Origin of the sequence: Brucella sp. IR068 (assembly GCF_049065885.1) — a bacterium.
In the GTDB taxonomy this organism is placed as follows: Bacteria; Pseudomonadota; Alphaproteobacteria; order Rhizobiales; family Rhizobiaceae; genus Brucella; species Brucella intermedia.
Window position 1 is genome coordinate 1 of the sequence record NZ_JBAKHE010000002.1, and the last position, 57,671, is coordinate 57,671.

Below are 57,671 nucleotides of genomic sequence, written 5' to 3' on the forward strand. Positions count from 1 at the left end.
GCAATCCGAAAGATTCCCCATGCAGAATCCGACAGCCCGGATGTCCGTGGATCGAAATTCTCCGGGTTCGCCCCGGATCCGGCCGACTGACAATATCGGGCAGGGCCGGGAAGCCCGCTCCATACCGCCGCTGCTTGCTGCTGTGACAGAGTTTACGACCCCGGTTGACGTTGAGGCGCGCGCGAGGGAATCCGCGGCAGCCCACTACCGCCATAACCGAACAGCACTTGCCAAAACGGCCTCTCATCTCTGGCGTGAACCCGCCAGTGCCGTCGATACGATCGAGGCACTGATCCGGAAAGGCATTGCCGGTGATCGGATTGCGGCAGCCATTGCCAATGATCCTGCGGCCTATGGTGCCCTGCGCGGCTCTGGTCGGCTGAGGGACAGGCTTCTGGCCGTTGGCCGCGAGCGAAAGACAGCATTGGAAGCCGTGCCGGATGTGCAGGCGAGTGTCCGCTCGCTGGGATCGGGCTGGGCCTCAGCCCTGAAGGCTGCAACAACAGCAATCGCCGCAGAGCGTCAGCAGATGGCAACCGCAATTCCCGGGTTGTCAGAAGAAGCCGGCGAAGAACTCCGTCGCATCACAACTGCGATGCAAAAGAAGACCGCGCGGCTTGACGTCCTCGTCGGTTCGCTCGAGCCGCATATTCGTCAGGAGTTTACAAGCGTCAGCCGCGCCCTTGATCTTAGATTCGGGCGCAACGCAATCCTGCGCGGCGACAGTGAAACCATCAGTCGCGTGCCTCCGGCACAACATTCCGTCTTTGAGGGGCTTCAGGACAAGTTGAAGATTTTGCAGCAACTAGTTCGCTTCCAAGAAAGCCAATGCGTCATGACAGAACGCAGGCAACGCAACATCAACCCGGAGCAGATTTTCTCGCGTTAAGTCGAAAGCGAGCCCCGACATTCGAGATTTTCTGTTAAAACGGTTGGGAAGTCTTCTAAGTTTGTCGACAGTTGCAAGATCTCTGGACAAGGCATTATAAATTCCAGAAAGCGAGAGACCAGCTTTGTCAGTCGTTCTCCATTTGATATAAAACCTAAGTTGCTCTCATTTTATCCAGATGTTGAGAACACAGTTGCTCTATTTGGGCGATGAGCAGGTTTGTCTGCTTCAGGAGCCAGAGCAGCGCTTCCTCAGTGATGTCAAAATGCGGCGAATAGCGCGCCTTCACATAAGCTTCGTTGACGATATTGAACCAGGCTTTGTAACGCTGTTGGTCCTGGGGCCAGGCTTTGGCAAGTTCGTTCTGCTGCCCTTCGGACAGTCGACGTAGAAATTTCAGATTGTGCGAGGCAGGTGAGTAATTCGTGGTGACCAGCAGAAAAGTTGAATAGGCTTGCTCGATCGCTTGGTGTAGCAAAAACGCCCCTTCTTTGAACCTGCCTTTCCCAAGATAGAACTCTGCACCTTCCGTAAAACTCTGTGCATGCGGTAGTCGATCATCGAAGTACTCCTTTGCAACCCGATAGGCATCATCGGGATTGGGAGTTCCCGGTTGCGCGAGCGGCTCGGGCTCGAGTTCGTAAAGCACGATGCCTTCCCGTCGGATGTCCGTAAAGAAATATCGCCCTTCCTTAATTCGTGTGTTTACCTCCCGGAGCGAGTGCACGATAAAGTTCACAGGTGTTTGTACATCGCGAAGCCGCATCAACCGGTCCTCCGCTTTATGCCAATATGTTTCGAATTCGGCCAATTTTCGGTTGTTGACGATAATCAACAGATCGAAATCTGAACGGTAGCCTTTGCCAGTGTGCGGTTCGTCAACCTGTGTGCCGCGTGCATATGATCCGAACAGAATAATTTTCAGAATCCGACCGCGTTTTTTAAACTCAGCTGAACCTTCTTTGAGTGCGTCGTCGAACTCCTCAAAAAGAATCTCTAAAACACGCTGCAACTCGTGCTGCTTGACGTGGGGCAGGTGATCGATACGGTCTTTCATTAGCACGGGGTGCACCTGTCAGTTTGAAATTCGGACGAACGATTTGCGTGTCGGTACAAGATGCAAAATTCAATGAGGGGGATCAACTAAACGATTGCAAAGTTTTGACAAAGATCCCTTCATAAACTATCTGGTCAACGCTCGTCTGTTTCCAGCTACTGATATGAATAGGCGCTAATTTTGAACTCCGTTAACAATTACTTTTTTCCAGCACTAGTGAGATGAGAATCTTTGCCGGTGGGAAAAGAGTTGGCTTCTTGATGGATGGCTCTCGTAGGTGCCGTTTTTTGCTGCCTGCAAGCATTTTCGGATCACTCGGTGAACGGGATTGCTCCTTTCAATCTTCGTTACATTGAGCGTTTTAGCTTTGATTTGCATTGCCTTGGTCCCAGTGCACGTGATCAGTAATGCCAATCCGTTGTGTTCTTCTACTGGCTAAGTCCGCCTCAAATCGATTCTATTGTCGCGGCTCATCTTTTTTGGTTGGCAGTAGCCTTACGGATCGCATAAGCAACGGGAAGCAGGTTCTGGGAGTGCTTGCAATTGTTGCAAGCCGTTTATGAGCCGATCCTGCATCAAGGAGGCCATGATGGCGAAGTGGGTGTACACGTTCGGCGACGGCAAGGCAGAAGGCGCGGCAAGCGACCGTAATCTTCTCGGCGGCAAGGGAGCGAACCTGGCAGAAATGAGCAGCCTTGGTCTGCCAGTGCCTCCTGGCTTTACCATTACGACCGAAGTCTGCACCTATTATTACGATCACGACCGGTCCTATCCATCCGAATTGAACGACCAGGTTCAGGCGGCGCTTGCCCATATCGCGAAGGTGACGGGGCGCAATTTCGGCGATGCCGAAAAGCCGCTTCTGGTTTCAGTGCGCTCCGGCGCCCGGGCTTCCATGCCGGGCATGATGGATACAGTGCTCAACCTTGGTCTTAACGACGAGACCGTGCAGGCCATTGCCCGCGAGGCGCGCGATGAGCGCTTTGCCTATGACAGCTACCGCCGTTTCATCCAGATGTATTCCGATGTCGTGCTGGGTGTCGACCACGGCTTTTTTGAAGAAATTCTCGAAGACAAGAAGGCCGATCTCGGTGTCGATGTCGATACGGCCCTGACGGCAGAAGACTGGAAGGATGTCATCGGTTCCTACAAGGCGAAGGTCGAGGAGGAACTCGGACAGCCTTTCCCGCAGGACCCGCGAGAACAACTTTGGGGCGCCATCGGCGCCGTCTTCTCGAGCTGGATGAATGCGCGCGCCATCACCTACCGGCGCCTGCATAACATTCCGGCGGCTTGGGGCACGGCGGTCAATGTGCAGGCCATGGTGTTCGGCAATATGGGCGAAACCTCTGCCACCGGCGTTGCGTTCACACGCAATCCTTCGACGGGCGAAAAGAAGCTTTACGGCGAGTTCCTCGTCAATGCGCAGGGTGAAGATGTGGTGGCCGGTATCCGCACGCCACAGAATATCACCGAAGAAGCGCGAATTGCTGCCGGTTCCGACAAGCCATCGCTTGAAAAGGTGATGCCAGAAGCCTTTGCCGAATTCCTCAAGGTCGCCGATCGGCTGGAACAGCATTATCGCGACATGCAGGATCTCGAATTCACCATCGAGCGCGGCAAATTGTGGATGCTCCAGACCCGCTCGGGCAAGCGCACCGCAAAGGCTGCGTTGAAAATGGCCGTGGAAATGGCAGGCGAAGGCCTTATCACGCAGGAAGAAGCGGTTCTGCGTGTCGATCCGGCAGCGCTCGACCAGCTTCTGCACCCGACCATCGACCCGCGCGCCGAGCGTCAGGTGATCGGTCAGGGACTGCCGGCATCGCCGGGGGCCGCGACGGGTGAAATCGTCTTCTCGTCGGAAGACGCCGAACAGGCAAAATCGGAAGGCCGCAAGGTCATTCTCGTTCGCATCGAAACCAGCCCGGAAGACATTCACGGCATGCATGCGGCGGAAGGCATTCTGACGACGCGCGGCGGCATGACCAGCCACGCGGCGGTTGTTGCTCGCGGCATGGGCAAGCCATGTGTTTCGGGTGCCGGGTCGCTTCGCGTGGATTATCGCAACGGCGTCATGCTTGCGGCGGGCCAGAGCTTCAAGAAGGGCGATGTGGTTACCGTCGATGGCGGCACCGGGCAGGTTCTCAAAGGTGCGGTCGCCATGTTGCAGCCGGAGCTTTCCGGAGATTTCGGCAAGCTGATGGAATGGGCTGACCGCACCCGCCGGATGAAAATTCGCGCCAATGCCGAGACACCGGCAGATGCCCGCACGGCGCGTTCCTTCGGCGCGGAGGGTATCGGGCTGTGCCGCACCGAGCACATGTTCTTCGAGGGAAGCCGCATCGTCGCCATGCGTGAGATGATTTTGGCTGACAATGAAGAAGGGCGGCGCGTAGCGCTGGCCAAGCTTCTGCCGATGCAGCGTTCGGACTTTGTCGAGCTTTTCGAGATCATGAAGGGCCTGCCTGTCACGATCCGCCTGCTCGACCCGCCATTGCACGAGTTCCTGCCGCATACGGATGAGGAAGTGGCAGAAGTTGCGCGGTCGATGGGCGTGGATAGCGCAAAGCTTCGCGAACGCGCCGACAGTCTGCATGAGTTTAACCCGATGCTGGGTCATCGCGGCTGCCGTCTGGCTGTATCCTACCCTGAAATCGCGGAAATGCAGGCGCGGGCGATTTTTGAAGCAGCCGTTGAGGCTGGCAAGAAAACGGGCGAGCCTGTCGTGCCGGAAGTGATGGTGCCGCTGGTCGGATTGAAAGCCGAGCTTGATTTCGTCAAGGCGCGCATCGATGCTGTTGCCCAGGATGTCATGAGCGAGGCGGGCATCAAGATCGACTATATGGTCGGCACGATGATCGAACTGCCGCGTGCCGCCCTGCGCGCAGCCGAAATCGCCGAAACCGCCGAGTTCTTTTCGTTCGGCACCAACGATTTGACGCAGACCACATTCGGCATTTCGCGCGACGATGCTTCATCCTTCCTGACGTCCTATCAGCAACGTGGCGTGATCGAACAGGATCCGTTCGTGTCGCTCGATCTGGAAGGCGTCGGTGAACTGGTCGAAATTGCTGCCGAGCGCGGACGAAAAACCCGCAACAATATCAAGCTCGGTATCTGCGGCGAGCATGGCGGCGATCCGGCGTCGATTGCCTTCTGCGAAAAGACAGGTCTCGACTATGTGTCCTGTTCGCCGTTCCGGGTGCCGATTGCCCGTCTTGCGGCTGCGCAGTCGGCTGTGCGCAAGGTTTGACAATACGCCACAATTTGGCTTAGCTGCCGGAGTAATGCCCCGGTGGCCAAGCAATTTTCAGAAAACGTAATCATGTTTCGTTGTATCGCCGCGGCTGGAGCCGCCATCCTCATCGCGACCAGCATGGCCAGCGCCTATGATATCTCGCCGCAGGAGCGCGCGCAGAACAAGGCCCGCCACGACACGATCAGGGTTGTCGAACCGCAATTGCATATTGCGCGCGGCGGTGCCGCGTCACCACAGGTGGCGTTGACGCTTGATGCCTGCATGGGCAAGACCGACCACCGTATACTCGACATGCTGGTTCAGAACCGGATTCCGGCAACGATCTTCGTGACGGGCCGATGGATAAAACAGAACCCAGCCGCCGTGGCGGTTCTCAAAGCCAATGCCGATCTTTTCGATATCGAAAATCATGGTGCGATGCATATTCCGGCCATCACCAATGAGCCCAGGATGTACGGGATCAAGACGGCGGGCTCGCTTGAGGCGGTCCAACTGGAGATCGACGCCGGTGCGACGGCAATCACGGATGCAGGAATGTCGAAGCCCGTCTGGTATCGCGATGCGACGGCCCGTTATTCGACCGATGCCGTCAAGCTGGCGGCAAGCATGGGCTACAAGATCGGCGGTTATTCATTGAATGGCGATCAGGGTGCCTCCCTGATGGCGCCTGCGGTCGAGCGCCGCATCGCCGCCGCCCTGGACGGTGACGTCATCATTTCGCATATCAACCAGCCGTCGCGTTCGGCGGGCGAGGGCGTGGTCAAAGGCGTGCTGGCCCTGAAAGCGAAGGGGATGAAATTCGTGCGTCTCAAGGAGGTCGAGACGACCATGACGCTCAACCCGGTCGCACCGCACAACCTTCACGCGGACGTTCCAAAGCAGGCGGCACCGAAATAGGCTGCATGACTGGCTCAGGCGCCGTTGACTTTTTCCTTCGGGGAAAGACTTTTCATGACGGCTGCATAGTTGCGGCCGAGGCTTTCGAAAACGGCATTCTCGCCGGTCGGCGGCTCGACTGACAATGTTGTGCCGTCATTGCGCAACGTGACGAATATGACCTGGTCCTCCGGTCGCCCGGCGATGGCAATTGCCCCGATACGTTGCGCTTCGCTGGTGTCCAGCGCCGGCATGTTGAACAGAACTTCACCGCCCACACGTTCGGCGGCTTTGGCAAGCGCGGAGTCGAAACCTTCGATCAGGACGTCGATGGCCCCAAGCGCGAACTCCAGTTCGACGGCTTCAAGCGTCATCATATCGTCTGGGGTTGTCCCGTCCGATAACGGGCTGCCATTTTGAAGGGCGCGATCCATTCCGTCCTCTCCGACGATTGCAATATCTGCCCCCATGTGCGCAATCATGCCTTCTGTTAGCGGTTGCTGCAATGCCTTTTTATTTGATTTACCTAGCTTTTTTTCACTTATTCTTAAAGCTGGTGATCTTTGCAGGCTAAGAACGCATCCCGAAAAGTGCAAAACTGTTTTCGGATATGATGCGCGTTGAACAAACAATTGCAGTCCTGATGAGCCGTAATCTGATTGAACTGCGCCCGGGGAGGGTGCTGCCCCTAATGCGATTTGCCTTGTCTATCAAGCACGCTAAACGTGTATTAGCTGTTGATTTCATAGATCGCTAAACATTGGGCCCGGTAGGTTTTGATCGCGGTCAATGCTCTTTCATCCCGAATCTTCGACGTTCTCCTCATCACAAGGGAATTGGTGTCGGAGGGCACATGAAACTGATCTGGAAAGCGGCGGTCGGCGGCGCGGGTGCGCTAGCCGCAGCCTGGCTCTTTGCGCTTTCAACGCCCCATTGGCTGACGGCCCGACAGGAAAGCGCCGTCGATGTCACCGACAAGGCTTTGATCCAAAAGGGCGAGTATGTTGCTCATGCGGGCGATTGCGCTGCCTGCCATACGGCACCGGGGGGCAAGGCTTTTGCGGGCGGGCTCGGCATGCAGACGCCGCTTGGCACGATTTACTCCACCAACATCACGCCGGACAGCAAAACCGGTATCGGCAGCTATAGCTATTTCGATTTCGAGCGTGCGGTGCGGCAAGGGGTGCGGCGGGATAATGTCCATCTTTATCCCGCAATGCCGTTCGTCTCCTATACGGTGGTGAATGATGAGGACATGAAAGCGCTTTATGCTTTCTTCATGTCGAAGGTGCAGTCGGTCCAGCAGGATAACCAGCCCAGCACCTTGCCATGGCCGACCAACATGCGCTGGCCGCTCGCCTACTGGCAGCTTATCTTTGGAAACTCGCGTCCGTTCGAAATTGCGGCCGATACCGATCCCGTGATCGCCCGCGGCGCCTATCTGGTCGAAGGGCTTGGCCATTGCGGAGCGTGTCATACGCCACGGGGTCTCGCCTATGAAGAAAAAGCGGTGAAAAACGATCCGAAAGGCAAGTTCCTCTCCGGTTCGGTTCTGGAAGGCTGGTATGCGAAAAACCTGCGCGATCAGGATACCGGTCTCTCGACATGGGCCGAAGACGAGATTGTCACCTTCCTCAAGACCGGACGTACCGATCGCACCGCGGCATTCGGCTCGATGGCCGATGTCGTGCAGCACTCGACCCAGCATCTTGCGGAAGACGATTTGCGGGCGATTGCCCGCTACCTGAAATCGCTGGCGCCAAGCGAAGGTCGTGCACGCGAATGGCAGCCGAAGGAAGACGTGACGACGGCTGCTCTCAAGGCGGGAGACTTCACTGCGCCGGGTGCCCTGTCCTATGTCGAGCAATGTTCGGTCTGTCATCGCATGGACGGTAAGGGCGCGCCGCGCATCTATCCCGCACTTGCCGGCAACTCGATCGTCTTTGCCGACGATCCAAGCTCGCTCATTCAGGTCACGCTGACCGGAGGCAGGACGCCGGACACGCCAGCGGACAGGATGGCCTTCACCATGCCGGGCTTTGCCGATCTTCCCAACTGGCAGGTCGCCGAAATCCTGAACTTCATTCGCAATGGCTGGGGCAACCACGGGGCCGCCATAACAGAACAGGACATCGCGCGCATGCGGCGTGAAATCGCTCACAAGCCCGTCCACTATGTTCCGGAGAACAAGCAATGAAAACCAGTACGATTATCGTTCTTGGTGTGGGGTTTGCCGCGGCAGTAACGGGCAGTGCTTTCCTTTTCAATCATCTGCGGCCTTCGCTGGACGCTCCGGCTCCCAAGGCCTATGCGGTACTCGACAAGGACAAGAACCAGGTCGGAACCTATGTCATTCCCCCGGACCGGGACATTCTAAAGCAGCCGAACGCGCCCGAAATCATGCATGGCAAGCGGTTGCTCAACGAAACGGCGCGGCTTCTGCCCGACAATGTCGGCAATGGCCTGAACTGCAACTCCTGCCACATGGGGCAGGGCAAGATGGACAATGTTGCATCCTATATCAACACCAGCAATTTCTATCCCGCCGTCATGCCCCGCGCGGGCAAGGAAGTCGATCTGGTGATGCGCATCAACGGCTGCTTCCAGCGTTCGATGAACGGCAAGCCGCTGCCGCCGGATGGTGCCGATATGAGGGCGATGGTCGCCTATATGGACTGGCTGCGGCAAGACGTGAAGAAGGGCACGAAGGTGGCGATACGCAATGCCGGGCCCATCGATGAAAGCCTTGTTCCCGATCCGGTCAATGGTGCGAGAATCTACGCTGCACAATGCTCCACCTGCCATGGTGCTGACGGAGAAGGCATGAAGGACCAGTCTGGCGATTATATCTTTCCGCCGCTATGGGGCGACGAAAGCTTCAATATCGGGGCCGGACTGGCCCGCACTTACAAGGCGGCGCAATTCGTCAAATATGCGATGCCGCCTGCCCAGAATTACAATCTGCCCATCGGGCAGGGCGGTGTGCTGACCGATCAGGAAGCTATCAACGTGTCGGAATATTTCACCCACATGCCGCGTCCTGATTTCGCCGGAAAGGTGAAGGACTGGCCGAATACGAAAAAGCCGAAAGACGCGCGCTATTAGAGCATTTCCAGCAAAAGTGCGAAGCGTCTACGCGGGGAAATCAGTTCACTGGACTGATTTCTTAACCCGCTTCGATGCGCAGGATAATGCGGCGAAACAAATAGTTAGGGCGGTTCCGGCAACTCTAGTTTTGACCGGACTCGCTCTAAACGGCGTCACCGAGGAAAAATCCCCCGCCATGCAATGCAGCAGGCGGGGCATCTGAATTTCCGCGTTGAGGTTTTGCCGAGCGAAAATCTCTCTGCTATTCATATTGCCTGAAAACACAGAGACAGGGCGCTCCCATGATTCCATTCAACGGGAAGCGGTCTGGGCCTTTTCCGGTTGAGACAGTTTTCCTGGGACTGCTGTCTGGGAGACCATATGAGAAAACTTCGCTACCAGCGGCGTCAGTCGCGCTCTGCGGTATGGTCGCTTCGGCTTGGCATTTTTGCAGTTGTTTTGCTTGCGATGGCATTTCTTCTGCACCGCTTCTGGAAGCTCGAGACGCCCGATCTGGTGCTGCTTGCCGGATTGAGTACCGCGCTCGCGGCACTGGCTCTGCTCTGCGCCGCAAAAGGCTTTCGCAATCTCTGGGTCAATGGCGACAAGGGCGGTGCGCGATCTTTCGGGGGCGGCCTGTTCGCTTTTGCCGTGTTGCTGCCGGTCGGGCTGGTGGCAGCACTGTGGTACACGTCCCCACCGCTCTACGACCTCTCGACCGACTTTGAGACGCCACCGCAATTTCCGCCCGACATGCCGTCACGCCTGCAATGGATGAACCCGCTGACGGTGGCGGTGAGCGGCGATGCGCTGACCCAGTTGACGGCCTATCCCGATGTGGTCGGACGCCGCTATGAAGCCGCCCCGGATCGTATCGCGCAAGGTGTCAGAACGGTTTTCAAGACATTCGGATGGCAGGTGATCGCGCATGATGCTCCCTCGCCGGAGCAGAGTGCAACGCGGTTTGTCGCAACGGCGCACAGTTTCATTCTGGGCCTCAAGAGCGATATCGTGATCCGGCTGCTCGATGAAGGCGAAACCACCTATGTGGATGTGCGTTCGCTGTCGCGTTATGGCAAACGCGACATGGGGCAGAATGCGGCCTTCATCACCGATTTTCTGGGCGCGCTGGAAGGTGAAGTCAACAAGGCTCCAGCCGACGTGGAATGATCAGCCGCGAATATAGATACTGTCGAGCGATGGGTGGTCGTCGGTCTTCACCTCTCCGCGTCCGACCAGATCTTCCAGATGCGCCAGCACGGACAGTGCTGCGGCACCATGCAGTCGCGGATCGGTATCGCGATAGATGGCCTTCACCATGTCGCCGATCGTCCTGTCGCCTTGCAGGACGCGCTCGAAGATGGCCCGTTCGCGCATCTTGCGATGCGCACGCAGGCCGCGAACGAAAGCAGCAGGCTTGGTGACGGCCCCGCCATGGCCCGGCAGATAGACCTTGTCATCGCGTGCCAGCAGTTTTTCCAGCGAGACCATGTAATCGCTCATGGAGCCGTCCGGTGGTGCAACAATGGACGTCGCCCAGGCCATGACATGATCGGCGGAAAAGAGAACGCCGGTATTCTTCAGGCCGAACGCCATGTGATTTGCGGCATGTCCGGGGGTATGAATGCCTTCGAGAGCCCAGCCGTCGCCTTCGATCGTGCCTCCGTCTGCCAGTGCGATATCTGGAATGAAGTCCGTATCGGCGCTTGCTTCGAGCATGTTCACTTCGCCCGCATAATAGGGGCGGGCGGGGCGATGCGCTCCCTCGGCCACGGTGCGCGCGCCAAGGCTTTCCTTCAGCCGCTGCGCGAGAGGCGAGTGGTCGCGGTGGGTATGGCTGACGAAGATGTGGCTGACCGGGCGACCGGCAATGGCGGCGATCAGGGCGTTATAATGCGCGTCATTATCCGGGCCGGGGTCGATGACAGCCAGCGTATCGGTGCCAATGATATAGCTGTTGGTGCCGTGAAAGGTGAAAGCGCTCGGATTATTGACGGTGAGGCGCAAAATGCCTTTACCCAGTTCAACCGGTTCCCCATATTGGGGCGTGAAACTGCTGTCGAAAACAAGCGCCATGGAAGCGGCTTTCCATTCTTCTTTGGTTTGATTGATGAAACGGCATAGGCCTTATATAGTCGGGTTGCAAACGTGAACAGTCACGTGCGCCGAAATCGCGTCAGGGGTCGGTTCCGGGGAGTTTTCATTCCGGTATCTGCCGCCGCGTCAAAAGTGGAGTTGGATATGCCTCATAGAGTAAAGCCTCGCGTCGCCACCGCCTCTCTCGCTGCAGAATACCTGCCCACCAGTCAACTGGCCCGCGCTTTCTGGTTTGTCGGCCTTGCACTGATCGGAACGGCCGTTCTCACGATCTCCGCCAAGATCAAGGTCGATCTGGTCTACGTCAATGTGACGATGCAGACCTTCGCTCTTTTTGCGATTTCGGCTCTTTACGGATCGCGGCTCGCCATGGCGACGGTTGCGCTTTATCTGCTTGAAGGCGTCCTTGGCATGCCTGTCTTCACCGGCACGCCGGAAAAGGGCATCGGCCTTGCCTATATGGTCGGCCCGACGGGCGGCTACCTCCTGTCTTATCTTGCTGCGGCCTGGATCGTCGGACGCGCCGCCGACAAGGGGCTGGCGCGCAATCCCTTCGCCCTCGGCGGTGCTATGCTGCTCGCGGAAGCCGTCATCCTGCTGATGGGCGCTGGCTGGATGGCCTATCTCTTCGGTCTGGAAAAGGCCATTGCCTTCGGCTTCGGCGCATTTATCGTTGGCGACCTTGTGAAGCTGGCGCTCGCTGCGTGCGGCGTGCCTGCGATGATGTCGCTTCTGAAGCGCTGAAATTTACAGTTCTTCGCATGATGAAAGCCGGGCGATTCGCCCGGCTTTTTCTTGTTTCGGTTGAAACTGCTTCGCGATTGACAGAGACCTCTTCAACAAGCTTTGTCGTTATAGGAATCTGTTTTATGTGGAGGATGACTTGCGCGTCGAAACTCTGGTGGTCGAACCGCTGACGAAAGAGGCTTTTGCGCCATTTGGCGATGTGATCGAGACGGAGGGAGCGGAGCTTCGCCTGATCAACAATGGCACAACGGAGCGCTACCATGATCTCGCCCGTGTCGAAGCCGCTGGCAGCGAGGCCCGGGTGCTCGTCAATATTTTCAGGGGACAATCGTTCGAAGCGCCCATCGATATCGTCATGATGGAACGCCATCCGTTCGGTTCGCAGGCATTCATTCCGTTGAACGGCAGACCGTTCCTCGTAGTAGTCGCCGAAGATGCTAGCGGCAAGCCCGCCCGTCCGCGTGTGTTTCTGGCGCGTGGTGACCAGGGCGTCAATTATCTGCGCAATGCGTGGCACCACCCGCTGCTGGCGCTGGAGCAGAAATCCGATTTTCTGGTTGTCGACAGGGCAGGCAAGGAGGACAATCTGCAAGAGTTTTTCTTCTCCGATGCCATCTATTGCATCGAAACGATCAAACCTGCCTGAGCATATTGAGGTAGACTTATGGGTAAACTTTCCACGCATGTTCTCGACACCGCCCATGGCAGCCCCGCAGCCGCCATGCGCATCGAGCTTTATCGGATAGCCGCCAACGGCGCGTCCGAACTCATCAAGCGCACGGTGACCAATCTCGACGGCCGCACGGATGCGCCGCTGCTCTCGGGCGACGAAATGCGGACCGGCACTTATGAATTGCAGTTCCATGTGGCCGAATATTTCGAGGGGCGCGGTGCGGAGCTGGCCAATCCGCCGTTTCTCGATCTTATTCCGATCCGCTTCGCAATTGCGGATGTCGACGGCCATTACCATGTGCCGTTGCTTGTCAGCCCCTGGTCCTACTCCACCTATCGGGGAAGCTGATCGGACTTATCCCCTCCGCCCATGACAGAAATAGACTCCTCGCATCATTCATCGCGAGGAGTTTTTCATGGACCAAACCCCCAATCTGAAATTGCCCTATATCCTGCCCAGCCAGGCGCAGAAGCATGTCACCCACAACGAGGCATTGCGGTTGCTCGATGCCGTGGTGCATCTGAGCGTCAGGTCGCGTAGCCGGACCGACGCGCCGGAAACCCCTGCCGGCGGAGACCGTTATCTGGTCGCCGCGCCCGCTTTGGGAAACTGGGCCGGCAAAGAGGGGATGATTGCCTCCTTCATCGATGGCGGATGGCTGTTTGTTGCGCCCGCTGTCGGCTGGCAGGTCTATGTCGAGGACGAAGCGCAACTGCTCGTCTTCGACGGTGCGCTCTGGAAGGGCGTTTCATCGGTCCCTGACAACCTGTCGCTCTCCATGCTCGGTGTTCAAGCGACGGCCGATGCGGTCAACCGGCTCGCGGTTTCGTCCGATGCCAGCCTGTTCAACAATGCAGGTGCGGGGCATGAGGTAAAGGTGAACAAGCAGGCGATGACGGATACGGCGAGCCTTCTCTACCAGACGAACTGGACCGGTTTTGCAGAAATGGGGCTGAACGGCAGCAACGATTTCAGCGTAAAGGTCAGCAGCGACGGCGGGCAATGGCAGGAGGCAATCAAGATCGATCATGCCACAGGCAATGTCGCCATAGGCTCGGTCTGGCCGCAGACAAAACTTCATGTTGATGGTCCCATCCGTCCCGCTCCTATACTGCCGCGGCGCTGCCTCCTGCCGGAAACAATGGCGCCGGTGCGCTGGTCTTTGTAACGCCCCCCCCCGTCCGGCGCGGAAATGGCCTATTCGGATGGCACGAACTGGAGAAGCATTCGTAGCGGTACGATAATTGCCTAGGGCATTTTGCAGTCTGCCGGAATTATCTGGCGTCGTACAAATGCGGTAAATCAAAGCGATGGAGCGGAAGGGCGAACCTGTGCGAGCGCGTCCGCTCTGGCGGTCTCCCGAAAGCGGCAACCGGTTTGGCGCAGGGACATGCGGGAACCACGAGGCGGAACGCGGCCCCAATTTGGCCAAAAGATGTTTGTTAAGCGCCTGAAACGGCAATTGATATAGTCCTGCCCGAGGACTCATGATAACGGTGGCGAGAAATTTGAATGCTTCGCAGCTACGACGTGCGGCAAGCCGCGAAGGGATTGACTAAATTTTAGTCCCCAATCGTAGTATGAATAGCCTTATGGCGCTGGAATCGTTCCGGTATTTCTCTCCGTGGGAGAGCGGGATTACACGCGTATGAGTTTGAAATATCCATGGCAGAGACTGGCGCTTTTGCCCCGCGCCAGCAAACAGATTATCCTGATGCTGAGCGACTGCGCTCTGCTGTTGCTGAGTGCCTATATCGCGTTCGTCATCCGGCTCGGCTTCGTTTTCGTGCCGAACGAGGGACAAACGTTCCTGATTTTCATCGCGCCCGTTCTGGCAATTCCGGTCTTTATTCGCTTCGGCCTCTACCGCGCCATTATCCGCTATCTGGCGGAACGTGCGATCTGGCCGATTTTTCAGGCCACGGCCATTGCCTCGCTGTTCTGGGTTGCGCTGGTGTTCCTGATGGAACTCTACGGCAGCACGGGCCTGCCGCGCTCGGTTCCGCTGCTCTATTGGCTTTTGAGCACCGTTTTCATCTCGGCCAGCCGGTTCGGTGCGAAATGGCTTTTGCGAAGCGCTGAATCCGACAAACGTTATACGAGTTCCGCATTGATCATTGGCGTGGGCGAACCCGCGCGCCAGCTCGCAACCGCGCTTCGCAGCCATAGCGACACATTGGTTGTTGGCTTTGTCGATCCTGATGGCCAGCTCAACGGCATGGATATCGTGGGACTGCGTGTCTACGGTGTGGAAGACATTCCCGCCCTGATCGAAAACTACGGCATCAAACAGGTGGTCGTATCGGAACCGGGGCTGGAACAGAAGCAGCGTCAGGATTTTGCGCGGCTTCTTGGGCGCCTCCCAGTCAATACGCGCATTCTTCCGCCGATTGCCGATCTGACGGCAGGCAAATATCTGGTCAGCTCGCTGCGCAATGTTGAAATCGACGACCTGCTCGGACGCTCGCCGGTGCCGCCGGACGCGGCCCTGTTGCGTGAAGTGGTCGAGGGGAGGCGCATCATGGTGACGGGGGCCGGCGGATCGATCGGCAGCCAGCTTTGCCGCACCATTGCGCAATGGAACCCCGCCTCCATCGTCCTTTTCGAATCAAGCGAGTTCGCGCTTTACAACATCGACAGGCAACTGAGACAGATAGCCGGTTGCGAGATCGTGCCGATTCTCGGTACGGTGAGCAGCCGCGAATGCGTCGAGAAGGCCATTCGCGACCACAATGTCGATACGGTCTATCACTGCGCAGCCTACAAGCACGTGCCGCTTGTCGAAAAGAACCCGTTGGTCGGCATCTTCAACAATGTTTTCGGCACGCTGGAAGTGGCCCAGGCGGCTCTTGAGACCGACGTCGAACGCATGGTCCTCATCTCGTCCGACAAGGCAGTGCGGCCAACCAATGTGATGGGTGCAACCAAGCGCTGGGCCGAACTGGTCGTATATTATTGCGGTATGCTCGCCGAGCAGTCGGGAAAGAGGAAGGCGTTCTATTCGGTGCGTTTCGGCAATGTGCTCGGATCGAACGGTTCGGTCGTTCCGCTTTTCCGCGAGCAGATTGCCAGTGGCGGTCCGATTACACTGACCCATGACGACATGACTCGCTATTTCATGTCGATCAAGGAAGCCGCCGAGCTTATCGTGCAGTCCGGTGGCATCGCCGCATCCGGCGACACGGTTCTGCTGGAGATGGGCGAACCGGTCAGGATTCGCGATCTGGCAGAGAACATGATCCTGCTGGCAGGGTTGACCGTTCGTAATGAAGAGAACCCGCATGGCGATATTGCCATCGAGGTGACGGGAATTCGCGAAGGCGAGAAGATGTACGAGGAACTCTTCTACGATCCGTCACTGGCACAGCCGACGCGCCATCCAAAGATCATGCGCGCGCCGAAAGGCAACAAGGCAGCCGTGGATGTTCCAGCCAGCCTTGCCGCATTGCGCATTGCGATGGAAAGCGGCGATGTCGATGCGGTCCGCAAGGTTCTGTTCGACGTTATAACTTCCTGAAGCGACCTCGGAAATCCAGCAGCAGTACCAGCGTCGCGACGACTGCCACGAGCGGGAAGGCGACCTGCGTGATTGTGTTGTCGAGAGCGAGCAACGCAATGGCGCAGGCGATGAGAACCAGATTAAGCAGCGCCACATGACCGACGACCTTCAGCACGCTCCAGCCCGAGCGCTTCGCTGTCTGGTAAGCATGCTTGGAATGCGCCTTCAGGATATTCTCGCCATGGCTCAACCGCATCACGATGGTCGTGCCTGCGTCGAGAATATAATAAAGCGGCAGGATCAGCGCGACGACGATATGCGTTTCGCGCGCAAGCAGGATCAGCGCCGTGCCTGTAATCAACCCAAGCGGCAGGCTTCCTGAATCACCCAGAAAAATCGTGGCTGGCGGGCGGTTGAACAGCGCGAACCCCAGAATTCCGCCCGCCGCGATAATTGCGATGCCGCCGCTCTCCAGCCCGGCGAGACCAAGGGCGGCCAAAATGCCGATTCCAGCCAGCGGAATCCCTATGCCCGCGGCGGTCATCAGGTCGAGACCATCCATGAAGTTGGTCACATTGATCGCTACCATGAGCGCAATGACGATGAGCGCAGTCTCCAGCCAATGCGGCAAAAGCTCCGGCAACAGCCGGAAATCCGGTCCCAGACCGTAAACAACGAGCCCGGCAGCGATGAACTGCGACCCCAGCCGGACAATTTCCGAGAGCTCGTAGCGGTCATCCAGCCCTCCGACGATCCAGAGCAATAGCGAGGCTCCCGAAAGACAGAGCGACAGTTGAGCGCTGACTTCCAGATCCGGGGCGAAGATCAGCAACGTCGCAATGATTGCAGGAATGAGCGCCAGCCCGCCGATCTGTCGGGCCACTGTGGTATGGTTGGAACGCGAACTCATGCGGGCCGCAAGAAAGCGCTCGGGCAAGAGCCGGTTCAGCAGATAGAGACCGATGCCGCACAAGGCAGCGCTCACGAGAAATGAGATCAACAGAAACAGCATAGTGAACACCGAGAACACAGTTTTCATAGGAAGTAGCAGCTTTGAAGCGGGACGCAAATCGACGGTTTCGCTTTATGTGACGGCCAGTGGTCCTGGAGCACGTCTCCCGAAAGTGGAAACCGGTTTCGGGATAACGACATGCTTGAAAACTGGAGTTTGAAGCATGCAACTTGAATAGGATAAAGCGCGGTATGCTCTGGTGTTGAAAATTTTCTTCACGGGGGCTGTAGGCTTGCTCGGGATTTCGTGATTAGGCGATTGCGCTCCGGTTTCGAAGCGGCTATAAGGCCGCGCAACCGATTGCTTCGGTTTGATTTGTTGGGGCGTAGCCAAGCGGTAAGGCAGCGGTTTTTGGTACCGCCATTCCCTGGTTCGAATCCAGGCGCCCCAGCCAGACGTGAATAGATCAACTTGGATATTGTTGATTCTTCTTTATGTTCCATCACGTGCGAAGCCGCGCTTTTTCCCACGAATTTGCGCGCGATCATGAACTGGGACAGATAGTCGTGCTGGACTTGCTTTAAAAAAGTAGAGAGGCATTTTTCCGCTAGGCGGTTATTCTTTCGGCTGGGCTTGGCTCAGATAGTCGAGTGAAGAATGACGGCGCATGGGATTGTAGAACCCTCAATATATCGGGCAATAGCCATTTCTGCATCGCGCGTTGTTTGAAATAACGTCCTCCATATGAGCTCTGATTTCAAGGTCTTGAACAACTTTTCGACCATGGCATAGTCGTAGCAATTTCCCTTTCCAGGCATTCGTGATGTCGTTCACCTTCAACTGCGCCTCGTAGTCAAGGGAACAATATTGACTACGCGGTCTGAATGATGGATCAGGCCCATTGACGGTCGCCGCATTGTTCTAGCCTTTTCGAGAGCTCGAAGAGCCAGGCTACGATGCAAGCGATCATTGACGGACCATCCGACGACACGGCGTGCGAGGAGGTCAATGACGACCGCAAGATACAGCCATCCCTATCGCGTCCGAATATACGAGATGCCAGCATCCCGTTTTTGATTAGGACCTGTTGCGGCAAAATCCTGCCGATGATGTTGGGTGCAACCCGAAAAGCATGATGGCTGTCCGTGGTTTTCCTGAACCGGCGCTTCTGACGCGCGTGCATTCCATTCTCACGCATCAGCAGGGCAATCCGCCGACGGCCGACAGCAAAACCTAGATCCTGCAACTCCCTTGCCATACAGGAGCTGCCATAGGGTTCATTCGAGAGAGCCTAGGCTGCGCGCATATGCGCCAGCATGACCATATCATCGGGCTGGAGGCGGCTGGCCGGCCGTCCCTTCCAGGCAAAATAGCCGCTGGCCGACAGCGAAAGAGGGTGTAGCGCACCTGACGCAGGCGCAGCTTTCCATGCTCGGTGAGGGGATCGATTGGCGACGCCCGGCGTGGACGTCCGCTCCCGGCCGAACGGGATAAAAGCTATATTTGCGGGAGCATCCGAGGCTTAAAGCTGGCGCGTCAGAGGCAAATCGGCTAGATTTGCGGGTTTGGAAACAGCGCCGCTGGATAGTCAGGACGAGCTCACTGCTTTGCGCGCACTCGTCGCGGAACAGGCGGCTAAACTTGAGAGCAAGGAAGCCGAGGTCATCAAGCGAGATTCCATAATCGGGCTTCTTCGCGCGCAACTGGAGCTTCTCCGACATCGGCAGTGTGGCGCGTCATCGGAAAAGATCGACCGGAAGTCGAGCAATTCGAGCTGATGCTGGAGGAGACCGGCCTCCCGGGCCGACGCTGAACTGCGCTCCGGGAAAATTCCTCTGCCGGAGTTGGACGACGTATCCGAGAAGCCGAAGCGCAAGCCTCTACCCGATGATCTCGCCACCGACGAACTGGTCTATGCGGCTCCCTGCAATTGCCCCGCCTGCGGTGTCTCTCGTTCCTGAAGGCGGCCGACTAAGTGATCCAGGTGCTGGAGCACGTGACGGCGTCGGTCAAGATTGTCCGGCATGTCGAGAAGCGCATGATCTGCAGGGAATGCGATACGACAGTGGCTGGCGAGATGCCGATCTTTCCGATCGAGCGCGGCAAACCTGGGCCGGCACTGCTCGCCCATATCATGATCGCCAAATTCGACGGTCACATTCCCCTCCGCCGCCCGTCAGTGACGTACGCCCGGTTGGGGACAGACATCTCCCGATCCGTAATGGCCGACTGGGTCGGCCGGGTATCTGCATTGCTGACACCACCTGTCGTGTTAATCAGGGTCCCGCCTATCGGCGCTCCATTGCGATAACCCTTTGAAATGCTTCAATATGGTCTTCGGCCACGTCTAACCATGTCCTCCTCCGCATATCATCATACAGGGGACGTTGGAGTTCAATCAGTTCCTTCCGATGATCCAGCCCAAATTCAATCTTGGAAGCTATGTCGTCGATAGAATAGGGGTTGAACAGCATCGTGTCTGCCAAGTCGCCCTTGATGACATCTGTCACTTGGGGGATGCGGCTCATCAAACTTGGGGTTCCCACAGACATACCTTCAGCGAAAGTAAAGGGAAAGCCACCTTCATAAAGCGAAGGGTTGACTGAGAGACGGGCCTTTGCATAGAGAGCCGCAAGAACTTCATCGCTGGCATCGTATGCAGTGATGATATCGCGTGTCAGACGTTTCTTTTTAATGTATTCTAGAACTTCCGGCGCATGTTCCCAGCTACCAGTCATAATCAGCTTGATGTATTTGTGCCGCTTTCGAAGAACGATTTCGAATGCTTTTACCAAGTTCATAATATTCTTGTTTGGGCGGAACTGGCTTGCGTAGAAAATGAACTGGGTGTCCGAAAAATCAAATGTACTCAAATAGGGATCGTCAGACCACTTAGCGTTTCTGTGGCCGTGGATGAGATTAGTAGTAAATTTGTTTTTCGCCATCTCGTCATCAAGAGTGCCGATAACGGTGACAAACTTTGAAAGGTTGATCGGAGCGTGTGGAATGACATGGATGCTGTTCTGATCTACGTCAAATCGTTTGCTCAGCGCGCCATGCCCTACAGCTTCACTGTAAGACGTAAAATGCTTTCCAGCTTTAATGGCCTTGCTGGCCCGCTTGAACACAGCAACCGAACCGGCCAGCTCCAACGCAAATGCAGTTGGAAACTCGCTAATCAGCATATCCGGGAATGCCTGAACAGTAGGTGCATTGATGCTGCTGAACTCTGGCCAGAATACAGTTGGAGAGAACCATATATCGATATCCTTGCGAGAATTCGCAATGGAAATCATATGTTGGGTTTCATTCTTGAAAATTCGATCATAGACCGTGAACCTCAAGGGCGGACGATGCCTTAGAGGCATACGTGACCGTACCATCCCATAAAGTCGACTGAATTTTGAACGTGCTCGTTTCAGGGCAGGCACGCGAGCAAATAGGATGGGGATCAAAGTCAGAGACGCGATCGCAATGGCAGCAATGTAAAGTGGAGCGATCAACACGCCCGCGACGGTAAGCGCAAGGAGCGTCAGAAGAAATAGAAATGGATTGCGTACCGAAAGCGCAATTGCCAATGCTACTTCTACCGAGTGGATAGCTTGCGCGGCAGTACGCTTAACGAAGCGAAAAATCTTGGTCTTGAGACCGATACGTTCCTCTTTTTTCCTGCTCTTCTTCGATAACTTGTTTCGAAGTGTGACCAATGCTGGGACGTGTTGGGGGGCAAGTATCGTCAGATGTGGCGTGCGTACGTCCGAGAATAGTTCCTCAACGTCCTTTCGAAGCCAAGACGGACAAAGAAGCGCTACCTCAGTCCCATCATTCTTCAAAAGTCCTTTGGTCAATTCACGCAAAAGCCTTCCCAAGCCTTGGTTGGAAAGCTCAGAATTTGGATGGTAAGCTATAAAAATACCAATCTTCATAGTGGTTTAACCAATATAAGTGTGGAGTTTTTCGAAGAAGATCGGGGACATCTTCTGCCATCCGAAATCAAGAAGGGCCTGTTTGTCAGGAAGCTGCTTTTGATGATCTTGCCAGTTCAACTCCATGCTCTTTAACGCATCACCTAGTTCCCGATTGTTGAAGGGGTCAAAAAACTGGGCATTGATACCGTATCTATCTGAAAGGTACCGCATTGGAGGATAATCGCTGGAGAGGGTGGGCGTTAGAGCAAAGGCGGCTTCGATAGCGCATAGAGTGCCGTTATCCATGATAACGTTGTGCAACAGGAACTTTGCGCCCTTCATCTGGTGAACATACTCCTCGGATGAAACATTGCCTAGGAATTTCAAATGCTCGTAGAGGCTTGGGTTCTTTTTGAGGTAATCCCGGCATTCCTTGATGTACTTTGGAAGGTCATCAAATTCACGCTCAGGATCAAACTTGTCCGAACCCACACCAGTTATGTGGCAGTTGAATGAGCCTTTTAACTGCCCGAAATAACGGTTGAGCGCTTCAAAGGTCATCTTATGATTTTTGTGAGGGGCGGCGTTTGTGGTCCAGATAAAGTAGTCCTGCTTTTCTACTGGATCATCATTCTTCCGGAACTGATCCAGCTCCGAGACATGAGGCACCAGAATGGCTTTCTTTGATGGAACGCCAACATAATTTATAACGTCATTGATCGTGTGGGGAGTGTTGGCCAGAACGGCGATGGCATTTCGTGCCGCAATGAGATAGCTCATCTCATAGTCTGGCGATACGCTTTCTGGGAAATAGCGCTGAAGATAGTCGTGTGTAAACAGGCAATAAGGCCGTAACGGTGCGATAGGATGGTAAAATCGGTCTGAGCCGACCAGCCAGAAATCGCAATCGAGAAAGTCGGTGGTATTATCCTTTGGTAGACAGAATAATCCGCCTGGGACCGGGATTTCGTAACCCGTGCAGGAAAACACCTCCTGAAGCTGGTAATCGGAAATTGTCTTCCACTTAAAAGACCTGACTTCGATACCGTGCGGCTTCAGGTCTACGAAATCACCGTCACTATAAATGTCATCATCGGGGTGAGCAAACACGACGCTATAATTCTTGCCCGCAAGCTCACTGCCTTTTTTAAGCATTTTTGCAAGAAGCTTGACCATGTTTAGCGTGCCACCCTTGTATGGCTCCGGCAGGAAGACAGCTATTTTTTTGGTCGCTCCGTCAGACGTGCGTACAGGCTGCTTAGTGGTCCGCTGAATCGTAGGCTCTATGATTTGGAAATTCTGGCGCCAGACGGGTTCACAGAAATCGCGGGACATTTCCTTGAGGAGAGCGCCCTGGGTCTCCTTAATTCGCGCGACCAAGTTATTGTCACCATTGAGAATACGTCTGATCTTGTCCTTGGCCTCGGATTCTGTCTTGCAGCGACCTGGTAGATTTTTCCCGCCGAGTTTGTCAAGCAGACCTCCAGCCATAAACACGAGCGGCATGCCCCAACGAACGGCTTCTATTGGATGATAGTGGAGGTGGCGCTCTTCGCGGCTGTGATAATACATGACGCGCGTTTCTCGCATCATGGAGTCGTATTCTTCTCTTGAAAGGAACCCTTTTACGTTCGGGTCTTCAACAGCAATAGGCTGCGCCCCGCCGATAATGTAGGGAAACTCGCCGAAATCCTTCAGAAAGTTCTTATATATCCTGTTGAAATAAGGGGAACTGCCGATACGTGGGCAGACGAACAGAACCTTGGAATCGGTGCCGGTCCATTCATTTCGAATGACCGCGTCATCAATACCTAGCGGCAGCGTTATGGCCCTGTCTCTGAATATTCCGCTTTCGACATTAGCCAAATGGTCATAAGCCTGACCGAACCAGAAATCTTTGCGACGTTCTTCCAGTTCGTGCATGAACGACGGTCCGAGAGTGGCTGCGGTAATATTTGTATAGCAATCACCTGCTGATAGCCCAAATGGACGCATAATAATTGTATTACGGAAATGCCTTACCAGCCCTGCCAACTGGTCCGGGAAAAAGCCGAAGAACGCTATATCGAAATATTTGCTCGCAACCTCGCCTATTTCTGGCGTCATTCCACTGTAAAAATCGTGGTTGTTTAGAGCTTCCAGATTTTCTTTCGGAATTGAAAGATTGCCATCACGGCTGTAGTCGATAGAAGCGCTTAAGTTACCTTCATCGTAGGGGAAAATTTTTGGGAGATAGACCTCGTATCCGAGAGATTCGAGCAGAGGAACTTCAAATTTGCGCAGTGTGCTATGGTTCATAAGCCACATAGCGCGCTTAGGATTGGACATGCCGTCTCCATCACGATTTAGGTAAAATTCTCGTTTTGGACGGTATGAGCGATGAAGGAATACAAATCAAGATTTTTAGTCCGGATAGAGCGGAGCTAACACGGGAAGACCCGATAAGACCCTCCCTTGATGTGACTGGAGGGTTTGTCAAACTTGGCAGGTATATATTGCGGCGGTCCAGTAGATAGAAACTGCAAGAATGTTAGTAAAATAGCACCAACAAGACAGATAATTTTTGGAAATCGTATAATGAAATCGCGGCATAGAAAAGCATATAATAATTATTTGAATATACGTGAATATATTTAGAATGGCGCGACAAAATAAAGGGGGAATGGGGTATTAATTTAATTTGCATTTCGAATTGGGCGGGAGCAACACTTCGCATGAATGACTGGACCGTTATGTTGTTGAAAAAAAACGGCACGCACAGAGTTCGAAGGAACGCAGGGATAAAATGCAACAATGGATGGCCGGTTGGCTGACGACGCCCTCCCAGGACTTGAAAATAGCTATGTAGAGTTCATTCCAACATCGCAATGGCTATGGAAGGGTGCAAAAGGTTAAGCTCGTTCACAAACACTCTTGCTGAATGCATGGAATGGGTCGACTTTGTCGCCCGGCGCGTCTATAGAGCAACACATTTGCAGGCTGGGGCAGCATCGGTGATGCAGGAAAGTTGATGAAGGCTCTAATGGAGAAAGTAATGACGAAGAAAGTCGCCCTCATAACAGGAATAACCGGCCAGGATGGCGCCTACTTGGCTGAGTTCCTGCTGGGTAAGGGGTATTCCGTCCATGGGGTTCGCCGTCGCACATCGCTATTTAACACCGACAGAATTGACCATCTCTATACGGATCCACACGATACGGGAAATGATCTAACGTTACATCACGGCGACTTGACAGACTCTTCCAGCCTGATGCGCATCATTCAGCTTGTGCAGCCTGACGAGATCTACAACCTCGCTGCACAAAGCCATGTGGCGGTTTCATTCGAAGAGCCAGAGTATACTGCGAATTCCGACGCGCTTGGTGCCCTCAGAATTCTGGAAGCCATTCGCATTCTGGGCTTAACCAAAAAGACCCGTTTCTACCAAGCTTCCACTTCCGAGTTGTACGGCTTAGTTCAGGAAGTGCCTCAGAAGGAAACGACGCCGTTCTATCCACGGTCACCTTATGCTGTTGCCAAAATGTACGCCTATTGGATTACGGTAAACTACCGCGAAGCTTACGGGATTTATGCGTGCAACGGAATATTGTTTAACCACGAGTCGCCAAACCGTGGCGAAACGTTCGTAACACGCAAAATAACGCGTGCTCTGGCGCGAATTAAGCTCGGCACTCAAAAAACTCTGTTTCTCGGCAATCTTGATGCTCTTCGCGATTGGGGGCATGCGCGAGATTATGTGGAAATGCAGTGGCTAATGCTGCAGCAGGAGCACCCCGAAGATTTCGTGATCGCCACGGGAGAGCAACATTCTGTTCGAGAATTCGTTGAACTCGCCGCTGCCGAACTGGGCATTTCCATCCGATGGGAGGGCGAAGGGGTTAATGAAAAGGGATATGATACGGCGAGTGGGGAGTGCATTGTTGCCGTTGATCCTAGGTATTTCCGTCCTGCTGAAGTGGAAACGCTACTGGGAGATGCATCGAAAGCAAAGGCGAAGCTTGGCTGGTCTCCAGCAACGAGTTTCAAAGAACTGGTGAAAGAAATGGCAGCTGAAGATCTCAAATCTGCCGAGCGGGAAAAATTCCTGAATGAAAACGGCTACCAGTCCTCTGTGCGTAGAGATTGATCATGTCAAGAATACCAGTTTATGAGCCTCATCTTGGAGGCAATGTTTCTCAATATGTCAACGAGTGCTTGACGACTGGCTGGATATCTTCTCGCGGCCAGTTCATTTCCAAGTTCGAATCTGCCTTCGCCGACTATGTCGGCGCAAGCTCAGCTACTTCGGTAGCTAACGGAACGGTGGCTATTCATTTGGCTTTGGAGGCGCTCGGAATAGGTCGGGGCGATGAGGTAATCGTCCCCAGTTTCACGTATATCGCGTCGGTCAATACGATTATGCAAACCGGGGCCAAGCCGGTGTTTGTGGATTCATTGAGCAGTACGCTTCAGGTTGATCCGGTCTCCATTCGTGCTGCAATAACACCCCGGACTAAAGCGGTGATGGCCGTGCATCTATATGGTCACCCGTGTGATATGGATGCCATTCTACAAATTTGTAACAAGCACGATCTTTTGCTTGTTGAAGACTGTGCCGAAGCTTTCGGTACGTTTTGGAAGGATCAGCACGTAGGCACGTTTGGTGACGCCTCAAGCTTCAGCTTCTTCGGCAACAAAACGATTACTACCGGTGAAGGTGGGATGGTACTAGCTCGTGATCCGTCGGTAATGGAGCGGGCGAGGCGCCTAAAAAGTCAAGGCGTATCTGTAACGCGCGAATATTGGCACGATATGTTGGCGTTCAATTATCGTATGACCAACATTGAAGCGGCGATCGGTCTGGCCCAGCTAGAAATGGCCGACATGCTTCTTGAGAAGAAGAAGAGTGTCGCGGAGTTTTATACACGTCGTCTGTCGGGATTGCCGCTGCGAACGCACGATTTCGCGGGCGAGGGTAAGCACTCATACTGGATGTGTTCCATAATCTTGAATGATGCGGCGGATAGAGACCCGTTGAGAAAACAACTTGCCGAACAGGAAGTAGAAACCAGGCCATTTTTCCCTATGGCACATCTGATGCCTCACTGTGCAACGGACCAGTCGTTTCCGGTCGGAGAAAATCTAAGTCTAAAAGGGATCAACCTGCCGAGCTATCCCGATCTTACCGAGCTGCAGCTGAATCACATTTGCGACACCATTTGTAAATATTTCGATCAAAAGAAAAGTTGAGTTGAAAGTGAGCTTTTGAATGGATTACGCCAGAGGTATATGGGCCGCCCGTTATTTTTGGTTCCATTTGGTTTTATCTGATCTCCGTGCTCGTTGGCGGAGATCATTTTTTGGAATATTATGGTCTATGCTTCAGCCGTTGGGGTTGACGATACTGATATCAATAGTATTCAGCCAGATATTCAATTCAACGATTGCTGAATATGCACCCTATATTCTTTCTGGCGTCATTATATGGGAATACATCGCCTTTAATGTAACCGGCGGCTCCATGGCCTTTGTGCAGGCTGACGCCTATATCAAACAGACGAAACACCCATTGGCGATCTATACGCTCAGAAACGTACTGTCCGGTCTCATTGTATTGGCAGTAGCTTCGGTGAGTTTGATTGGATGGGTTCTGGTCGTTATGCCCCAGAATTTTGGTTGGTGCTGGCTTGCTGCTTTGACTATTTTTCCAATCTTGGCCATGTTTGTATGGCCATGGGCAACAATCATGGCATATTTTTCTACTCGGTTTAGAGACTTGCCTCATGCTCTGGGATTAATGTTGCAAGCAATATGGTTTGTATCGCCTGTTTACTTTGAAGATTCCATTTTTAGACGGGGCAACCTTCACGCGTTGTTGGACTACAATCCCATTTATCATCTTCTGCAGATCGTGCGCGCGCCACTGTTACACGGTGATTGGCCAACGCTAACGAACTACATGTGGTGTTTCGGTACGGCATTGTTATTTTCGCTGATCGCAGTTGCTGTGGGGCGAAAAGCAGAAAAACGGGTGATATTCTATCTATGACAAATCGTATCGAATTATCGAACGTCAATCTCCACTATGCGTCAGTTGCTTTCAAAGAGCGATCTATCAAGACTATGCTGTCATCTATGTTGACGCCTGGGAGCGGGGTTAAAATTGCTGATATCCATGCCCTAAAGGATATCAATCTCACCATTCAACCCGGAGAGCGCGTTGGCCTGCTCGGGCATAATGGTGCTGGGAAAAGTACGTTTTTGAAGATGCTCGCAGGTCTGTACCCTATTTCGTCAGGCTCGCGAACAGTTGAAGGGACGGTACGTTCCCTGTTCGATATCAGTCTCGGATTCGAACCAGATGCGAGCGGTCGTGAAAATATTCTCTACCGTGGTCTGCTTCTTGGTTTGACGCCCAAATATATGAAGTCGATTCAGTCCGAGATTATTGAATTTGCCGATATCGGTGAATTTATAGATTATCCTATCAAAACCTATTCCGCCGGCATGCAGGTGCGTCTTGCATTTGCAATTTCGACCTCGGTTGGTGGAGACATTTTGTTGCTTGACGAGGTTATCGGGGCGGGTGATGCGAACTTTATGGGTAAAGCGCGACGACGTATCACTGATTTGATCGAGAGGGCAGAGATACTTGTCCTAGCTTCACATGATTTTTCAACGCTACGCTCAATTTGTACACGCGGGCTGGTTTTTCATCATGGTGAAGTGATATTCGATGGGGAGATGGATATGGCAATTGATCGTTACAAAGAGGCAAATAACCTCTGATAATTTTCCATCCATCTCGACTGTGGAGAATTTTTAGGTGCGCGCAAAGCGGATAGATAGTGGCAGTCCAATCATTCAACTGGAGCTGCTACTATCTATGGAATATTATTCCAAGGGGTCGTGTTCCGGATAGAGGTACAACTCCTGCCTACTTGGAGCGGCTTTCTGATGGTTCTGTGCGCTGCTCAACGATGGCATGTCGAATTGAGTTCTTTGTTGACCTGTTGCCGATGAACAATGCTGAGCGTCTCTTGCGGCGCCGGGCCGAAGAACAGGGAATCTGGAGATTGGCATTGTTTAGTCTCCTTCATTGTCTTAGGGAATTGGCGAGCTTCTGCTTCCCGCATTGCGTTGGCCGACATGCGTATGATCGCTGAAACAAAAACATCGCTGCGGCCACCGAAAACTCCTGCGCAATGACAACCTACCAGAGCTTGGTCGTGGATGAAATTTCACAAAAAGGCGTATGTGGGCGGCTATAAAGCGAATTGACGAATACTCTATCTCTCGCTGCATTCGTCTAGGACTCGCCGAAAAACCTCTGTCAGTTCGTAGGCGCTCCGGGACCAGTCGAATCTGGTCGCGTTTTTGTGCGTAGCGTCGGTTAGGCGCTTATGCAGGGCATCATCCGTTGCTAGCCTTCGAAGGCCGTCCGTAATGGAAGATACAGACGTTGGATCGATGAGGAGGGCGGCATCTCCTCCTACTTCTGGCATTGAAGACGTATTCGATGTTAACACGGGCACACCAAGCTGGTTAGCCTCGATTATCGGGAACCCGAAACCTTCGTACAGCGACGGCATCGCGAGAAACCGTGCATCTCGGTAAAGCTTGCCCAGTTCTTCGTCGGATACAAACCCAGTCAGGCGCACTGATGATGTGATATTAAGACGGGAGATTTCAGTTTTGAGGTCGTTCAATCCCCAACCCTGACCTCCCGCAATTACCAAAAGAAGTTTCGATCGGGTGTCGGCAGATAGAGCGGCAAATGACTCCAGCAGGCGTAGAAGATTCTTTCTTGGTTCCAGTGTTCCAACAAAAAGTGCGTACGGTCGATCCAGGTTAAATCGTTCCAGGTCTGCCGAACACAAATCCGGCGTGAAAGGGGTGCAGCCGGGATGGACAACATCGATTTTGTTTCGCGTCCAAGGGTATAATTCGAATAGCGATTGTTTCGTTGCGTGTGAAACGGCGACAACGCGTTCCGCGCGTCTGATGGAGGTCTTCATAAATGCTCGTTCCGCCATCCACCCCTGAAACCGCATAGTAGAGGAGGCATGGTGCCAGACCAGATCGTGTATCGTTAGTACTTGCGGGAGATCACTCGCGGACATGATCGGAAGCCGGTGGGCTGGCCCCCACAAAACATCGACCTTGTCCTTCTTTGCTTTTAGCGGAAGGTAGCTATTTCCCCAAATAATACGCGGCAAGGCTCCTTTGAAGCCGGATATATCAACGCTTTCGACTGGAGGGAGCGAATCCCGGTCATTAGGAGGCTCCGGAAGATAGAGAAATACCTCATGACCGCTCTGACTAAGATGCCGAGTGGTTTCAAGTACATAGCGTCCAATACCGGATAATTTAGGTACCAGATTTCGGGCATCGACTCCAATTCTCATGGTTTGCTCTCGCTGGAGCACATCCGAACAGCCGGAACGGCTCTTGGATAAGATGTGCGATAAACAAAATAGAACGGTCCCGCGCTCCGTTTTCAACGGAAAACGCTCCCATGTGATGCATGCACTATAGCGGTTTTTTAACAATGCGCCGCGCGGGTATTCCAACGTATGTTCCAGGTTCAGTGATGTCGGATGTCACCACCGCGCCAGCACCTATGATAACATCATCGCAAACGGTGACCGAGTCGATGAGAACTGCGCCAGCACCCACCATAACATCTGATCCCACCCTCGTTCGACCAGCAATTGTGGCGTTGACGGAGATATGAGTAAAATTCCCAATTTCGACTTCATGCTCTATGACAGAATGAGTATTGAGTATGACACCGCATCCGATCCGGGCATCAGGCCCAATATGCACGCCGTGGCACACGAGTGTGGCGTCGCTAATCACGGCTCCAACGCCGATGGTGGCTTGGGGAGATATCACTGTGGCCAGCTCCATTTGGGCTGCGGCCACCTGTTCGCGTCGACGATGATTATCTCCAGCCGCAGGGAATACTTTCCAGTCGAGATCGACGACCGCGGGCAAGGCGCTCAGGACCTTAAAAGAGTGAAACTGCTCGTTTGGCTGGGCATTGTTGTCTACGAAAACAAAATCGTTCCAGCCTGCCAACATGGCTACATCCGCAACGCTGCGCGCGTGACCCCCAAAACCAAGAATATAAAGGCCTTTTGAAGCAGAGCTTGTCATATCGTCTCCGAAAAATTTCCAGAATGTCATAATTTATACGTTACCCAATGTCGAATTTCTTTTCAGGCGCCTCTTGATGTGTGGACAGTACGTAAGTTGGGCAATTGGCTTCTTACCTTACATTTATTTGACGTGCCTGAAGCCTTTTCTGTGCAATCTTGAGCAGCTCGTCGCCCTCTCGGTCTATGTTCGACCGTCTGCCCGCTGGTCGGAGCGTGTTGCGTTTCCCACGGTCAATGGGGACTATGAAGCCCGTTTAAGACAGGTGAGGAAAGCTCGTTGTAACTGTGCTTGAGGTGTTTATTTATTTGTATTGTTTCATATTTCCGTGGCAATAGGGATCGAAGAAGATGCGAGGTAATCTGAAAAATGGCAGTTACATTTGGAACGTCGGGACTGCGGGGGCCGGCAACTGATTTTACAGACCAAGCTTGCGTCGCCTATGTCATTGCTTTTCTGCAGCACATGGTGCGTGGTTTCGAATTTCGTGAGGTCTATGTCGCCGCTGATCTGCGGGAATCCAGTCCTCGCATCGCAAGTTCATGTCTGTCTGCGATCAAATTGGGAGGGAAGAATGCGATATGGGCGGGAAATGTTCCGACACCGGCACTCGCAGCTTACGCGATGGCTCGCAATGCGCCTGCCATTATGATAACAGGGAGCCATATTCCGGAGGCTTACAATGGCATCAAATTCTACCGTCCTGACGGCGAGTTTCTGAAAGAAGACGAAGCTCCCGTTCGCATTCTCGCGGAAGAATTGTTGAAAAAGGATACTGAAAGACAGCCCGCCGACATAACTGCTCCTCTGGCCGATGTGGCCGAGGAATATGTGGGCCGCTCTATCAGTTCTTTCGGTTCGGACGCGCTGACCGGAATGAAAATCGGTATTGATCTTCATTCTGCGGTGGGCCGCAACCTTCTCGTACGTATATTTGAGGGTCTCGGAGCCGAGGTTTATCCATTCCGCAGAATGAATAAGTTTGTCGCCGTTGATACCGAGGCGCTGGAGTCAGTGGATTTAGAGCGATCACGCGCTTTCATTATTGAGCACGGATTAGATGCCGTGGTTTCGACAGATGGAGACGGTGACAGGCCGCTAGTCATTGATGATCAGGGACGGCAGGTCAATGGCGATATATTGGGCATTTTGACAGCCCGATATTTAGGAGCGAAAACAGTTGTAACGCCGCTCAGTACGACGAGTGCCCTTGAGGAAAGCGGCTGGTTCGAGAGCATCCACAGGACACGGATTGGGTCGCCCTATGTCGTAGCCGAAATGGCGCGCGCCGGGGCGCATCCAGTTGTTGGTTTTGAGGCCAATGGCGGCTTTCTGCTTGGCGATGATGTGACGTTGAAGTCAGGCTTGTTGGGTCGCCTTCCAACGCGCGATTCCGTTTTGCCAGCGGTGGCTGTTCTAGTGCAGGCTAAAGAACAGGGGGTGAGGTTGAGTCAGTTGGTTGGAACACTGCCTGCTCGATGCATGAAGGCCGATAGGGTCAAGGAAGTTCCCGCAGATCGCGCCTCTTCATTTCTGCGCGCTATAGAAACGTCACAATCATTTCGTTCTAGTTTCTCCCCCTTGATTGCTGAGCCGGAATCAATTTCGACAGTCGATGGCGTGCGAATGGCGTTTGCCAATGGCGACACTGTTCATTTCCGTCAATCCGGCAATGCGCCGGAAATGCGGATTTATATTGAAACAGGTTCAGTGGAGAAAACAGATCAGATGCTGAGTGAGTTCGTTGCAAAACTCTCCGAGACGATCTGAATTCTGCTCATCGAAAGGAAGTTAAAGTGCGTGAAATGTTGATCAGGCCAGTGGTGTTGGCAGGCGGAAAAGGTACGAGATTGTGGCCGATGTCACGCTCGCAACGCCCAAAACAGTTTCTGGCTCTGACTGGCGAACTCAGCCTCTTTCAGATGACTTTGAAACGATTGTCGGATCCGAAGCGTTATTCCAAGCCGATTATCATAACGAACGCTGACTATCGGTTTTTGGTGGCGGAACAGGCATTGGAATGTGGCGTCGAACTTTCGGATGTTATTTTGGAACCAGTCGCTCGCAACACAGCGCCGGCAATTGCCGCTGCGGCTTTAATCGCTTCCATAGAGGAGCCGACCCTTATCCATGTCGTGGCATCTGACCACAACATTGAAATGGATGATGCATATTTTCAGGCTGTCGACACGGCGAGTAATGCAGCTCGTATGGGGCGTCTTGCCACTTTTGGCATTACGCCGACGGAACCGGCAACCGGTTTTGGTTACATCGAAGCAGGTCAGTTGGAAGAAAGCGGAGCCTGTACAATTAAGCGCTTTGTTGAAAAGCCGAAGGAGGAAGTTGCGCGGGAAATGCTTGCTGCCGGCGGCTTCTACTGGAACTCAGGGATGTTTTTGTTCCGTTCGGACGTCTTCCTCGATGAATGCAAACGTCACGCGCCAGCGGTATATGAAGCTGCTCAGGCATCCGTTGCGACTGCACAGCGGGATCTCGATTTTGTGCGTCTGAACAGCGCCGAATTTGAGAAAGCGCCGGATATTTCCGTCGACTATGCGATTTTCGAGAAGACAAAGCTCGCTTCTGTTGTTCCGTCACCAATCCACTGGTCGGATCTCGGCTCGTGGGATGCTGTCTGGAAGGAAAGCAAACAGGATCTGGCTGGAAACGTTGCACGCGGACCTGTCAGCTTGCACAACACCAATAATTCTCTGGTCTTGTCTGAAGGCGTTCATGTAGCGGTCAATGGTGTCGATGATCTGACGATTGTGGCCTCGGAAGATGCGTTCTATGTCGGCAAGCTCTCAGAAGCGCAAGGTGTAGGCGCGATCGTAAAGGCGCTGATGAAACAACCAGCTACGGCGAAGCTTGCCGAGGAGCACCGGACCATCTATCGCCCTTGGGGCGGCTACACCCATTTGCTTTCGGGCGATCGGTTCCAGGTAAAACGTCTGTTCATCAAGCCCGGTAAACAACTCTCGCTCCAAAAGCATCACCATCGTTCTGAGCATTGGGTGGTTGTTCGGGGCGTGGCCGAAATCGTGATTGATGACGAGAGCCTTTTCCTGTCAGAAAACGAATCGACATATATTTCTCAAGGTGCGGTACACCGTGTCTCAAATCCGGGTAAAATTCTGCTTGAACTGATTGAGGTTCAAACTGGAGCTTATTTGGGCGAAGACGATATTGTGCGCTTCGAGGATGATTTCGGACGTGTTTGATCGTTTGATTATTTCAGCATGAAAGCCGTGCAATGAATGATGTGACACGTAAACTTCGGGCGGAAGTCGAACGCTTATCGTCGTGGCTCCATAACCACGCGTTGCCTCTTTGGTTGTCGGCCGGTGTGGATGCACCGAATAACGGCTTCTTTGAACGTATTGGCCAGGACGGCGTCGCAACGGATGCAGATAATCGTCGTTCTCGCGTGCATCCGAGACAGATTTATTGTTTCGCTAAGGCTGGTGCCATGGGCTGGCATGGCGAATGGAAGCAGACCGTTGAAGCCGGAATAGAATATTATGATCGCGTCTATCGGCGAGAAGACGGCTTTTATGGCAGTCTTGCCAGTCAAAATGGCGAGATGATCGATCACACTTTCGATCTCTACAACCAGGCTTTTTCCGTTTTTTCGGCCGCTCAGATCGCGGTTTCCATACCGGGTCGATTTGATGAAATGCGTCAACGAGCGCTTGGTCTGATGAATTCGCTCGTGGATGATTATCATCATCCTCTTGGTGGATTTGAGGAAGCCAATCCGCCAAAGCTTCCTTTGTGTTCAAATCCGCACATGCATTTGTTCGAAGCAATGCTCGCTTGGGAGGCGGTAGACCCACAAACAGAGTTCTGGTCGATATATGCTGATGAGATCGCAAATCTTGCATTAACGAAATTCATTGATGGTAAGACCGGTGCGTTGCGTGAATTCTTCGATCGTGACTGGCAGCCATATCCAGGTGAAAAGGGCAGGGTGGTCGAACCGGGACATCAGTTCGAATGGTCCTGGCTGATGGGCCAGTGGGCGGATCGGCGACAGAATTACGATGGCATGCGGGCGGCCAAGCGTCTATTCCAGATTGCAATAGATCGTGGTATATGCGAGCAGCGCAAAGTGGCCATCATGAGCTTGTATGACGATTTTTCGGTTCACGATGGTCTCGCGCGTCTGTGGCCACAAACTGAATGGATAAAATCGGCTCTGTTATTTGCTTCATTGAGCGAGGGCAAAGAGCGAAGTTTTTATCTGGAATCAGCATTGCGAGCCTTTGACGCCCTACGGCCATTTCTTGAAACGCCGATCAAAGGGTTATGGTACGACAAGTGGCCGGAAGGTGGTACGCTCATCAATGAGCCCGCGCCCGCGTCGACCTTTTACCATATTCTCTGCGCCTGTTATGAAGCAGAGAAAACAATATCCGCACTTTAGGCTGTCATGACATTTTAGTTGTCGTCGCTGATGACGAACGATCAGATGTGCCGATGATGATGTATATTGGAGAAACATGCGAGTTCTGCATTTTTTTAAGACCTATTGGCCAGATACATTCGGCGGTATCGAGCGAACCATTCATGCGATCGCAAAAGGCGCGGCTGAATACGGTATTGCATCGGACGTTTTGTCCTTGAGCGCAAAGCCGGAAGAAAATACCCGAAATTTTGATGGTCACATGGCATATAAGGCCAGGCTCGATTTTGAGTTTGCATCAACGGGATTGTCGCGTGATGTGTTTTCCCGGTTCAGGGAGTTGAGCAGTCAAGCTGATATAGTACATTATCATTTCCCCTGGCCCATGAGCGATATCGTACAGGTCGGCGTTCGTCCGGAAAAGCCAACCATTGTGACCTATCATTCGGACATCGTTAAGCAGAAACTACTCCTTCAGCTCTATCGCCCTTTGATGAACCGCTTTCTCGGTAGTGTGGATAGGATCATTGCCACCTCTCCGAATTATCTGGCGACGAGCGATGTTCTGCAGCGGTTTAGCGATAAAACGGCGGTCATTCCACTTGGCTTGGACGAGGCCGATTATCCTCCTGCCGATGCCGCAACCAAGGCGCGCTGGCACGAGCGGTTTCCTCGCCCCTTCTTTCTCTTCGTCGGTGTGTTGCGCTATTACAAAGGTTTAAGAACGCTGCTGGCTGCAGCACGAACTTCCGATATTGATATTGTCATTGTCGGTGATGGCCCTATGAAACCCCAGCTCACCGCATATGCGAACGAGCATGATCTGTCGCACGTTCATTTCGCCGGAGCGCTGCCGGATACGGACAAGACTGCGCTTTTGGAGTTGAGTTCCGGGCTGATTTTTCCCTCGCATCTACGTTCTGAAGCGTTTGGACTGTCGCTGGTGGAGGCGTCTATGTTCGGAAAGCCGATGATCTCGTGTGAAATCGGCACCGGTACAAGTTATGTCAATCTGAACGGACAAACGGGAATTGTGGTGCCGCCGCAGAACCCGGAAGCGCTGTCAGCTGCAATGCGAAGCATCGCACGCGACCCGGAGCACGCCAAAATTTTTGGAAGGAATGCGCGGGCGCGATATATCGAGCATTTCACAGCTGATAAAATGGCGCTAGAATATGTGAAAAATTATACCTCACTGGTGCAGTGACAAAAGGTTGTCACTGCTATTCGGACAAGCTTTACTGGCGCCGTTTTCAATACCTCGTACCTTCATGATGATGAAGTTAGTAATGGAGCGTAGATGAAAGGCATTATCCTGGCCGGTGGCAGTGGTACGCGTCTTTATCCCCTGACGATAGCCATTTCGAAGCAACTTCTTCCGATCTATGATAAGCCGATGATCTATTACCCGCTGAGCGTATTGATGCTGGCGGGAATCAGGGATGTTCTGGTTATCTCGACGCCGCACGATCTGCCTCTTTTCCGCAAGTTGCTCGGAGATGGCAGTGAGTTCGGCATGGACTTTTCCTTTGCAGAACAACCGCGGCCAAACGGTCTGGCGGAAGCTTTCATCATCGGTCGCCATTTTATCGATAACGACCATGTAGCAATGATCCTCGGCGACAATATCTATTTCGGCGACGGCCTGTCGCAGTTGTGTGAAAGCGCTGCTTGTCTAGATAAGGGCGGCTCGGTATTCGCCTATCGGGTCGAAGACCCCAAACGCTATGGCGTGGTTGAGTTCGATAAGACAACCGGCAAGGCGATCTCCATCGAGGAGAAGCCGATTAAGCCCAAATCCTCCTGGGCGGTGACCGGACTGTATTTCTACGACAATGATGTCGTCGATATTGCTGCTTCCCTCAAGCCTTCTGCGCGCGGCGAATTGGAAATCACGGCCGTCAACAATATATATCTTCAGCGCGGAGATTTGAAAGTCCACCAGTTGGGGCGGGGCTATGCCTGGCTCGATACCGGAACGCACGACAGTCTTCAGGATGCGTCGTCCTTTGTGCGTACGATCGAGAAGCGGCAAGGGATCAAGATTGCCTGTCCCGAGGAAATCGGGTTTGAAAAAGGCTGGATTGACGGAGATGCCGTTCTTGAACGGGCGGATAAACTGGGCCAGACCGAATATGCCGCCTATCTGCGGCGTCGCGTCGAGGAAATCGGTAACGAAAGATGATAGTTCGCCGGTTGGAACTCCATGGTCTGTTGGAAATCAGCCCGCGTAAATTCGGTGATGACCGTGGCTTTTTCTCCGAGACCTACAATGCGAAATCATTCGCCGAAGCCGGTATTGATCTGACTTTCGTTCAGGACAACCATTCCTATTCGGCGGCCAGGGGCGTTGTGCGCGGCCTTCATTATCAGTTGCCGCCATTTGCGCAGGACAAGCTGGTGCGCGTCACGCGCGGTGCAATTCTGGACGTTGCGGTCGATATCCGCAAAGGCTCGCCCACATTCGGCAAGTGGGTGGCGTTGGAAGTCTCGGCTGAAAAATGGAACCAGATTCTTGTGCCGAAGGGCTTCGCACATGGCTTCATGACGCTCGTTGAGCATACCGAAGTCATCTACAAGGTAACCAATTGTTATTCCCCCGAGCACGACCGCTCGATCCGCTTTGATGACCCGGCAATAAGCATAGACTGGCCGATATCCGCATCAGGCGTCCAGCTTTCGGACAAGGATCAGAAAGCGCCGATGCTTGCCGACGCAGACGTTTTTCTTGAGGAATGATATGAATATTCTCGTTACGGGTGGAGCAGGCTTCATTGGCTCTGCGGTGTGCCGGCATCTGGCTTCCGATCCCAGGATCAATGTCGTCAATCTCGACAAGCTGACCTATGCAGGCAATCTGGCGTCTCTCCGTCAGATTGAAAATCATCCGAATTACAGCTTCCTCCAGGCTGATATCTGCGATGACACGAGCGTTCTGGATGCTCTGCGCGCCAACGAAATCGATGTGGTCATGCATCTGGCGGCAGAAAGCCATGTCGACCGTTCAATCGATGGTCCGGGTGCTTTCATCGAGACGAACATTGTCGGAACGTTTCGCCTGCTGAATGCGGCACTTGCCTATTGGCGGGAACTGCCGGAACCGCGCAAGTCGAGCTTCCGTTTCCACCATATTTCGACGGACGAAGTGTTTGGCGATCTGCCTTTCGACAGCGGTATTTTCACCGAGGAAACGCCCTATAAGCCCTCGTCACCCTATTCGGCTTCAAAAGCGGCCTCCGACCATCTGGTGCGCGCCTGGCATGAAACCTATGGCCTGCCGGTTGTGCTATCGAATTGCTCGAACAATTACGGCCCGTTCCATTTCCCCGAGAAGCTGATCCCGCTCGTCATTCTCAATGCGCTCGATGAAAAGCCGCTGCCGGTTTACGGGGCGGGGGCGAATGTGCGCGACTGGCTCTATGTTGAAGACCATGCGCGGGCCCTCGCTCTGGTCGCGACGACGGGCAAGCTGGGCGAAAGCTACAATATCGGTGGACGCGCGGAACGCACCAATCTGAATGTGGTGGAAACCATCTGCGCCATTCTGGACAAGAAGCGGCCTCGCGCAAACGGCAAGAGCTATGCCGACCTGATCACCTTCGTGACGGATCGCCCGGGTCATGATCGCCGCTATGCGATCGACGCTTCGAAGATCGAGCGCGAGCTGGGCTGGAAGCCGCAGGAAACTTTCGAGACCGGGCTGGAAAAAACCATTCAATGGTATCTCGATAATGCATGGTGGTGGGAGCCGATCCGCAGCGGTACCTATGCCGGTGAGCGTCTGGGCAGCACGGCAGTAAAAGAGGCCAATGCATGAAAATCGCCGTCACCGGGAGGGAAGGGCAGGTTGTGCAGAGCCTTCTTGAGAAGGCGTCGCAGCGTGAGGACCTCGAGGTCATCGCGCTGGGCCCCCCGGAGCTGGATCTGGCAGAGCCGGACACCGTGCGCACTGCCATTGAAGCGATCAAGCCCGACGTCGTCGTCTCTGCCGCCGCTTATACGGCGGTGGATCTGGCCGAGGATGAGCAGGAACTTGCCTTTGCGGTGAATGCAGCAGGCGCCGGGGCAGTTGCGCAGGCAGCGAAGAACTGCGGCGTTCCTGTCATTCATCTGTCCACGGATTATGTTTTCGCGGGCGACGCTGACAAACCCTATGTTGAAACGGACGCCACCGGCCCTCGCAGTGTCTACGGAAGCTCCAAGCTTGAAGGTGAGCGTCTCGTAGCGCAAGCCAACCCGCAGCACATCATTTTGCGGACAGCGTGGGTCTATAGTCCTTTCGGCAAGAATTTCGTCAAGACGATGCTGAAGCTCGCGGAGACGCGCGACGCTCTCTCGGTTGTTGCTGACCAGTGGGGCAATCCGACCAGCGCGCTTGATATCGCTGATGCAATTATCCGGGTGGCGGATCATCTGGCGGCGGCACCGGAGTTTTCGGCTTATGGTGTTTATCATCTGGCCGGAACGGGTGATACGAACTGGAGCGGCTTTGCACGCGCCATATTCGGTGAAAGCGCCAGGCTTGGCGGGCCGACGTCGACCGTTACGGATATTGCGACCGCCGATTACCCCAACAAGGCCATGCGCCCTGCCAACTCCCGCCTGTCGACCGCCAGATTCCAACAGGCGTTCAACTGGTCGGCACCGCATTGGCAGTCGTCGCTGCGGGACGTCGTGTCCCGGCTGGTATAGAGCATTTCCAGCAAAAGTGCGAAGCGGTTTTGCGTAGGAGAATGCGTGAAAACAAAGAGATGGAGCGGTTCCCCGATTCCGTTTCAACTGGAACCGCTCTAGCCTCAGCCAAATAAGCGCAAAACAGCAATTATTAACGCAGTCTGCGTTAAGGATTTGATATTGCCCGCCTATACGGATTATGACCCACAATAAGGTGCATGGGATTGCACCATTGTGGGGATGATGATTTTCGGATTCACGTTATAAGATGGCAAGACTTTTAAGCTTGGCGGGCGCTTGCGGGCGTCGCCTCTTCGATACTGGAAAATCTGGCGGGAAGCATGAGCGGTACATCGCTTAAATTTGGCACGAGCGGTCTGAGGGGACTGGCGGACGAACTGAATGGCCTGCCTGCCTATGCCTATTCCCTTGCTTTCGTCGGAATGCTGTCGGAGGCCGGAAAGCTGCACAGGGGCGACAGTGTATTCGTCGGTCGCGACCTTCGTCCGTCCAGTCCGGCCATCGCGGCGCTGTGCATGGCGGCAATCGAGGATGCGGGATTTCAGCCGGTTGATTGCGGCGTCTTGCCGACCCCGGCGCTGAGCAATTATGCAATCTCGCAGCAGGCGCCGAGCATTATGGTCACTGGCAGCCATATTCCAGATGACCGCAACGGGCTCAAATTCTATCGCGCCGACGGTGAAATCGACAAGAATGATGAAAGCGCCATCAGTGCCGCCTATGCGGCCTTGCCTGCAAATCTTGCCTTTCGTCATCTGCACGATGCACCCTATGGCAGCGATGCGATCGACCTCTATGTGAACCGCTATGTCGGATTTCTGGGGCATGAAAGCCTCCGCGGTTTGCGGGTCGGGGTCTACCAGCACTCGTCCGTAGCGCGTGATCTCATCGTCCGCATTCTTACCGAACTCGGGGCCGAAGCCGTACCGCTCGGACGGTCCGATGTGTTTGTGCCGGTCGACACCGAGGCCCTTCGTTCCGAAGATATTGAGCTTCTCGACCAATGGGCGAAGGAAAGCCGTTTTGATGCCATCGTGTCCACGGATGGGGATGCCGACCGCCCGTTGATCGCAGACGGGAAGGGCCGCTTTGTCCGGGGCGATCTGGTCGGGGCAATCACCGCACGCTGGCTTGGCGTCAAGACGATAGTGACGCCCGTGACATCCAATTCCGCGCTGGAAGAAAATTTCGAGCGCGTCATCAGAACACGCGTGGGGTCGCCCTATGTCATCGAAGGCATGACGCAGGCTGTCGCCGGCGGCGCCCCGGCCGTGGTTGGGTTTGAGGCCAATGGCGGCGTGCTGCTCGGCACGGATATAAACCGTGACGGTCATGTGCTGGCCGCGCTTTCGACCCGTGATGCGCTGCTGCCAATCCTGGGAAGTCTCGGTTCCATCAAGGAAACGGGCAAGCCGCTGTCTGACATTGCGGCAAGCTTCCATTTCCGCACTGCGCTGAGCGACAGGCTCCAGAACGTTCCGCAGGAAAAGAGCCTCGCCTTTCTGTCCCTCCTCAAGAACGAGGCGACGCGAAGCGCACTGTTTCAGATGGACGAGCCGATCGTCCGGACCGAGGTCATTGACGGTGTGAAACTCTTCTTCCATTCAGGCAATGCCATCCACTATCGTGCTTCCGGCAACGCGCCGGAATTGCGGTGCTATGTGGAAGCCTCAGGCGAGAGCCAGGCAAAAACGCTTCTGGAAACGGGACTTGCCATCGCCCGCAACGCAACGAAGGACAACTGAGCAATGAGCTTTATTCCTGTCATCATCAGCGGCGGTTCCGGTTCAAGGCTATGGCCGCTTTCGCGCGATGCGCACCCGAAGCCATTCATCGAGCTGCCGGACGGCAGCACCCTGATAGGCAAGACCTACAAGCGCGCGGCGCGGCTGGGCGGTGTGGACCATATCCTCACCGTCACCAATCGCGACTTCCTGTTTCTGACGCTTGACGCCTATGCCGATGCGAAGGCGCCCAAGGTCGATAACGCATTTCTGCTGGAGCCGCTCGGACGCGATACGGCGCCTGCCGTTGCCGTCGCCGCACTCCATGCCGCCGCCACTTACGGCCCGGACGCCACATTGCTCGTCATGCCCGCCGATCACCTGATCGAGGATGAGGCCGCGTTCGCCGAGGCCGTTTCCAAGGCGCGGCCGCTTGCTGAAACGGGCCGCATCGTCACCTTCGGCATCGTGCCCGATCATCCGGAAACCGGCTTCGGCTACATCGAGGCCGAAGGCATCGACGTGCTGCGCTTTGTCGAAAAACCTGACGCCGAGACGGCACAGGCCTATGTCGAAAGCGGCCGCTATTTCTGGAACTCCGGCATGTTCTGTTTCACCGCCGGAACCATGCTCGAAGCGCTGCAGCGCCACGCGCCGGAAATCTTCACTGCCGTTCAGGCTTCGCTCGAACATGCCCGGCGCGGGGTCAACGGCGAGACGAAGACGGTCGAAATCGCCAAGGACGATTTTGCGGCGGCGCCAGCGATTTCCATCGACTATGCGATCATGGAAAAGGCCGACAATATTGCCTGCATCCCGGTGTCCTGCGGCTGGTCCGATATTGGTTCCTGGGCGGCGATGGCCGACCTGATCACGCCCGACGATGAAGGCAACCGCCTGCGCGGCGAAACGGTCATCGAAGACACGACCAACAGTTTTGTCCTGTCTGAAACACGGTTGGTCAGCCTTGTCGGCGTTCACGATCTTCTTGTGGTCGACACGCCCGATGCGCTGTTGGTCGCCCATCGCGACAAGGCGCAGGAAGTGCGCAAGGTCTTCAACAAGCTGCGCGCCGATGGCCATGAAGCTGCCAAGCTTCACCGCACGGCCCATCGCCCATGGGGCACCTATACGGTGCTTGAGGAAGGCGACGGCTTCAAGATCAAGCGGATCGAAGTGAAACCGGGACGACGGCTGAGCCTTCAGGCGCATCATCACCGTTCCGAGCACTGGATCGTCGTTTCCGGCACCGCGAAGGTGACCAATGGCGATCGCGAAATTCTGCTTACGACGAACCAGTCGACCTATATCCCCTGTGGCTTCCGTCACCGGCTGGAAAATCCGGGCATTCTGCCGCTCGTGCTCATCGAGGTGCAAAGCGGCGAATATCTGGGCGAAGACGACATCGTGCGTTTCGACGACGTCTATGGGCGCACCTGATATCACGGTCGTTGAGCGGAACTCGTTGGACTTTGATTAAGCCCGGCTGGTGATTGAACTTTTTCGAGGCGCGAGGCGTCAGCCTCTTGGCGCCTTGTCAATCACTCGGAAACCGCCGGGCGCGGCATTTAATCGGGAACCATTCGCCGCCGCGAATGTTTGCCTCCTATGCCCAGTAATGAACAGGATACGGCTACCGATCTGATCGGCATGCGGGTCATCGATTTTCAGAAACACGCGCTTTTTTTCGACGTCGATGGCACCTTGCTCGATATCGCCGCCGATCCCGACGGCGTGGTCGTTTCGACCGGCTTGCAAAAATCCCTCTCGGTTATTTCCCGGCATTTGTCCGGTGCGATGGCGCTCGTCACGGGCAGGGCCATAAGCTTCATCGAGGAACGCTTTCCCGATTACCACGGGCCGATAGCCGCGCTGCATGGCGCTGAATTCCGACACGCATCCGGGCTTGTCGAACTGATCGAGCCGGGCGAACAATTCCAGACCGCCAAGGATTTTCTGCGGCAGGCAGCGCTTCGCGTCAGCGGCCTTCGTGCCGAGGACAAGGGAAGTGCGGTTGCGCTCCATTATCGCGCCGCGCCCGAGAAAGCCGAACTTGCCCATGACCTCGTGGACAAGGCGTGGAAGCTCGCCGGGCCGGACTGGACCGTGCAGGGGGGCAAGATGGTTTTCGAGCTGCGCCCCGCGCTCAGCGACAAGGGCGCCGCCTTGCGCCGTTTCATGCTGGAAAAGCCGTTTGCGGGCAGGGTGCCGATCGCATTCGGCGACGATCTGACTGATTTGCCGATGCTCGAGGCGGCGGAACAACTGGGCGGAACGGCCGTGGTGATCGGACGAGCGATCGACCGTCCGGGGGCTGTACGCTTTGCAAGCCCGGATGAGCTTCGCCTCTGGCTCTCCGGCATCCGGGACAATGGACAGCAACAGCAATGAAAGGATTTGGTGTATGGGTCGGCTGATCGTGGTCTCCAATCGTGTTCCCCTGCCTGATGAACAGGGCAAGGCACCAGCGGGCGGTCTGGCGGTCGCGCTGCAGGCGGCGCTCAACGAACGCGGCGGCATATGGCTCGGTTGGTCCGGCAAGACGCTTCCCGCGCGTCAGCCGCAGGAACTGACGATCCGGGACGAGGGGCCGATCCGCTATGCGCTGCTTGATCTCCACAAGAAGGATATCGACGAATATTATGCAGGCTTCGCCAACCGCATGCTCTGGCCCCTCTGCCACTATCGCCTTGATCTCGTCGATTACACGCGCAAGGACATGGCGGGATATTTCCGGGTCAATCGCCTGTTTGCAAAGCATCTCCTGCCGATGATCCAGCCGGATGACCTCATCTGGATTCACGATTACCATCTCATTCCGCTGGCTGCGGAACTGCGCAATCTGGGCGTCACCAACCGCATCGGTTTCTTCCTGCACATTCCCTGGCCGCCCGCTGATATAGTTTTCACGCTTCCCGTGCACGAAACAATCATGCGCGGCCTTGCTTCCTACGATGTCGTCGGCTTCCAGACCGAAAACGATGTCGACAACTTCATCAGCTGCCTGCGGCGTGAAAAAATCGGCAAGCCGCTCAGCGATGACGGGCTGTTTGAGGCCTTCGGCCACCGGTTCCGCGCCGAGCGCTTCGGCATCGGTATCGAGACGGCCGCATTTGCAGAGATAGCCAACAAGGCGGACGGCCATTCGACAGTGCGGCGCATGCGCGAAAGCATGCTGGATCGTAGTCTCATCATCGGTGTCGACAGGCTCGACTACTCGAAGGGCATCACCAATCGCATGGAGGCTTTCGAGCATTTTCTCAATGTCGATCCCGGCAATCGCGGCAAGGTTACCTTTCTGCAGGTCACGCCGAAATCCCGTTCCGAAGTGCCGGAATACAAGGACATGCAGCGCGCGGTGGCCGAACTGGCCGGGCGGGTGAACGGAGCGAACGCCACGGTGGACTGGACGCCGATACGCTACATCAACCGGTCCCTCAATCGCGACGTGCTGGCCGGTCTCTATCGGCTCGCCGCTGTCGGTCTGGTCACGCCGTTGCGTGACGGCATGAACCTCGTCGCCAAGGAATATGTTGCCGCCCAGAACCCCGAGAACCCCGGCGTGCTGGTCCTCTCCCGCTTTGCCGGCGCCGCGCAGGAACTGGACGGTGCGCTTCTGGTCAATCCCTATGACATGGAAGCGATGGCCTATGCCATGGCCCGTGCGCTGGCCATGCCTCTGGAGGAGCGCAAGGAACGGTTTGAAAGCATGATGGGCTTTCTCAACACCCACGACGTCAACCGCTGGTGCGACGACTTTCTGAAGCGCCTTGCATCGGGCTGATGTCGGCTCATGGCTTGATGATGCCCAGTTTGGCGACTTCTTCCGAAAGGTGAATCGTGTAGTCGAACTTGTCCAATACCGGCGTCAGCAGATCCGCCTCGCAATCGCGAGCGTCTCTCGGCGTCATGCCGAAACGGGCCTTGAATGCCTTGGTGAATTGCGTGCCAACATGAAAGCCGCAACGATAGGCAATTTCCTTCAGCGATACGTGCCGCCCGCGTTCATCGACAAGAATGCGATAGGCGCGGTCCAGCCTCTTGTCGCGGATGATCTTTGCAATTCCGCCTTCCATCTCGAATGTCCGGTAGAGGCTCGAGCGTGAAATGCGCAGGTTCTTGGTGATAAGGCATGGCCCCAGCACTGGATCGGAAAGGTTCTCGTCGATATAGGCGAGGATGCGCTTGCGTACTGGGAGGTTGGCTGGAAGGCTTTCAATGACGCCGCCTTCGGTGCCGTTGATGCTTGCGCCGAGAAGTATGAACATCGCATCCAGCGCAGATTGTGCTTCCACCCTGTCGAGCGTGCCGCTCAATGACTGGAGATTCTGGAGTTAGCTGAAGAGCACCCGTGTCATGGGGGCAGTTGCGGGCATGACGAGGCCATGCAGATTGTGCCAGCCGACGATCCTCTCCAGCTCCTCACGCGGAATCAGCACAGTGATGCGGGAACCGTTGGATGCGTGGCTTTCCACCGTCTGGCTCAAATCGATAACGACGATATCGCCCTGTTTCGCTTCGACATCGACACCATTGAAATCGCCGTGCAGATCGCCGCTGGTGATGAGTTGCAGGACATAGTGATTCAGCCCGCTCTTGGCGATGAGCTTTCGCGCACGCGTGTAGCGCTGTGAATTGAAGGAGGTTGCTCCAATCTGAATGGAGCCTATGGAACGCGCAACGATTGATCCTGAAAACTGGTAATCGTCGCTGTCGCCCGTGATTTCATACATGGGCTACAGGATGGCGCGCCAGAATTCATTGCGCAGCCGGTCTCATGTCTGTTGAAATTGTTGTCTCGTTGCTCATTGCAAATCGTCAAGCCAAAGATCATGAAGATTGATGTGGGGAATAATCATTCATTAGAAATAAATACTATATTGATCCATTGGCATATGCTCATTTGTTGCCATCCAATAAATAGGAGTTGTATTCTTATTTCCGGTAAATAGGATTGTCTATGTCACTTTCCATGATTACAGTTTCATTATTTTGTAATATATAATTTTTCAACCTAATATAATTGTAGTTATTTCTATAAGGTCAGTTATGGTGCCCTCCTGCAAGGTCAGGAATCGTTTCACCAATAGCTATTAACAGGTAATCTCGCCAAATATGTGCGGCTCTTTCCGCAGGCTATTTCTATAGAGCATTCATTGAATATGAGAAGGTTTGAAACTATTTATTGTGTTTGAAAGTTATCGCAATATGAGGCTGGTTTTTACTTTTTTGCTCGCCATGTTCGGCTGCACTCACGTTGCCTCCGCAACAGGGCTGCAGAGCGATTTCGGGCTGGAATGCCGGCTCGTGCCGATGCAGGGAACGGGCGCTCCAGATGCAGCTGCACGGCCCGGCTGGGCCATGCCCTTGGCAAACCCGGTGGGCCAGCCGTCACGGCGCGCCATCGTCTATCCGCGCGCGGTGCCATCGCCACAGCTCTACCGTTATGACTGCGCTCCCAAGTCCGCGGGACCGGTTTCGGTTCCACGGACCCGGTTCAGCGATCAATAAGGGCTGTCGACCTTGCCCATCTCCACATAGACGGTCTTGATCTGGCTGTAATGCGCCAGAGCGGCGATGCCGTTCTCGCGACCGATGCCGGACTGCTTGTAGCCGCCGAAGGGCACTTCCACCGGCGTCAGGTTATAGGCGTTGATCCAGCATGTCCCGGCCTTGATCTGGCCGATGACGCGATGGCCCCGTGCAATGTCTGCGGTAAACACGCCCGCCGCCAGACCGAATTCGCTATCATTGGCGCGGGCAATCACCTCATCCTCATGGACAAATTCCAGCACGCTCATCACCGGCCCGAAGATTTCCTCGCGGGCGATGGTCATGTCGTCTGTCACATCCGTGAAGATGGTCGGCTCGATGAAATAGCCCTTATCGAAACCTTGCAGCTTCGGTATGCCGCCGCCATACGCAAGGGTTGCGCCTTCCGCCTTGCCCTTTTCGATATAGGAGAGAACCTTCTCGCGCTGGGCTGCATTGACGAGCGGCCCCATCTGGGTCGCTTCGTCCAGCGGGTCGCCAATGCGGATTTTGCGTGTACGTTCGACCAGCCGTTCGATAAAGCGTTCGCGCACGTTCTTGTGGACGAAGACGCGGGTGCCGTTCGAGCAGACCTGACCCGTCGAATAGAAATTGCCGAGCATCGCGCCGCCAATGGCGCTTTCAAGGTCGGCATCGTCAAACACGATGATCGGGGACTTGCCGCCAAGTTCCATCGTGACGTGTTTCAGATGTTCGCCCGCTTGCGCCATGATGCGCTTGCCGGTCGGCACGGAGCCGGTCAGTGAAACCTTGGCCGTCAGGCGATGGTTGACGAGTGCGGCTCCTACATCGCCGAAGCCCTGCACGACATTGAACAGTCCGTCGGGCAACCCGGCTTCCTTGTAGGCTTCGGCCAGCGCCAGAGCCGAAAGCGGCGTATTTTCTGACGGCTTGAAGATGAAGGCATTGCCCATTGCGAGCGCAGGCGCGGATTTCCACGCGGCGATCTGGATGGGATAGTTCCACGCGCCGATGCCGACGCAGATGCCGAGCGCTTCGCGGCGCGTATAGGCAAACGAGCCGCCCAGTTCCACGAACTCGCCGTTGAAACCGGAAATGATACCGCCGAAAAACTCCAGCGCATCGGCGGCTGAAGCGGCATCCGCCACCAGCGTTTCCTGAAGCGCCTTGCCGGTATCAAGCGTTTCGAGCTTCGACAGTTTCTTGTTCTTCTCACGCAGGATTTCCGCCGTGCGGCGCAGTATGCGTCCGCGCTCGACGGGCTTCAGCGCGGCCCATTCGCCTTGCGCTTTCAGCGCAGCCGCATAAGCCGCCTCGATCACGCCGGGCGTGGCGGAATAAAGCTTGGCGATCTCTTCACCCGTCGCCGGATAGATGACTGGCAAAGGCTTTCCTGCCTTGTCTTCCACGAATGCGCCGCCGATGAAGTGCGAGGCTTTGGGTTGTACTTTCATTTCTGGTTCCTTGTTTAAGGGAATAGGGGGTAGGGCAGTAAGGCAGTATGTTGTTAAGCGCCGGGAACACGAGCTGACATATTCCCCTACTGCCTTACTGCCCACTCGCTGGACCGCGTCAGCGGTCCGCAACCTGCCACCTCGGATTGATCCATGGTTCCTGATTGGAGCGCGCCAGCGGCGTGCGGCCAAGAATATGATCGGATGCCTTTTCGCCGACCATGATCGACGGGCCGTTGAGATTACCATTGGTGATGCGCGGGAAGATGGACGAATCCGCAACGCGCAAGCCTTCGACACCGATCACCTTGCATTCAGCATCGACCACGGCCATCGGATCGTCAAGCGCACCCATTTTGCAGGTGCCGCACGGATGGAAGGCGCTTTCGACATGCTCGCGGATGAAATTGTCGATTTCATCGTCGCTCTGGATCTGCGCGCCCGGCTGGATTTCCGCGCCGCGATAAGGGTCGAACGCCGCCTGTCCGAAGATTTCCCGCGTCAGCCGCACGCAATGGCGGAAATCGGCCCAGTCGTCCTCATGCGACATGTAGTTGAACTTGATGACCGGCTTTTCGCGCGGATTGGCCGAACGAAGCGTTACGCTGCCGCGTGATTTTGATCGCATCGGCCCGACATGGGCCTGAAAACCGTGCGACTGCGCTGCCGCCTTGCCGTCATAGCGGATGGCGACCGGCAGGAAATGATATTGGATATCGGGATATTCCACGCCGGCCTTCGAGCGCACGAAAGCTGCGGATTCGAAATGATTGGTCGCGCCGTCGCCCGTCTTGAAGAACAGCCATTCCGCGCCGATCCTGGCTTTCGAAAACAGGTTCAGCTTGGAATAGAGCGTGATCGGCTGCGTGCATTCCTGCTGGATATAGACTTCCAGATGGTCCTGCAGGTTCTGGCCGACGCCGGGACGGTCGGCAACCACTTCGATGCCATGGTCTTTCAGATGCGCGGCAGGCCCGATGCCGGAAAGCATCAAAAGCTTTGGCGAATTGATAGACGAGGCGGCAATGATGACCTCGCGCCGCGCACGGATGGTCGAAAAGGTGCGGCCTGCCTCGATCTCGACGCCAACCGCACGCTTGCCCTCAAGCACGATCTTGCGCGCCAACCCCTTGACCAGCCTGACATTCGGGCGCTTGAGCGCGGGCTTCAGATAGGCATTGGCGGCGGACCAGCGACGACCATTATGGATCGTCTGCTCCATCGGGCCGAAACCTTCCTGCTTCTCGCCATTATAATCTTCCGTCACTTCGAAACCCGCCTGATGACCGGCCTCGACAAAGGCATGAAACAGCGGATTGTCGCGCTTGCCGCGCTGGATATAGAGCGGGCCGCTGGTGCCGCGCCAGCCTTCCTGACCGCCGCTCGAATTTTCCATGCGCTTGAAATAGGGTAGCACATCGGCATAGGCCCAGCCGCGCGCACCGCTTTCCGACCAGTGGTCGTAGTCGCGGGCGTGGCCGCGCACATAGACCATGCCGTTGATCGAGGACGAACCGCCCAGCACCTTGCCGCGCGGCGTCACGAGGCTGCGCCCGCCAATATGCGGCTCCGGCTCGGTGGAAAAGCCCCAGTCATAGGTCTCCATGTTCATGGGGAAGGACAGCGCCGCCGGCATCTGGATCAGCGGCCCGACATCCGGTACGCCATATTCGATGACGATCACCGAATAGCGGCCGTCTTCCGACAGGCGATAGGCCATGGCCGATCCGGCGGAGCCGGAGCCGATGATGACGAAATCCGCTTCCATACTCATTTTCCCCCCGAAGGCCCTTCCAGAAGTGGGCTTGAAAGCTGAACCGCGATGTAATCTTCCACGAGTGCCGTGGCTCTGGCTGCATCCGGCGCATCGGCGCCGAGCGCATGGCGGATATAGAGGCCGTCGATCATCGCTCCCGCGCCCTCGGCGATGCGGTGCGCCTGTTCGCGGCTCGTGAGCTGCTCCAGCGCGAAAACCAGATTCGAATGAAGGCGGCGCGCATAGATGCGCAAGAGTCGCCGCGTATCTTCCGACTGCTGCGCATGCACATAGAAGGTCAGCCAGGCTGCAATCGTTTCCTGCGTGAACTGCGAGGCGGAAAAATTGACTGCGATGATGGCGGCGATACGCGCCTGCGGCGTCTCCGCCTGTCCGATGGCCGCGTTGAGATCCTGCCCCAGTTCGCGCAGCAGATGCCGCATCGTGGCCAGAATGAGCTTGTCCTTGCCGCCGAAATAATGATGCGCAAGCGCGGGCGAAACCCCCGCCTCATGCGCGATCTGCGCGACGGTCACATCCAGCGAACCGCGCTGGCCGATTGTGCGGATGGCGGCATCGATCAGCTCGCGCCGCCGCAAGGGCTCCATCCCGATCTTGGGCATAATTCTGGTCCGTTCTCAGGCTAATTCCAGTGCAGTCTATCTTTGATTGACTCATCAATCAATAAAAACCCGTCATGCAAATCATGCGTTTACGCGTCGCAGAAGCGGGCGGGGATGGGAGGGAGGCTTGCCGGATGGGGTGCGCTTGCTTACATTGAAATGATGAGCAGAGCTTTCACCAAAGAACAGGATGATGCGCCGACCGACCTTGGCGAGCGCCCTGTAAGCCCGCATCGCAATCTCGTCACGCCGGCGGGGCTGAAGATGATCGAGGACGAAATCGCCCGGCTGCAACGCGAGCTGGCGGATGCCAATGTCGCGGGCGAGCGTTCGGCGGTTGCGCGCATTTCGCGTGATCTGCGCTACTGGACGGCGCGGCGCGAAAACGCCGAGCTTTCGGTTCCCGCTGCCGATAGCGATGTCGTGCGTTTCGGCATGACCGTGGAACTGGAAAATCTGGATGATGGCAAGGTCCGTCGCTGGACCATCGTGGGCGAGGACGAGGCCGACCCGTCAAACGGCAAGATCTCCCATGTCGCGCCTGTCGCCATCCTGCTGTTCGGCAAGCCGGTCGGTGATGTCGTGAAAATCAACAATGTCGAATGGGAAATCGTGTCGCTGACGACAGTTTAGTCTTCTTCTATCGCGACTGTATGGTCACGGAAAAAAGCGGTCGCGCCAGCTTCATCAATCTCGCCGGAAGCAATACCCATCGTGAAACTGTAAAGCAATCCGTCGTCCGCGGTCAGTGCATAGCCGTTGACGAGCAGAAACGTAACAGCGGTCACGATAGCGGTGCGCTTGTTGCCATCTACGAAAGCATGGTTGCGGCCTATTCCGAAAACATAGGCTGCTGCGATTTCCGCATGATCCGGTTGGCCATAAACCTGTTTGTTCTGCGCGCGAGCCAGGGCAGACTCAAGAGCATTCTCATCACGAAGCCCTTGAGCGCCGCCGTGGCGTTGCAGTTGTTCGATGTGGATTGCCTCAACGACGCGTCGCGAAAGAAAACGCCAGTTCATTCGGCGAGCTTCTGCAAGGCGACCTTGTACTTGTCCATTACTTTACGGGCAGCTTCCATCTGCTGCTCGAAAGTATCGTCAACAGGCTCCAGCGTCAGGCCGTTCGGTGTTTCGATCACCTGGAGCTTGTCTCCGGTCTGGAGGTTGAGCCGCTCCAGCACTTCCTTAGGCAGGATCACACCATCGGAATTGCCGATCTTGCGCAGGGTCACATTCATGGCTGTTCTCCTATTGTTATAACGCTTGATATAACATGGCGTGCGCTTCTTGTCACTACAAGCTACAGCCAGCCTTTGCGGCGGAAATAATAGAGCGGCAGCAGGGCAGAGGCGACCATCAGGATAAGCGCCATCGGGTAGCCCCAAGGCGAATGCAGTTCCGGCATGAAGGAAAAGTTCATGCCGTAGATGGAAGCAACCAGCGTCGGCGGCATGAAGCCAACCGCCGCCACCGAGAAAATCTTAATGATGGCGTTTTGCTCGACCGAGATCAGGCCGACGATCGTATCGAGCAGGAAGGTAACCTTGTTGGAAAGGAAATCCACATATGCGGTCAGCGATTGGGTGTCGCGCTCCAGCGACTTGATCCAGCTGCGTGTTTCCTTCTTGCCCGAAGCCGGATTGCTGGTGGCCGACAGATAGACCAGCATGCGGCTGATGCCTGCAAGGCTTTCCCGCATCCGCGAGAGAAAGGTTCCCTGTCCGCCGATCTGGGTCAGTATGTGCCGGAAGTCCTGCGTCGTCATCGGGCGCGCCTTGGGCTGGCGGCGGTAGATGGAATGCGAAGCCGCATCGATCTTGCCTGCCACGCCTTCCAGAATATCGGCCAGCCGGTTGGTCGTGGCTTCGGTGATGCCGAGCATGATCGAAAGGCCCGAGCATTTGGCTGAAATGAGGCCGTTGCCCGGTTTGGTCGAGCGCAGAATATAGGTGGTGAAGGATTTTGGATTGGCATAGCGCACTGTTATCAGCCGCGAGCCGTGCAGGATGAAGGTGACGGGCGCCAGCTCCCGATGATCGAGATCGACCGCGTGCAGGATCGGAACGGTCAGATATTGCGCGCCGGTTTCCATGTAGAAGCGGCTCGATTCCTCGATTTCCGTCATGTCTTCGCGCGTCGGGATCGAAATGCCCGTCCATGCCTCGACAATGCTGTCCTCGTTGACGCCGGGAGCGAACAGGTCGATCCAGATCACATTCTCGGGCAATGGGGTGCCCGGCTCGACCTCCACTTGTTCGAGGTGGTCAACGGAAAGGCTGTAGAGTGTGATCATACTGGCACCTGGAGTCTGGCCCGAATTTCGGGCAGCTGAATTATGGGCACTGTGCGCGAAAATTGTTAACGGAATGCGGCAGCGGTTTCCAGTCCACAATCGGCTTTCCGCATGACGGTTGACAGCTTCCTTCCGCAGGTCTAATTCATCAGGTCATCAGGTCATCAGGTCATCAGGTCATCAGGTCATCAGATGACTTTGGTGGAGCTATGAAGGCAATATCCCGCAAGACCCTGACGGATTCGGCCACGCAGGCATTGCGTGCGGAAATCATGTCGGGACGCTGGTCCGTCGGCGACCAGCTGCCCAATGAAGCGGCACTTTCCGCAACGCTCGACGTCAGCCGCGGCACTGTGCGCGAGGCTGTGCGGGCGCTGGTCGCGCAGGGCATGCTGGAAACCCGGCAGGGCTCAGGAACTTATGTCCGCTCGACGGCGGACACGGCTCGCAGCCTGGACCGCATTCGCCACACCAGCCTGCGCGACCGTTTTGAGACCCGGGCAGTTCTGGAAACCGAAGCGGCCCGTCTTGCCGCCTTGCGCATCACGCGGAAGGGGCTTGCGCATCTTGAAAAAATGCTGGCGCAGCGGGGCAGTCGCGACGAACTCGACTGCGAAACTTTCGTGGCGCGAGACTTTGCCTTCCATGAAGCCATCGTCGCGGCCTCGGGCAATAACGCCCTCATCGAGGTCTATGCCTTTTTCTCCGCCTCCATTCGCGAATCCATAGAAGCCACGCTCAATGGCGAACTGCCCGAGCCGAGCGATGAAGCGCACCGCCAGATCGTCGAGGCCATCGCTTCGGGCGATCCCGACAAGGCCGGAGCAACCGTTCGCCGTTTCATGGCGCCCCTGATTGAAGAACTTGAAAGGTTGCTCGCATCATGAGCCACACAAATACAGCCCTGTCGGACACGGCAGAAAACGAGGCAATGCAGCCGGATGCGCTGGTCGATGCGGAGGCGGACAGCGTCCCGCCGCCGCCCGTCCAGCAGCCGCCCAGCAAGGCGATGCGCATCTTGCTGGGCTTGAGCCTCGTGCTCATCGCCGCCAATCTGCGGCCGGTATTCTCCAGCGTTTCCGTGCTCTTGCCGGAAATCATTGAGGCGACGGGCATGTCGTCGGTCGCAGCCGGCATATTGACCACGCTGCCGGTCGTCTGTCTCGGTGTCTTCGCGCCGTTTGCGCCGCGGATGGCGCAGCGCTTCGGTGCGGAGCGTGTCCTGCTTGTCGTGCTGGCCGTGCTCACAATCGGCACCGCCATTCGCGGCTTCGGTTCCTTCTATTGGCTCTATATCGGCGCCGCGCTCGCTGGTGCCGCCATTGCCACAGGCAATGTTCTGCTGCCGGGCGTCGTCAAGCGCGACTTTCCGAAGACAGCCGCCATCATGACCGGCCTTTATACGATGGCATTGTGCGGCGGCGCTGCATCCGCAGCCGGTTTCACCATTCCCATCAAGGGGTTGCTCGGCGGCTCGTGGAACCTCGCTTTGGCATTCTGGGCCGTTCCGGCCGCACTTGTGCTGCTTTTGTGGCTGCCGCAGGCCATGCGCGCCAAGCACAATGTGGCCCATTCGGGCTTCCGCGTGATCGGGCTCTGGAAGGACAGGCTGGCCTGGCAGGTGACGCTGTTCATGGGGTTGCAATCCTCCACCGCCTATATCGTTTTCGGATGGCTGGCGCCGATCCTGCGCGAGCAGGGCCTGAGCCCCAAGGCGGCAGGGGGGCTCGTTTCCTTCTCGATCATGGTGCAGGTGGTGACCTGTCTCGCCGTGCCTTCCATCGCCACGCGTCAGAAGAACCAGAGCTGGCTCAATGTCGCTCTCTGCGCTTGCGCAGCCTTGCCGCTGATCGGATTTCTCTACCTGCCGCAATGGACATACTGGGTGCTGGCGGTCATTCAGGGCATCGGGCAGGGCGGTCTCATCGCAGCCGCGATGATGGTGATCGTGCTGCGCGCCCCGGATTCGCACACGGCGGCACATCTGTCCGGCATGGCGCAATGCGTCGGCTATACGCTGGCCGCGATCGGTCCGCTGATTGTCGGTATGATCCACAGCGCGACCGGCAGCTTTGCGGCTTGCGGGGCGTTCTTCGCCCTGCTGGGACTGGGCGCCGCCATCGCCGGATGGGGTGCGGGACGCGCAAGGCATGTGGGCGTGCAGGTAATCAAGGACTGAAGACAATAAAAAACCCCGGCGAAACCGGGGTTTTTCTTATTCTCACAGGAAAGGCATCAGGCCTTTTCATACAGCTCTTCGACGAATTCCCAATTGATGAGATTGTCGACGAAGGCTTCGAGGTATTTTGGACGCAGGTTGCGATAATCGACATAGTAGGAATGTTCCCACACGTCGACGCCGAGGATCGGCGTTGCGCCGTGAACGAGCGGGTTTTCGCCGTTCGGGGTCTTGGAGATTTCGAGCTTGCCGTTCTTGACCGACAGCCAGGCCCAGCCCGAACCGAACTGGCCGACACCGGCAGCGATGAAATCTTCACGGAACTTGTCGTAGCCGCCAAGATCGGACTCGATTGCCTTTTCAAGCTTGCCCGGCAGCTTCTTGCCGCCGCCGCCCTTCTTCATCCACTTCCAGAACTGGATGTGGTTGTAGTGCTGGCCAGCATTGTTGAAGAGGCCCTGGTTCTTGCCGTAGCTTTCCTTGACGATCTCTTCCAGGCTCTTGCCTTCGAGGCCGGAGCCTTCGAGCAGCTTGTTGCCGTTGGTGACATAGGCCTGATGGTGCTTGTCGTGGTGAAGTTCAAGCGTCTCGCGCGACATGAAAGGCGCAAGGGCGTCGTAGTCATACGGCAGGGCGGGCAGTTCGAAAGCCATTGGAAACTCTCCTCTTGTCATTCGGCTTACATGGGCAGCCAGCGGCGGGCCGAACAGATGCTGCCTCAAAACTTGTGTGCGGAATCTACATAGGCCGCATCGGTGCGGGCGGCAATGGCGTGATTGAGCAATTCAGCTTCAAGACAATGAATTATTATTGAAATCACAGTAGGATGGCGTAATTCTCGATTTAGGGCGCATCCCGAAAAGTGTGAAACCGTTTTCGGATAAGATGCGGGTCAAAAACAATTGATTAGAGCGCCGGTCTGATCCAATCAGATCGAAACGCGCTCTAACGCTTCGCGATGCGGGCGGACCCTCACAGGAGGAAATGGTGTCCCACAGTTCTTATGTCTTCGACGCTTATGGCACATTGTTCGATGTCCATTCGGCGGTGCGGCGGCATGCGGACAAGGCCGGGCCGGACGGACGGGCATTTTCAGAGCTGTGGCGCGCAAAGCAGCTCGAATATTCCTGGGTGCTGAGCTTGATGGGCGCCTATAGCGATTTCTGGAAACTTACCGAGGATTCGCTTGATTTCGCATTTGCGCGCTACCCTTCCGTCGATCCCGGGCTGCGCAATGATCTGCTCGACGCCTATTGGAAGCTTGATTGCTATCCGGAAGTGCCCGCGGCCCTCAAAGGCCTAAAGGAGAAGGGCGCAAGGCTCGCCATTCTCTCCAACGGATCGCCCGCAATGCTGGAATCCGCTGTCCGTTCGGCCGCGCTCGATGTTCTGCTCGACGACGTGATTTCGGTCGATGAAGTCAGGAAATACAAGACCGCGCCGGCAGTCTATGAACTCATCACCCTCCACTGGCGGCTTTATCCGTCGGCGATCTCGTTCCAGTCTTCGAACCGCTGGGACGTGGCGGGCGCGGTGCGGTTCGGCATGCGCGGGGTGTGGATCAACCGTTCCAACCAGCCCGACGAATATAAGGAGTTCGCTCCGGCGCTCATTTTGCCAAGCCTCCAACTGCTCGATTGAGTTTTCACTAAAATTTGAACTTGCCGGATTTGCGGAAAGCTGGCCGCTGCACCCAAAATTGTGTCGCGGCTGCAACACGAGCCATGCTGGTGGGCCTTCGCCACGATTAGGCCGCATTAAGAACGGGTGTACGCCACAATTTTCGGGCGTTTTCCGTGCAACCAAACACCGGAAACAGCCGTTTCAGGCCGTTTTCACCGCTCACTGCGTATCTGCCACAATTTGGTCGGGTCGCAATTCGTTAACCCTGAATGTGTATCTGTAACTCCTCCCGTCACTAAACTGGTTTTCATATGCAAACGACCCTTACCCGCCGTTCCTTTCTGACGGCAATGACAGCAACAGCGGCCGCCGGCCTGGCCGGTTGCGCTCAGTTGGGGCAGAATGTTCCAATTATCGATGTGGATCAGTCGGGCAACCCGATCAACCGCACCCCGCAGGCCAATGTCGATTCATCCTATGGCGGCTGGGCACAGATGTACGCCGCCGTTGAAGATGGCGGCTTCATGCTTCCGGCAATCCCGATCCAGAAGATGGACAAGCGCTTCCTGCGCCAGGTGGTGCAGGATCCGACCGGCGAACTGCCGGGTACGATCGTCATCGATACGGCCAACCGCTTCTGCTATCTGGTCCTCGAAAACGGTCAGGCAATGCGCTACGGCGTCGGGATTGGCCGCGAAGGCTTTGCATGGTCGGGCCGCGCCGTGATCCAGTACAAGCGCCAGTGGCCGCGCTGGACTCCGCCGGATGAAATGGTCGCCCGCCAGCCGGAACTGGTGCAGTACAGCGCCAAGAATGGCGGCATGGCTCCGGGTCTCAAGAACCCGCTTGGCGCCCGCGCGCTCTATATTTTCCAGGACGGCAAGGACACGCTGTACCGCCTGCACGGCAACCCGGAATGGTGGTCAATCGGCAAGGCAGTCTCTTCGGGCTGCGTCCGCTTCCTGAACCAGGACATCATCGATCTCTATGATCGTGTTCCGGCAAAGGCACCCATTCTGGTGATGTAAGGTTAGGGGAATAGGGCAGTAAGGCAGTACGGCAATATGTTTGCTTGACTGAAACCTTCTGCCCTATTTCACTTACTGCCTTACTGCCTTACTGCCTTACTGCCTTACTGCCTTACTGCCTTACTGCCTTAAATTACCTCTTGAAGCTGCCGAGGATCCCGCGCACGAGCGCACGCCCGAGCGAATTGCC

General features: G+C 55.5%; 48 protein-coding genes, 1 tRNA gene and 4 pseudogenes (1 of these 53 running past the window's edge). 35 read left to right on the top strand and 18 right to left on the bottom strand.

The window, feature by feature from the left end:
* The coding region (locus tag ACOWVS_RS02915) for a BID domain-containing protein (RefSeq protein WP_420972954.1) at nt 1–889 on the top strand (889 nt) is incomplete at its 5' end.
* Between the two features lie 154 nt (nt 890–1,043).
* On the opposite strand, the gene ACOWVS_RS02920 is transcribed toward ACOWVS_RS02915, so the two are convergent.
* Entirely contained in the window at nt 1,044–1,946 is a 903-nt protein-coding gene (locus ACOWVS_RS02920) for a nucleotidyltransferase and HEPN domain-containing protein (protein WP_025091640.1), read from the bottom strand.
* Nucleotides 1,947–2,535: 589 nt separating this feature from the next.
* Between ACOWVS_RS02920 and ppdK the strand changes: the two genes are divergently transcribed.
* Together ppdK and ACOWVS_RS02930 are read left to right on the top strand one after the other, a co-directional pair.
* Nucleotides 2,536–5,199, top strand: a complete 2,664-nt coding sequence (gene ppdK / locus ACOWVS_RS02925; protein WP_025091641.1) for a pyruvate, phosphate dikinase — start codon at nt 2,536–2,538, stop codon at nt 5,197–5,199.
* Nucleotides 5,200–5,271: 72 nt separating this feature from the next.
* Nucleotides 5,272–6,102, top strand: coding sequence for a polysaccharide deacetylase family protein (locus ACOWVS_RS02930; RefSeq protein WP_031352989.1), 831 nt, complete (start codon nt 5,272–5,274; stop codon nt 6,100–6,102).
* 14 nt (nt 6,103–6,116) lie between these two features.
* On the opposite strand, the gene ACOWVS_RS02935 is transcribed toward ACOWVS_RS02930, so the two are convergent.
* The gene (locus ACOWVS_RS02935) at nt 6,117–6,515 is read right to left on the bottom strand and encodes a hypothetical protein (RefSeq protein ID WP_075041586.1); all 399 of its coding nucleotides are present in this window, start codon (nt 6,513–6,515) and stop codon (nt 6,117–6,119) included.
* A gap of 419 nt (nt 6,516–6,934) precedes the next feature.
* Here ACOWVS_RS02935 and ACOWVS_RS02940 point away from each other — a divergent pair, with 419 nt between their 5' ends.
* From ACOWVS_RS02940 to ACOWVS_RS02950, 3 genes are all read left to right on the top strand, one after another.
* Nucleotides 6,935–8,278, top strand: coding sequence for a c-type cytochrome (locus ACOWVS_RS02940; protein WP_075041587.1), 1,344 nt, complete (start codon nt 6,935–6,937; stop codon nt 8,276–8,278).
* A complete protein-coding gene (locus ACOWVS_RS02945; protein WP_075041588.1) occupies nt 8,275–9,186 on the top strand; it encodes a c-type cytochrome in 912 nt (303 codons plus the stop codon). Before ACOWVS_RS02940 ends, ACOWVS_RS02945 begins: the two co-directional genes overlap by 4 nt.
* A 363-nt stretch (nt 9,187–9,549) precedes the next feature.
* On the top strand, nt 9,550–10,338 hold the full coding sequence (locus ACOWVS_RS02950; RefSeq protein WP_039852338.1) for a DUF1499 domain-containing protein: 789 nt from the start codon (nt 9,550–9,552) through the stop codon (nt 10,336–10,338).
* Here the strand turns inward: ACOWVS_RS02950 and ACOWVS_RS02955 are convergent, their stop codons facing one another.
* Nucleotides 10,339–11,244, bottom strand: coding sequence for an MBL fold metallo-hydrolase (locus ACOWVS_RS02955; RefSeq protein ID WP_075041590.1), 906 nt, complete (start codon nt 11,242–11,244; stop codon nt 10,339–10,341).
* Between the two features lie 165 nt (nt 11,245–11,409).
* Here ACOWVS_RS02955 and ACOWVS_RS02960 point away from each other — a divergent pair, with 165 nt between their 5' ends.
* The 5 genes and pseudogenes from ACOWVS_RS02960 to ACOWVS_RS02980 all read left to right on the top strand — a co-directional run bounded on the left by ACOWVS_RS02960 (nt 11,410) and on the right by ACOWVS_RS02980 (nt 16,202).
* On the top strand, nt 11,410–12,009 hold the full coding sequence (locus ACOWVS_RS02960) for a biotin transporter BioY (protein ID WP_075041591.1): 600 nt from the start codon (nt 11,410–11,412) through the stop codon (nt 12,007–12,009).
* A gap of 139 nt (nt 12,010–12,148) precedes the next feature.
* On the top strand, nt 12,149–12,658 hold the full coding sequence (locus ACOWVS_RS02965; RefSeq protein WP_075041592.1) for an ureidoglycolate lyase: 510 nt from the start codon (nt 12,149–12,151) through the stop codon (nt 12,656–12,658).
* Between the two features lie 18 nt (nt 12,659–12,676).
* Entirely contained in the window at nt 12,677–13,033 is a 357-nt protein-coding gene (gene uraH / locus ACOWVS_RS02970) for a hydroxyisourate hydrolase (protein ID WP_006466277.1), read from the top strand.
* A gap of 67 nt (nt 13,034–13,100) precedes the next feature.
* Nucleotides 13,101–13,937: pseudogene (locus ACOWVS_RS02975) on the top strand (DUF2793 domain-containing protein).
* Between the two features lie 396 nt (nt 13,938–14,333).
* Nucleotides 14,334–16,202, top strand: a complete 1,869-nt coding sequence (locus ACOWVS_RS02980; protein WP_039852347.1) for a polysaccharide biosynthesis protein — start codon at nt 14,334–14,336, stop codon at nt 16,200–16,202.
* Here the strand turns inward: ACOWVS_RS02980 and ACOWVS_RS02985 are convergent.
* A complete protein-coding gene (locus tag ACOWVS_RS02985) occupies nt 16,189–17,196 on the bottom strand; it encodes an MraY family glycosyltransferase (RefSeq protein ID WP_039852350.1) in 1,008 nt (335 codons plus the stop codon). The genes ACOWVS_RS02980 and ACOWVS_RS02985 overlap by 14 nt on opposite strands.
* 319 nt (nt 17,197–17,515) lie before the next feature.
* Between ACOWVS_RS02985 and ACOWVS_RS02990 the strand changes: the two genes are divergently transcribed.
* Nucleotides 17,516–17,590: transfer RNA gene (locus ACOWVS_RS02990), tRNA-Gln, on the top strand.
* A 161-nt stretch (nt 17,591–17,751) separates the two neighbouring features.
* Here the strand turns inward: ACOWVS_RS02990 and ACOWVS_RS02995 are convergent.
* Nucleotides 17,752–18,568, bottom strand: a pseudogene (locus ACOWVS_RS02995) (IS3 family transposase); the annotation flags it as partial.
* Between the two features lie 133 nt (nt 18,569–18,701).
* On the opposite strand from ACOWVS_RS02995, the pseudogene ACOWVS_RS03000 reads away from it, so the two are divergent.
* Nucleotides 18,702–19,417, top strand: a pseudogene (locus ACOWVS_RS03000) (IS66 family transposase); the annotation flags it as partial.
* 7 nt (nt 19,418–19,424) lie between these two features.
* Here the strand turns inward: ACOWVS_RS03000 and ACOWVS_RS03005 are convergent.
* The gene (locus tag ACOWVS_RS03005; protein ID WP_075041594.1) at nt 19,425–21,062 is read right to left on the bottom strand and encodes a glycosyltransferase; all 1,638 of its coding nucleotides are present in this window, start codon (nt 21,060–21,062) and stop codon (nt 19,425–19,427) included.
* A 6-nt stretch (nt 21,063–21,068) separates the two neighbouring features.
* Nucleotides 21,069–23,372: a glycosyltransferase gene (locus ACOWVS_RS03010; RefSeq protein ID WP_075041595.1), complete on the bottom strand. Its 2,304-nt coding sequence runs from the start codon at nt 23,370–23,372 to the stop codon at nt 21,069–21,071.
* 706 nt (nt 23,373–24,078) lie between these two features.
* Here ACOWVS_RS03010 and gmd point away from each other — a divergent pair.
* From gmd to ACOWVS_RS03030, 4 genes are read left to right on the top strand one after another with little or no spacing between them, the layout of a single operon-like run.
* Entirely contained in the window at nt 24,079–25,170 is a 1,092-nt protein-coding gene (gene gmd / locus ACOWVS_RS03015) for a GDP-mannose 4,6-dehydratase (protein WP_075041687.1), read from the top strand.
* 2 nt (nt 25,171–25,172) lie between these two features.
* A complete protein-coding gene (locus ACOWVS_RS03020; protein ID WP_075041596.1) occupies nt 25,173–26,273 on the top strand; it encodes a DegT/DnrJ/EryC1/StrS family aminotransferase in 1,101 nt (366 codons plus the stop codon).
* Between the two features lie 19 nt (nt 26,274–26,292).
* Nucleotides 26,293–27,072: an ABC transporter permease gene (locus ACOWVS_RS03025; protein ID WP_075041597.1), complete on the top strand. Its 780-nt coding sequence runs from the start codon at nt 26,293–26,295 to the stop codon at nt 27,070–27,072.
* Nucleotides 27,069–27,812, top strand: coding sequence for an ABC transporter ATP-binding protein (locus ACOWVS_RS03030; RefSeq protein WP_075041598.1), 744 nt, complete (start codon nt 27,069–27,071; stop codon nt 27,810–27,812). Before ACOWVS_RS03025 ends, ACOWVS_RS03030 begins: the two co-directional genes overlap by 4 nt.
* A 500-nt stretch (nt 27,813–28,312) precedes the next feature.
* Here the strand turns inward: ACOWVS_RS03030 and ACOWVS_RS03035 are convergent, their stop codons facing one another.
* The gene (locus tag ACOWVS_RS03035) at nt 28,313–29,431 is read right to left on the bottom strand and encodes a glycosyltransferase family 4 protein (protein ID WP_075041599.1); all 1,119 of its coding nucleotides are present in this window, start codon (nt 29,429–29,431) and stop codon (nt 28,313–28,315) included.
* 124 nt (nt 29,432–29,555) lie between these two features.
* On the bottom strand, nt 29,556–30,185 hold the full coding sequence (locus ACOWVS_RS03040; RefSeq protein WP_075041688.1) for a NeuD/PglB/VioB family sugar acetyltransferase: 630 nt from the start codon (nt 30,183–30,185) through the stop codon (nt 29,556–29,558).
* A gap of 369 nt (nt 30,186–30,554) precedes the next feature.
* On the opposite strand from ACOWVS_RS03040, the gene ACOWVS_RS03045 reads away from it, so the two are divergent.
* The 12 genes from ACOWVS_RS03045 to otsA all read left to right on the top strand — a co-directional run bounded on the left by ACOWVS_RS03045 (nt 30,555) and on the right by otsA (nt 44,793).
* The gene (locus ACOWVS_RS03045) at nt 30,555–31,955 is read left to right on the top strand and encodes a phosphomannomutase (protein WP_075041600.1); all 1,401 of its coding nucleotides are present in this window, start codon (nt 30,555–30,557) and stop codon (nt 31,953–31,955) included.
* Between the two features lie 26 nt (nt 31,956–31,981).
* Entirely contained in the window at nt 31,982–33,406 is a 1,425-nt protein-coding gene (locus ACOWVS_RS03050; RefSeq protein ID WP_081375253.1) for a mannose-1-phosphate guanylyltransferase/mannose-6-phosphate isomerase, read from the top strand.
* Nucleotides 33,407–33,438: 32 nt separating this feature from the next.
* Entirely contained in the window at nt 33,439–34,611 is a 1,173-nt protein-coding gene (locus tag ACOWVS_RS03055) for an AGE family epimerase/isomerase (RefSeq protein ID WP_075041602.1), read from the top strand.
* A gap of 76 nt (nt 34,612–34,687) precedes the next feature.
* On the top strand, nt 34,688–35,797 hold the full coding sequence (locus ACOWVS_RS03060) for a glycosyltransferase family 4 protein (protein ID WP_075041603.1): 1,110 nt from the start codon (nt 34,688–34,690) through the stop codon (nt 35,795–35,797).
* Between the two features lie 93 nt (nt 35,798–35,890).
* The gene (gene rfbA, locus ACOWVS_RS03065; protein ID WP_075041604.1) at nt 35,891–36,775 is read left to right on the top strand and encodes a glucose-1-phosphate thymidylyltransferase RfbA; all 885 of its coding nucleotides are present in this window, start codon (nt 35,891–35,893) and stop codon (nt 36,773–36,775) included.
* On the top strand, nt 36,772–37,329 hold the full coding sequence (gene rfbC / locus ACOWVS_RS03070; RefSeq protein ID WP_075041605.1) for a dTDP-4-dehydrorhamnose 3,5-epimerase: 558 nt from the start codon (nt 36,772–36,774) through the stop codon (nt 37,327–37,329). Before rfbA ends, rfbC begins: the two co-directional genes overlap by 4 nt.
* Before the next feature lies 1 nt (nt 37,330).
* On the top strand, nt 37,331–38,407 hold the full coding sequence (rfbB, locus tag ACOWVS_RS03075) for a dTDP-glucose 4,6-dehydratase (RefSeq protein ID WP_075041606.1): 1,077 nt from the start codon (nt 37,331–37,333) through the stop codon (nt 38,405–38,407).
* Entirely contained in the window at nt 38,404–39,282 is an 879-nt protein-coding gene (gene rfbD, locus ACOWVS_RS03080) for a dTDP-4-dehydrorhamnose reductase (RefSeq protein WP_075041607.1), read from the top strand. The genes rfbB and rfbD overlap by 4 nt, the downstream gene beginning before the upstream one ends.
* 323 nt (nt 39,283–39,605) lie before the next feature.
* Complete coding sequence (locus ACOWVS_RS03085; protein ID WP_075041608.1) at nt 39,606–41,030, top strand: phosphomannomutase; 1,425 nt, start codon at nt 39,606–39,608, stop codon at nt 41,028–41,030.
* A gap of 3 nt (nt 41,031–41,033) precedes the next feature.
* Nucleotides 41,034–42,449 (top strand): mannose-1-phosphate guanylyltransferase/mannose-6-phosphate isomerase, encoded by a 1,416-nt coding sequence (locus ACOWVS_RS03090; protein WP_075041609.1) that lies wholly within the window; start codon nt 41,034–41,036, stop codon nt 42,447–42,449.
* 168 nt (nt 42,450–42,617) lie between these two features.
* The gene (gene otsB, locus ACOWVS_RS03095) at nt 42,618–43,400 is read left to right on the top strand and encodes a trehalose-phosphatase (RefSeq protein WP_075041610.1); all 783 of its coding nucleotides are present in this window, start codon (nt 42,618–42,620) and stop codon (nt 43,398–43,400) included.
* A gap of 13 nt (nt 43,401–43,413) precedes the next feature.
* Nucleotides 43,414–44,793, top strand: coding sequence for an alpha,alpha-trehalose-phosphate synthase (UDP-forming) (otsA, locus tag ACOWVS_RS03100; protein WP_075041611.1), 1,380 nt, complete (start codon nt 43,414–43,416; stop codon nt 44,791–44,793).
* A 7-nt stretch (nt 44,794–44,800) separates the two neighbouring features.
* Here the strand turns inward: otsA and ACOWVS_RS03105 are convergent.
* Nucleotides 44,801–45,818 (bottom strand): annotated as a pseudogene (locus ACOWVS_RS03105) (helix-turn-helix domain-containing protein).
* A gap of 399 nt (nt 45,819–46,217) precedes the next feature.
* Here ACOWVS_RS03105 and ACOWVS_RS03110 point away from each other — a divergent pair.
* Nucleotides 46,218–46,520, top strand: coding sequence for a hypothetical protein (locus ACOWVS_RS03110; RefSeq protein ID WP_063882699.1), 303 nt, complete (start codon nt 46,218–46,220; stop codon nt 46,518–46,520).
* Here ACOWVS_RS03110 and betB read toward each other — a convergent pair.
* From betB to betI, 3 genes are all read right to left on the bottom strand, one after another.
* Nucleotides 46,514–47,977: a betaine-aldehyde dehydrogenase gene (betB, locus tag ACOWVS_RS03115; RefSeq protein WP_063882697.1), complete on the bottom strand. Its 1,464-nt coding sequence runs from the start codon at nt 47,975–47,977 to the stop codon at nt 46,514–46,516. The genes ACOWVS_RS03110 and betB overlap by 7 nt on opposite strands.
* A 118-nt stretch (nt 47,978–48,095) precedes the next feature.
* Nucleotides 48,096–49,745, bottom strand: a complete 1,650-nt coding sequence (betA, locus tag ACOWVS_RS03120) for a choline dehydrogenase (RefSeq protein WP_075041613.1) — start codon at nt 49,743–49,745, stop codon at nt 48,096–48,098.
* A gap of 2 nt (nt 49,746–49,747) precedes the next feature.
* Entirely contained in the window at nt 49,748–50,356 is a 609-nt protein-coding gene (betI, locus tag ACOWVS_RS03125) for a transcriptional regulator BetI (protein ID WP_006466307.1), read from the bottom strand.
* Between the two features lie 162 nt (nt 50,357–50,518).
* On the opposite strand from betI, the gene ACOWVS_RS03130 reads away from it, so the two are divergent.
* On the top strand, nt 50,519–50,989 hold the full coding sequence (locus ACOWVS_RS03130; RefSeq protein ID WP_063620079.1) for a GreA/GreB family elongation factor: 471 nt from the start codon (nt 50,519–50,521) through the stop codon (nt 50,987–50,989).
* On the opposite strand, the gene ACOWVS_RS03135 is transcribed toward ACOWVS_RS03130, so the two are convergent.
* From ACOWVS_RS03135 to ACOWVS_RS03145, 3 genes are all read right to left on the bottom strand, one after another.
* Nucleotides 50,986–51,378, bottom strand: a complete 393-nt coding sequence (locus tag ACOWVS_RS03135; protein ID WP_075041614.1) for a type II toxin-antitoxin system death-on-curing family toxin — start codon at nt 51,376–51,378, stop codon at nt 50,986–50,988. The genes ACOWVS_RS03130 and ACOWVS_RS03135 overlap by 4 nt on opposite strands.
* Nucleotides 51,375–51,596, bottom strand: coding sequence for an AbrB/MazE/SpoVT family DNA-binding domain-containing protein (locus ACOWVS_RS03140; protein ID WP_075041615.1), 222 nt, complete (start codon nt 51,594–51,596; stop codon nt 51,375–51,377). Before ACOWVS_RS03140 ends, ACOWVS_RS03135 begins: the two co-directional genes overlap by 4 nt.
* 62 nt (nt 51,597–51,658) lie before the next feature.
* The gene (locus tag ACOWVS_RS03145; RefSeq protein ID WP_075041616.1) at nt 51,659–52,651 is read right to left on the bottom strand and encodes a magnesium transporter CorA family protein; all 993 of its coding nucleotides are present in this window, start codon (nt 52,649–52,651) and stop codon (nt 51,659–51,661) included.
* A gap of 209 nt (nt 52,652–52,860) precedes the next feature.
* Between ACOWVS_RS03145 and ACOWVS_RS03150 the strand changes: the two genes are divergently transcribed.
* Both ACOWVS_RS03150 and ACOWVS_RS03155 read left to right on the top strand, forming a co-directional pair.
* Entirely contained in the window at nt 52,861–53,538 is a 678-nt protein-coding gene (locus ACOWVS_RS03150; protein ID WP_006466312.1) for a FadR/GntR family transcriptional regulator, read from the top strand.
* A gap of 44 nt (nt 53,539–53,582) precedes the next feature.
* On the top strand, nt 53,583–54,830 hold the full coding sequence (locus ACOWVS_RS03155) for a CynX/NimT family MFS transporter (RefSeq protein WP_278503282.1): 1,248 nt from the start codon (nt 53,583–53,585) through the stop codon (nt 54,828–54,830).
* A 56-nt stretch (nt 54,831–54,886) separates the two neighbouring features.
* On the opposite strand, the gene ACOWVS_RS03160 is transcribed toward ACOWVS_RS03155, so the two are convergent.
* Nucleotides 54,887–55,483, bottom strand: coding sequence for a superoxide dismutase (locus ACOWVS_RS03160; RefSeq protein ID WP_006471131.1), 597 nt, complete (start codon nt 55,481–55,483; stop codon nt 54,887–54,889).
* Nucleotides 55,484–55,817: 334 nt separating this feature from the next.
* Between ACOWVS_RS03160 and ACOWVS_RS03165 the strand changes: the two genes are divergently transcribed.
* Complete coding sequence (locus ACOWVS_RS03165; protein WP_063882743.1) at nt 55,818–56,471, top strand: haloacid dehalogenase type II; 654 nt, start codon at nt 55,818–55,820, stop codon at nt 56,469–56,471.
* Nucleotides 56,472–56,764: 293 nt separating this feature from the next.
* Nucleotides 56,765–57,481 carry a L,D-transpeptidase gene (locus tag ACOWVS_RS03170; protein ID WP_006466316.1) on the top strand — a complete coding sequence of 239 codons (717 nt, stop codon included), beginning with the start codon at nt 56,765–56,767 and terminating at the stop codon, nt 57,479–57,481.
* Between the two features lie 133 nt (nt 57,482–57,614).
* On the opposite strand, the gene ACOWVS_RS03175 is transcribed toward ACOWVS_RS03170, so the two are convergent.
* A protein-coding gene (locus tag ACOWVS_RS03175; RefSeq protein ID WP_075041617.1) for a helicase HerA-like C-terminal domain-containing protein crosses the window boundary here: on the bottom strand, nt 57,615–57,671 show its 3' end. 1,455 nt of this gene lie beyond the right edge of the window; 57 of the gene's 1,512 nt are visible here — the last part of the coding sequence; its start codon lies beyond the right edge, outside the window; it ends in the stop codon at nt 57,615–57,617.

Excerpts from the sequence above, each read along its gene's own strand:
- ACOWVS_RS02920 (WP_025091640.1), bottom strand. The coding sequence starts at position 1,946 with ATGAAAGACCGTATCGATCACCTGCCCCACGTCAAGCAGCACGAGTTG.
- ppdK (WP_025091641.1), top strand. The coding sequence starts at position 2,536 with ATGGCGAAGTGGGTGTACACGTTCGGCGACGGCAAGGCAGAAGGCGCG.
- ACOWVS_RS02930 (WP_031352989.1), top strand. The coding sequence starts at position 5,272 with ATGTTTCGTTGTATCGCCGCGGCTGGAGCCGCCATCCTCATCGCGACC.
- ACOWVS_RS02935 (WP_075041586.1), bottom strand. The coding sequence starts at position 6,515 with ATGGATCGCGCCCTTCAAAATGGCAGCCCGTTATCGGACGGGACAACC.
- ACOWVS_RS02940 (WP_075041587.1), top strand. The coding sequence starts at position 6,935 with ATGAAACTGATCTGGAAAGCGGCGGTCGGCGGCGCGGGTGCGCTAGCC.
- ACOWVS_RS02945 (WP_075041588.1), top strand. The coding sequence starts at position 8,275 with ATGAAAACCAGTACGATTATCGTTCTTGGTGTGGGGTTTGCCGCGGCA.
- ACOWVS_RS02950 (WP_039852338.1), top strand. The coding sequence starts at position 9,550 with ATGAGAAAACTTCGCTACCAGCGGCGTCAGTCGCGCTCTGCGGTATGG.
- ACOWVS_RS02955 (WP_075041590.1), bottom strand. The coding sequence starts at position 11,244 with ATGGCGCTTGTTTTCGACAGCAGTTTCACGCCCCAATATGGGGAACCG.
- ACOWVS_RS02960 (WP_075041591.1), top strand. The coding sequence starts at position 11,410 with ATGCCTCATAGAGTAAAGCCTCGCGTCGCCACCGCCTCTCTCGCTGCA.
- uraH (WP_006466277.1), top strand. The coding sequence starts at position 12,677 with ATGGGTAAACTTTCCACGCATGTTCTCGACACCGCCCATGGCAGCCCC.
- ACOWVS_RS02980 (WP_039852347.1), top strand. The coding sequence starts at position 14,334 with ATGAGTTTGAAATATCCATGGCAGAGACTGGCGCTTTTGCCCCGCGCC.
- ACOWVS_RS02985 (WP_039852350.1), bottom strand. The coding sequence starts at position 17,196 with ATGCTGTTTCTGTTGATCTCATTTCTCGTGAGCGCTGCCTTGTGCGGC.
- ACOWVS_RS03005 (WP_075041594.1), bottom strand. The coding sequence starts at position 21,062 with ATGAAGATTGGTATTTTTATAGCTTACCATCCAAATTCTGAGCTTTCC.
- ACOWVS_RS03010 (WP_075041595.1), bottom strand. The coding sequence starts at position 23,372 with ATGTCCAATCCTAAGCGCGCTATGTGGCTTATGAACCATAGCACACTG.
- gmd (WP_075041687.1), top strand. The coding sequence starts at position 24,079 with ATGACGAAGAAAGTCGCCCTCATAACAGGAATAACCGGCCAGGATGGC.
- ACOWVS_RS03020 (WP_075041596.1), top strand. The coding sequence starts at position 25,173 with ATGTCAAGAATACCAGTTTATGAGCCTCATCTTGGAGGCAATGTTTCT.
- ACOWVS_RS03025 (WP_075041597.1), top strand. The coding sequence starts at position 26,293 with ATGGATTACGCCAGAGGTATATGGGCCGCCCGTTATTTTTGGTTCCAT.
- ACOWVS_RS03030 (WP_075041598.1), top strand. The coding sequence starts at position 27,069 with ATGACAAATCGTATCGAATTATCGAACGTCAATCTCCACTATGCGTCA.
- ACOWVS_RS03035 (WP_075041599.1), bottom strand. The coding sequence starts at position 29,431 with ATGAGAATTGGAGTCGATGCCCGAAATCTGGTACCTAAATTATCCGGT.
- ACOWVS_RS03040 (WP_075041688.1), bottom strand. The coding sequence starts at position 30,185 with ATGACAAGCTCTGCTTCAAAAGGCCTTTATATTCTTGGTTTTGGGGGT.
- ACOWVS_RS03045 (WP_075041600.1), top strand. The coding sequence starts at position 30,555 with ATGGCAGTTACATTTGGAACGTCGGGACTGCGGGGGCCGGCAACTGAT.
- ACOWVS_RS03055 (WP_075041602.1), top strand. The coding sequence starts at position 33,439 with ATGAATGATGTGACACGTAAACTTCGGGCGGAAGTCGAACGCTTATCG.
- ACOWVS_RS03060 (WP_075041603.1), top strand. The coding sequence starts at position 34,688 with ATGCGAGTTCTGCATTTTTTTAAGACCTATTGGCCAGATACATTCGGC.
- rfbA (WP_075041604.1), top strand. The coding sequence starts at position 35,891 with ATGAAAGGCATTATCCTGGCCGGTGGCAGTGGTACGCGTCTTTATCCC.
- rfbC (WP_075041605.1), top strand. The coding sequence starts at position 36,772 with ATGATAGTTCGCCGGTTGGAACTCCATGGTCTGTTGGAAATCAGCCCG.
- rfbB (WP_075041606.1), top strand. The coding sequence starts at position 37,331 with ATGAATATTCTCGTTACGGGTGGAGCAGGCTTCATTGGCTCTGCGGTG.
- rfbD (WP_075041607.1), top strand. The coding sequence starts at position 38,404 with ATGAAAATCGCCGTCACCGGGAGGGAAGGGCAGGTTGTGCAGAGCCTT.
- ACOWVS_RS03085 (WP_075041608.1), top strand. The coding sequence starts at position 39,606 with ATGAGCGGTACATCGCTTAAATTTGGCACGAGCGGTCTGAGGGGACTG.
- ACOWVS_RS03090 (WP_075041609.1), top strand. The coding sequence starts at position 41,034 with ATGAGCTTTATTCCTGTCATCATCAGCGGCGGTTCCGGTTCAAGGCTA.
- otsB (WP_075041610.1), top strand. The coding sequence starts at position 42,618 with ATGCCCAGTAATGAACAGGATACGGCTACCGATCTGATCGGCATGCGG.
- otsA (WP_075041611.1), top strand. The coding sequence starts at position 43,414 with ATGGGTCGGCTGATCGTGGTCTCCAATCGTGTTCCCCTGCCTGATGAA.
- ACOWVS_RS03110 (WP_063882699.1), top strand. The coding sequence starts at position 46,218 with ATGAGGCTGGTTTTTACTTTTTTGCTCGCCATGTTCGGCTGCACTCAC.
- betB (WP_063882697.1), bottom strand. The coding sequence starts at position 47,977 with ATGAAAGTACAACCCAAAGCCTCGCACTTCATCGGCGGCGCATTCGTG.
- betA (WP_075041613.1), bottom strand. The coding sequence starts at position 49,745 with ATGGAAGCGGATTTCGTCATCATCGGCTCCGGCTCCGCCGGATCGGCC.
- betI (WP_006466307.1), bottom strand. The coding sequence starts at position 50,356 with ATGCCCAAGATCGGGATGGAGCCCTTGCGGCGGCGCGAGCTGATCGAT.
- ACOWVS_RS03130 (WP_063620079.1), top strand. The coding sequence starts at position 50,519 with ATGAGCAGAGCTTTCACCAAAGAACAGGATGATGCGCCGACCGACCTT.
- ACOWVS_RS03135 (WP_075041614.1), bottom strand. The coding sequence starts at position 51,378 with ATGAACTGGCGTTTTCTTTCGCGACGCGTCGTTGAGGCAATCCACATC.
- ACOWVS_RS03140 (WP_075041615.1), bottom strand. The coding sequence starts at position 51,596 with ATGAATGTGACCCTGCGCAAGATCGGCAATTCCGATGGTGTGATCCTG.
- ACOWVS_RS03145 (WP_075041616.1), bottom strand. The coding sequence starts at position 52,651 with ATGATCACACTCTACAGCCTTTCCGTTGACCACCTCGAACAAGTGGAG.
- ACOWVS_RS03150 (WP_006466312.1), top strand. The coding sequence starts at position 52,861 with ATGAAGGCAATATCCCGCAAGACCCTGACGGATTCGGCCACGCAGGCA.
- ACOWVS_RS03155 (WP_278503282.1), top strand. The coding sequence starts at position 53,583 with ATGCAGCCGGATGCGCTGGTCGATGCGGAGGCGGACAGCGTCCCGCCG.
- ACOWVS_RS03160 (WP_006471131.1), bottom strand. The coding sequence starts at position 55,483 with ATGGCTTTCGAACTGCCCGCCCTGCCGTATGACTACGACGCCCTTGCG.
- ACOWVS_RS03170 (WP_006466316.1), top strand. The coding sequence starts at position 56,765 with ATGCAAACGACCCTTACCCGCCGTTCCTTTCTGACGGCAATGACAGCA.